The 57,671-nt window shown below is 44.8% G+C and carries 48 protein-coding genes (2 of these 48 only partly in view); 20 read left to right on the top strand and 28 right to left on the bottom strand.

Features of this window, described 5'->3' with window-relative positions; all coding sequences use genetic code 11:
- From ACYRYY_RS04990 to ACYRYY_RS05035, 10 genes are all read right to left on the bottom strand, one after another.
- Nucleotides 1-2,121: the 5' portion of a type I restriction endonuclease subunit R gene (locus tag ACYRYY_RS04990; protein WP_460214443.1), read on the bottom strand. It extends 630 nt beyond the left edge of the window; only the first 2,121 of its 2,751 coding nucleotides appear in the window; its start codon is at nucleotides 2,119-2,121; its stop codon lies beyond the left edge, outside the window.
- Between the two features lie 337 nt (nucleotides 2,122-2,458).
- On the bottom strand, nucleotides 2,459-3,076 hold the full coding sequence (locus ACYRYY_RS04995; protein ID WP_460214444.1) for a 4Fe-4S dicluster domain-containing protein: 618 nt from the start codon (nucleotides 3,074-3,076) through the stop codon (nucleotides 2,459-2,461).
- Nucleotides 3,077-3,089: 13 nt separating this feature from the next.
- Nucleotides 3,090-5,981 carry a molybdopterin-dependent oxidoreductase gene (locus tag ACYRYY_RS05000; protein WP_460214445.1) on the bottom strand — a complete coding sequence of 964 codons (2,892 nt, stop codon included), beginning with the start codon at nucleotides 5,979-5,981 and terminating at the stop codon, nucleotides 3,090-3,092.
- Between the two features lie 148 nt (nucleotides 5,982-6,129).
- Entirely contained in the window at nucleotides 6,130-6,594 is a 465-nt protein-coding gene (locus ACYRYY_RS05005) for a hypothetical protein (RefSeq protein ID WP_460214446.1), read from the bottom strand.
- 11 nt (nucleotides 6,595-6,605) lie between these two features.
- Complete coding sequence (locus ACYRYY_RS05010) at nucleotides 6,606-8,045, bottom strand: hypothetical protein (protein ID WP_460214447.1); 1,440 nt, start codon at nucleotides 8,043-8,045, stop codon at nucleotides 6,606-6,608.
- Nucleotides 8,046-8,360: 315 nt separating this feature from the next.
- A complete protein-coding gene (locus ACYRYY_RS05015; RefSeq protein WP_460214448.1) occupies nucleotides 8,361-9,062 on the bottom strand; it encodes a response regulator transcription factor in 702 nt (233 codons plus the stop codon).
- A gap of 155 nt (nucleotides 9,063-9,217) precedes the next feature.
- Nucleotides 9,218-11,599 (bottom strand): molybdopterin-dependent oxidoreductase, encoded by a 2,382-nt coding sequence (locus ACYRYY_RS05020; protein WP_460214450.1) that lies wholly within the window; start codon nucleotides 11,597-11,599, stop codon nucleotides 9,218-9,220.
- Complete coding sequence (locus ACYRYY_RS05025; RefSeq protein ID WP_460214452.1) at nucleotides 11,600-12,943, bottom strand: sensor histidine kinase; 1,344 nt, start codon at nucleotides 12,941-12,943, stop codon at nucleotides 11,600-11,602.
- Between the two features lie 139 nt (nucleotides 12,944-13,082).
- Complete coding sequence (locus tag ACYRYY_RS05030; protein ID WP_460214453.1) at nucleotides 13,083-14,231, bottom strand: MFS transporter; 1,149 nt, start codon at nucleotides 14,229-14,231, stop codon at nucleotides 13,083-13,085.
- A 62-nt stretch (nucleotides 14,232-14,293) separates the two neighbouring features.
- Nucleotides 14,294-16,276: a sigma-54-dependent Fis family transcriptional regulator gene (locus ACYRYY_RS05035; protein ID WP_460214455.1), complete on the bottom strand. Its 1,983-nt coding sequence runs from the start codon at nucleotides 16,274-16,276 to the stop codon at nucleotides 14,294-14,296.
- A 263-nt stretch (nucleotides 16,277-16,539) separates the two neighbouring features.
- Between ACYRYY_RS05035 and ACYRYY_RS05040 the strand changes: the two genes are divergently transcribed.
- The 9 genes from ACYRYY_RS05040 to ACYRYY_RS05080 all read left to right on the top strand — a co-directional run bounded on the left by ACYRYY_RS05040 (nucleotide 16,540) and on the right by ACYRYY_RS05080 (nucleotide 24,959).
- Nucleotides 16,540-17,118, top strand: a complete 579-nt coding sequence (locus ACYRYY_RS05040) for a hypothetical protein (RefSeq protein ID WP_460214456.1) — start codon at nucleotides 16,540-16,542, stop codon at nucleotides 17,116-17,118.
- A 39-nt stretch (nucleotides 17,119-17,157) separates the two neighbouring features.
- Nucleotides 17,158-19,839 carry a molybdopterin-dependent oxidoreductase gene (locus ACYRYY_RS05045; RefSeq protein WP_460214457.1) on the top strand — a complete coding sequence of 894 codons (2,682 nt, stop codon included), beginning with the start codon at nucleotides 17,158-17,160 and terminating at the stop codon, nucleotides 19,837-19,839.
- Nucleotides 19,840-19,841: 2 nt separating this feature from the next.
- Nucleotides 19,842-20,444, top strand: coding sequence for a 4Fe-4S dicluster domain-containing protein (locus ACYRYY_RS05050; protein WP_460214459.1), 603 nt, complete (start codon nucleotides 19,842-19,844; stop codon nucleotides 20,442-20,444).
- Between the two features lie 54 nt (nucleotides 20,445-20,498).
- Entirely contained in the window at nucleotides 20,499-21,179 is a 681-nt protein-coding gene (locus tag ACYRYY_RS05055) for a TorD/DmsD family molecular chaperone (protein WP_460214460.1), read from the top strand.
- Between the two features lie 91 nt (nucleotides 21,180-21,270).
- The gene (locus ACYRYY_RS05060) at nucleotides 21,271-22,008 is read left to right on the top strand and encodes a hypothetical protein (RefSeq protein WP_460214462.1); all 738 of its coding nucleotides are present in this window, start codon (nucleotides 21,271-21,273) and stop codon (nucleotides 22,006-22,008) included.
- Between the two features lie 32 nt (nucleotides 22,009-22,040).
- A complete protein-coding gene (locus ACYRYY_RS05065) occupies nucleotides 22,041-22,655 on the top strand; it encodes a 4Fe-4S dicluster domain-containing protein (RefSeq protein WP_460214463.1) in 615 nt (204 codons plus the stop codon).
- Nucleotides 22,652-23,452, top strand: coding sequence for a 4Fe-4S binding protein (locus tag ACYRYY_RS05070; RefSeq protein WP_460214464.1), 801 nt, complete (start codon nucleotides 22,652-22,654; stop codon nucleotides 23,450-23,452). The genes ACYRYY_RS05065 and ACYRYY_RS05070 overlap by 4 nt, the downstream gene beginning before the upstream one ends.
- Nucleotides 23,449-24,684, top strand: coding sequence for an OprD family outer membrane porin (locus tag ACYRYY_RS05075; protein WP_460214465.1), 1,236 nt, complete (start codon nucleotides 23,449-23,451; stop codon nucleotides 24,682-24,684). Before ACYRYY_RS05070 ends, ACYRYY_RS05075 begins: the two co-directional genes overlap by 4 nt.
- A gap of 95 nt (nucleotides 24,685-24,779) precedes the next feature.
- Nucleotides 24,780-24,959 (top strand): hypothetical protein, encoded by a 180-nt coding sequence (locus tag ACYRYY_RS05080; protein ID WP_460214466.1) that lies wholly within the window; start codon nucleotides 24,780-24,782, stop codon nucleotides 24,957-24,959.
- A gap of 135 nt (nucleotides 24,960-25,094) precedes the next feature.
- Here ACYRYY_RS05080 and ACYRYY_RS05085 read toward each other — a convergent pair whose 3' ends face one another.
- From ACYRYY_RS05085 to ACYRYY_RS05120, 8 genes are all read right to left on the bottom strand, one after another.
- Nucleotides 25,095-25,985 (bottom strand): SphA family protein, encoded by an 891-nt coding sequence (locus tag ACYRYY_RS05085; protein WP_460214468.1) that lies wholly within the window; start codon nucleotides 25,983-25,985, stop codon nucleotides 25,095-25,097.
- Between the two features lie 39 nt (nucleotides 25,986-26,024).
- Nucleotides 26,025-26,819 carry a 4Fe-4S binding protein gene (locus ACYRYY_RS05090; protein ID WP_460214469.1) on the bottom strand — a complete coding sequence of 265 codons (795 nt, stop codon included), beginning with the start codon at nucleotides 26,817-26,819 and terminating at the stop codon, nucleotides 26,025-26,027.
- Nucleotides 26,812-27,402, bottom strand: a complete 591-nt coding sequence (locus ACYRYY_RS05095) for a 4Fe-4S dicluster domain-containing protein (protein WP_460214470.1) — start codon at nucleotides 27,400-27,402, stop codon at nucleotides 26,812-26,814. Before ACYRYY_RS05095 ends, ACYRYY_RS05090 begins: the two co-directional genes overlap by 8 nt.
- Before the next feature lie 15 nt (nucleotides 27,403-27,417).
- Nucleotides 27,418-28,209, bottom strand: a complete 792-nt coding sequence (locus ACYRYY_RS05100) for a hypothetical protein (RefSeq protein WP_460214471.1) — start codon at nucleotides 28,207-28,209, stop codon at nucleotides 27,418-27,420.
- A gap of 4 nt (nucleotides 28,210-28,213) precedes the next feature.
- On the bottom strand, nucleotides 28,214-28,891 hold the full coding sequence (locus tag ACYRYY_RS05105) for a TorD/DmsD family molecular chaperone (RefSeq protein WP_460214473.1): 678 nt from the start codon (nucleotides 28,889-28,891) through the stop codon (nucleotides 28,214-28,216).
- Nucleotides 28,892-28,954: 63 nt separating this feature from the next.
- Nucleotides 28,955-29,560 (bottom strand): 4Fe-4S dicluster domain-containing protein, encoded by a 606-nt coding sequence (locus ACYRYY_RS05110; RefSeq protein WP_460214475.1) that lies wholly within the window; start codon nucleotides 29,558-29,560, stop codon nucleotides 28,955-28,957.
- Nucleotide 29,561: 1 nt separating this feature from the next.
- Complete coding sequence (locus ACYRYY_RS05115) at nucleotides 29,562-32,255, bottom strand: molybdopterin-containing oxidoreductase family protein (protein WP_460214476.1); 2,694 nt, start codon at nucleotides 32,253-32,255, stop codon at nucleotides 29,562-29,564.
- Between the two features lie 41 nt (nucleotides 32,256-32,296).
- Nucleotides 32,297-32,869 carry a hypothetical protein gene (locus ACYRYY_RS05120; RefSeq protein WP_460214477.1) on the bottom strand — a complete coding sequence of 191 codons (573 nt, stop codon included), beginning with the start codon at nucleotides 32,867-32,869 and terminating at the stop codon, nucleotides 32,297-32,299.
- Between the two features lie 235 nt (nucleotides 32,870-33,104).
- On the opposite strand from ACYRYY_RS05120, the gene ACYRYY_RS05125 reads away from it, so the two are divergent.
- Nucleotides 33,105-35,102 carry a sigma-54 interaction domain-containing protein gene (locus ACYRYY_RS05125; protein ID WP_460214479.1) on the top strand — a complete coding sequence of 666 codons (1,998 nt, stop codon included), beginning with the start codon at nucleotides 33,105-33,107 and terminating at the stop codon, nucleotides 35,100-35,102.
- 113 nt (nucleotides 35,103-35,215) lie between these two features.
- Nucleotides 35,216-35,929, top strand: coding sequence for an SDR family oxidoreductase (locus ACYRYY_RS05130; RefSeq protein ID WP_460214480.1), 714 nt, complete (start codon nucleotides 35,216-35,218; stop codon nucleotides 35,927-35,929).
- Nucleotides 35,930-36,247: 318 nt separating this feature from the next.
- On the opposite strand, the gene ACYRYY_RS05135 is transcribed toward ACYRYY_RS05130, so the two are convergent.
- Nucleotides 36,248-36,574, bottom strand: coding sequence for a cytochrome c3 family protein (locus ACYRYY_RS05135; protein ID WP_460214481.1), 327 nt, complete (start codon nucleotides 36,572-36,574; stop codon nucleotides 36,248-36,250).
- Between the two features lie 74 nt (nucleotides 36,575-36,648).
- Entirely contained in the window at nucleotides 36,649-37,269 is a 621-nt protein-coding gene (locus tag ACYRYY_RS05140; protein ID WP_460214482.1) for a pyridoxamine 5'-phosphate oxidase family protein, read from the bottom strand.
- Between the two features lie 225 nt (nucleotides 37,270-37,494).
- Between ACYRYY_RS05140 and pdxR the strand changes: the two genes are divergently transcribed.
- The 7 genes from pdxR (at nucleotide 37,495) to ACYRYY_RS05175 (ending at nucleotide 49,236) form a co-directional block, all read left to right on the top strand.
- A complete protein-coding gene (gene pdxR, locus ACYRYY_RS05145) occupies nucleotides 37,495-38,865 on the top strand; it encodes a MocR-like pyridoxine biosynthesis transcription factor PdxR (RefSeq protein ID WP_460214483.1) in 1,371 nt (456 codons plus the stop codon).
- Nucleotides 38,866-38,887: 22 nt separating this feature from the next.
- Nucleotides 38,888-39,295 (top strand): GFA family protein, encoded by a 408-nt coding sequence (locus ACYRYY_RS05150; RefSeq protein WP_460214484.1) that lies wholly within the window; start codon nucleotides 38,888-38,890, stop codon nucleotides 39,293-39,295.
- A 392-nt stretch (nucleotides 39,296-39,687) separates the two neighbouring features.
- The gene (locus tag ACYRYY_RS05155; protein WP_460214485.1) at nucleotides 39,688-41,529 is read left to right on the top strand and encodes a fibronectin type III domain-containing protein; all 1,842 of its coding nucleotides are present in this window, start codon (nucleotides 39,688-39,690) and stop codon (nucleotides 41,527-41,529) included.
- Between the two features lie 91 nt (nucleotides 41,530-41,620).
- A complete protein-coding gene (locus tag ACYRYY_RS05160; protein WP_460214486.1) occupies nucleotides 41,621-43,681 on the top strand; it encodes a hypothetical protein in 2,061 nt (686 codons plus the stop codon).
- A 25-nt stretch (nucleotides 43,682-43,706) separates the two neighbouring features.
- On the top strand, nucleotides 43,707-45,572 hold the full coding sequence (locus ACYRYY_RS05165; RefSeq protein ID WP_460214487.1) for a hypothetical protein: 1,866 nt from the start codon (nucleotides 43,707-43,709) through the stop codon (nucleotides 45,570-45,572).
- A 256-nt stretch (nucleotides 45,573-45,828) separates the two neighbouring features.
- Complete coding sequence (locus ACYRYY_RS05170; RefSeq protein WP_460214488.1) at nucleotides 45,829-47,169, top strand: M26 family metallopeptidase; 1,341 nt, start codon at nucleotides 45,829-45,831, stop codon at nucleotides 47,167-47,169.
- 57 nt (nucleotides 47,170-47,226) lie between these two features.
- Nucleotides 47,227-49,236 carry a TonB-dependent receptor gene (locus ACYRYY_RS05175; RefSeq protein WP_460214489.1) on the top strand — a complete coding sequence of 670 codons (2,010 nt, stop codon included), beginning with the start codon at nucleotides 47,227-47,229 and terminating at the stop codon, nucleotides 49,234-49,236.
- A 4-nt stretch (nucleotides 49,237-49,240) separates the two neighbouring features.
- Here the strand turns inward: ACYRYY_RS05175 and ACYRYY_RS05180 are convergent, their stop codons facing one another.
- The 8 genes from ACYRYY_RS05180 to ACYRYY_RS05215 all read right to left on the bottom strand — a co-directional run bounded on the left by ACYRYY_RS05180 (nucleotide 49,241) and on the right by ACYRYY_RS05215 (nucleotide 56,456).
- Nucleotides 49,241-50,047, bottom strand: a complete 807-nt coding sequence (locus ACYRYY_RS05180; RefSeq protein WP_460214490.1) for an energy transducer TonB — start codon at nucleotides 50,045-50,047, stop codon at nucleotides 49,241-49,243.
- Between the two features lie 5 nt (nucleotides 50,048-50,052).
- The gene (locus ACYRYY_RS05185) at nucleotides 50,053-50,424 is read right to left on the bottom strand and encodes an ExbD/TolR family protein (protein ID WP_460214491.1); all 372 of its coding nucleotides are present in this window, start codon (nucleotides 50,422-50,424) and stop codon (nucleotides 50,053-50,055) included.
- Nucleotides 50,414-50,839, bottom strand: a complete 426-nt coding sequence (exbB, locus tag ACYRYY_RS05190; RefSeq protein ID WP_460214492.1) for a TonB-system energizer ExbB — start codon at nucleotides 50,837-50,839, stop codon at nucleotides 50,414-50,416. Before exbB ends, ACYRYY_RS05185 begins: the two co-directional genes overlap by 11 nt.
- A gap of 109 nt (nucleotides 50,840-50,948) precedes the next feature.
- Entirely contained in the window at nucleotides 50,949-52,136 is a 1,188-nt protein-coding gene (locus ACYRYY_RS05195) for an MFS transporter (protein ID WP_460214494.1), read from the bottom strand.
- 32 nt (nucleotides 52,137-52,168) lie between these two features.
- Entirely contained in the window at nucleotides 52,169-53,347 is a 1,179-nt protein-coding gene (locus ACYRYY_RS05200; protein ID WP_460214495.1) for an MFS transporter, read from the bottom strand.
- Between the two features lie 13 nt (nucleotides 53,348-53,360).
- On the bottom strand, nucleotides 53,361-53,720 hold the full coding sequence (locus ACYRYY_RS05205) for a cytochrome c3 family protein (RefSeq protein WP_460214496.1): 360 nt from the start codon (nucleotides 53,718-53,720) through the stop codon (nucleotides 53,361-53,363).
- An 83-nt stretch (nucleotides 53,721-53,803) separates the two neighbouring features.
- Nucleotides 53,804-54,949 carry a hypothetical protein gene (locus tag ACYRYY_RS05210; protein WP_460214497.1) on the bottom strand — a complete coding sequence of 382 codons (1,146 nt, stop codon included), beginning with the start codon at nucleotides 54,947-54,949 and terminating at the stop codon, nucleotides 53,804-53,806.
- Between the two features lie 10 nt (nucleotides 54,950-54,959).
- On the bottom strand, nucleotides 54,960-56,456 hold the full coding sequence (locus tag ACYRYY_RS05215; protein WP_460214498.1) for an FAD-dependent oxidoreductase: 1,497 nt from the start codon (nucleotides 56,454-56,456) through the stop codon (nucleotides 54,960-54,962).
- 131 nt (nucleotides 56,457-56,587) lie between these two features.
- On the opposite strand from ACYRYY_RS05215, the gene ACYRYY_RS05220 reads away from it, so the two are divergent.
- A complete protein-coding gene (locus tag ACYRYY_RS05220) occupies nucleotides 56,588-57,298 on the top strand; it encodes a Crp/Fnr family transcriptional regulator (RefSeq protein ID WP_460214499.1) in 711 nt (236 codons plus the stop codon).
- Nucleotides 57,299-57,489: 191 nt separating this feature from the next.
- Nucleotides 57,490-57,671: the beginning of an anaerobic C4-dicarboxylate transporter gene (locus tag ACYRYY_RS05225; protein ID WP_460214501.1), read on the top strand. Its footprint extends 1,144 nt past the window's final position; 182 of the gene's 1,326 nt are visible here — the first part of the coding sequence; it begins with the start codon at nucleotides 57,490-57,492; its stop codon lies beyond the right edge, outside the window.

A 57,671-nucleotide genomic window follows, 5' to 3' on the forward strand; every position in this document is an offset into this window, starting at 1 on the left:
TTTCTTAATTTCGACCAATGCTTTTCTGAAATCCGGATCGTCAAGCGGTGCGCAGGCAGTGTTGACTAAATCTTCCCGCACTTTCTCCACTTGCTTTTCCGAGGGGTCTTCACCATATAACTCTTTTGCTTTTGCAATCTGGACATCTTTGTCCATAGCATCCACAAGATTTCTGCCAAGCTCCTGAATGCCTGTGCCGAAACTTATTTTAAATTCTTCTCTTTGCTTAGGCGTCAACTCTGCATCCAGCTTTGCCAGCCTGCCTGCGAGGGTCTGTAATGTGTCGTCATCACGAACGAACACTACACTTTCCAAGAGTTTCTCAAAAGAAACACCCTTCTTACGCTCCATACTGCTCATGTTTGTTTTGTCTGACTCGCAAACGCCTACAGCATCCACAATTACAAAGTGAGTCTTTTTTTCCGCATCGCTGGTTACTGCTTTCAGGTCGTTGTCGTCAATAACCCTTGTACCCCTTCCCTTCATTTGCTCAAAATAGTTCGCCGAACGCACATCACGCATAAAAAGCAGAACTTCCAGCGGGCGGACATCCACTCCTGTTGCAATCATATCAACTGTTACAGCTATTCTCGGATTGGTAGAGTTGCGGAAACTCTGCAATATTTCTTTCGGGTCTTCTCCGCTTACTCTGTATGTAATCTTTTTTGCAAACTCGTTCCCTTTGCCAAATTCCTCACGAACTATACGGACAATATTTTCAGCGTGGTTGTCATCTTTTGCGAAGATGAGCGTTTTAGGCACCATTGTTCTACCGGGCATAATCTCTGTGAAGAGTTTTTCTTTATATGTTCTGATCACTGTGCGAATCTGGTCTTGAGCCACTACCGAGCGGTCTAACTCGTTATTTCTATACACAAGGTCTTGATCAAGAATTTCACCGCGTTTTTCACGGGTCTTTTTATTCATTACATCAACAGTGTTTTTTGCTTCGACCTTGCTCCCTGTTTCAGTGATCTGAGTTCTGATGCGGTATACTTCGTATCCTACATTCACACGGTCTACCACTGCTCTTTCGTGGGAGTATTCCATAACCAGATTCTTGTTAAAGAAACCCATAGTCTGTAAAGACGGCGTAGCCGTGAGACCAATAAGAAATCCGTCAAAATACTCCAGCACCTGCCGCCAGAGGTTATATATTGAGCGGTGGCACTCGTCAGTTACGATGAAGTCATAATGCTCAATAGGAATAGCCGGGTTGTATTCAACATCAAACTGCTTGTCAGATGCTATTTCACCAGCGGAGTTCTCTTCATTTTCCTCAAGAAATTCTTCATCACCTTTCAGCATTGAATACAGACGCTGGATGGTTGTTATGGTTACTTTGCATACATCATCAATGGTGTTGCTTTTGAGCCTCTGGACATTATATAGCTGGGTGAATTTGCGTCCGTCATCGGGCGTTGTATAATTCTGAAACTCTTTTTCTGCCTGCTCGCCAAGGTTCTTTCTGTCTACCAGAAAGAGTATACGCTTTGCCCCTGCAAATTTTATAAGGCGGTATATGAATGTTATAGCTGTGAAGGTTTTACCGCTTCCTGTAGCCATCTGAATCAGCGCTCTGGGGTGGTTTTGTGCAAATGATTTTTCAAGGTTTGTAACAGCTTCGATCTGGCAGTCACGCAAGCCGTTTATGTTGAGTACAGGCATTTTGCGTAGACGTTCTCTAAGGGGTTTTTCTTCCTCTGCCCACTTTTTCAAAGTTTCTGGCTTATGAAACCAGTGAACACGTCTGGAGCGGTAATCAGGCTCTTTTTCATTACGAAAAAAAGTCTCAACACCTGTGCTTTCATATGCGAATGGGAGGGGGCTGTAGTGCGGTATATCATCAGGGAAAATTTTCATGTAGCCGGCGGACTGAAATTCTACACCAGAGAGAGTTTTACCCACTGCTTTGGCTTCAATCACTCCAACTGCTTTACGATTGACAAAGAGGATGTAATCCGCCTTCTTGCTGTCCTTCATCAACATTTCACGTACAGCTACACCGAGAGAAGCACCGAGATTAATTTTGTCCTTCGACTGAACTTTCCAGCCGGCCTTTTTCAGCATTTCGTCAATTTTGATTCGAGCCTGCTGCTCCGGATTTATATTTTCAACCATAGCTCACCCCAATTAGATCAACCGCACCACATATTAAAGCACAACTTTGACTGATTGAAAATATTTGAAATCTTTTTAATCTTAGATATACATGAATAAAAAGAGGCGTAACTTTGCCTCTTCAGAAAAACAATTAAAATTTGTGGTCTTGACTTACACCGAGGATTCTGCCTCTGGGCATCTCTGTTGTTAAGGCGAACTCCGCCCAGTCAAGAAAGAATAGATGAGTAACAGTATTCAAACAATGTCAAATAAACAAAAGATTTTAAAATGGCAGGCTTCAAAAAGAAAGCAGCCGCCTCTGTGAAAAAAGCGGCTGCTTATTCTGTTATGGCTCCTAGTTCTTCGGTTTAAAGAAGATGGAGGGTACTGTATCTCCTGAAGTAAGGGAGTTACCGTTGATATCCCTGGAGGAATCGGGCATACCTACAGCGGTTCTTACTGCGGTGGGGTATTTTGCGCTGATCTCTTCCACTGTGCCGAAGTCAAGCGCTCTCTGGGGGCATGCAGCCACACATGAAGGCGCAAGACCATCATCAAGCCTGTCCCAGCAGAAAGTACATTTCTGCACAGGGTGAGCTACCGCCCAGCTTGCTTTCTTAACAGGTTCGGACTCATCGTCTCCAAACTGAGGAGCGCCGTAAGGGCACGCTACAGCGCAGGAACGAATGTTCTGGCATTTGTCACGGTCTACTATGACTATGCCGTCCTCTTTTCTCTTATAAATTGCACCCACGGGGCAGGCTGCCGTGCAGGCAGGGTTTGCGCAATGGTTGCAGGAAAGCACAAGGTTAAAAACCTTTACATTCGGAAAAGAGCCGCTTTCGGTTACGCCAAGCCTTCTCCAGCTCGCTTTGCCGGGTTTAACGTCATTCCAGTCTTTGCACGCTACAACGCAGGCGTGGCAGCCCATGCATCTATTCTGGTCAAAGTAAAATGCCATCTGTTTAGCCATGGTTTAATCCTCCCTACGCCTTCTCGATTTTGATACGGCAGTCGTTGCCCGATGTCATACCTTTACATATTCTTGCTGGTCTGGCTGTCATAAGAGTGTTTGTGCAGCCGCCGACATCAATTCCTGAGCTATTCTTCTGAAACCAGCCGCCTTCTGAAACATAAACGATTTTGGACGCAACTCTGTTTGTGATATGAGCAGAAGCGTACATTTTACCCCTGTCATTGCTCAGAAGGACTCTGTCTCCTTCCTGGATTCCCAGAGTTACAGCATCAGCAGGGCTTATCCACATTGGTTCGTAGATACCGTCTTCCCATACACCGTCTTTCCATTCACGTTCAGGCTTGAGGAAAGCTGCGTTACCGTCAGCATCTTTTTTATACTGCTCATTAAGGTAAGCAACGTTATTGTGCGTAGCATGAGTTCTGTACATTTTATGATAATTGTGCAGAGTAAATTCGTAGCCTTTGCTGTTTGAACCTGCGGGGTCATCGTGAGCAAGCTCATGACCGGGCTCCGTTATATCCACCGCATGTCTTCCCTCAACTGTGGGAATATACATAGGGATAGGATAAACAAATCTTCTGCCTGTGTTATCGCCATGGTGAGCAGAGAATATCGAGCCGCTGTTGGGAAGGTCAAAGTCTCCTGAGCCGTTATCGGATGTTATGTTATCGATATTATCATGATATCTGGCTTCATAATCCTCAACCATTCCAAGGCAGTAAGCTTCAAACTTGCCTGTGGGAGTTTTAAGAGGATTATTTTCAGGGTCGTCTCTGAAAGCCTTATACTGGATTGCAGCTTCCGCAGGAGTTGCTATCTCGGCAGCGCCTTTTTTGCAGATCTCGTCATAAGTCATACCGTAAACAGTGGTAAGGTCAGAGGCATCCCAGCCTGCACGAAGTCTGGCTTCCATACCTTCTTCACCAAGAGCATAGTCACCCAGATATTCATTGCCGAGACCAAGCTTTTCAGCTATTCCGGCGCATATGGTGTACTCGTCAAGAACTTCGCCGGGTGCTTCCGTAACCACATTAGACCTGATAAGTGTATCCTGACCAAACCAGCCTGTTATAAATGTGGGTTTTTCACCGATCATTTTTGAAGGCAGTATGTAGTCAGACATGGTTGCAGATGCAGTCATAAAAGGTTCAAAGTTTACAATAAGCTCGCACTTTGATTTATCCTTATATATTTCCCAGTTATAGTTAACATCACCGCTGTTATTTACCATGATGTTTGCGCCGGAAACAAAAACTGCTTTACCGAAGTTAGCAGGAAGGCGTTTTACCTGTCCGTCATTCCATTTTGATTTACCTGTTCCGGCGTTATCGAATCCATCCGGTACAACGAATGCAGGAACATTCACTCTGCATGCAGTAGGCATGTAAGAAACAGGAGAAGTGATCCTGTCTTCAGCGTAGAGCCCGCTCATGGCTATTTCGTTAGCCAGGAACATATCAGCTGGGTCAGGTCCATAAGCACCGGCTTTCGCAGCAACAACAAACCCTGAAGAGCGTCCGGCGTCGCCGAAGTTTTTCGTAACAACAGAAAGAACACGGTTAAGCCATACTGCCTGCTCACTTTCTGTGTGGCGCTGATAGCCGAGCCCAATGTGAGTGGTAACTTTTTTCGTCAGATAAAGTTCCGCAAGTTCACGGATTTTTGCAGCGGGAACACCAGTGATTTTCTCTGCCCATTCGGGAGTTTTCGCTCTCTGACCCCATATATGCACGCTTTTGCCGTAAAGCACATCGTCAGGGTTGACGTTGTAGCCAATAGTATCGGGATAGATGGAGGTTTTATTGTTATATCCGCCTGTTAAAAGGTCACCTTCATCACCCATAATGAACGCTGAAAGTGAACCGCCGTCCGGCACTGCATATTTAGCCGCATCCACATCAGGATGAAGCAGACTGTTGCCGTTATCAAAAAAGCCGTAAAGATGCTTATTGATAAAATCAACATCAAGCTTATCAAAATGATTTTTCAGGATGTGGTAAAGCATTGCAGTAATCAGTGCAGCATCTGTGGAAGGCATGGTACTGACAAACTCACCGTCAACAGTTGCTGCAGTTTTGGAAAGCCTTGTATCAATAACAGTTACAGGGATACCTCTTTCCTTACACTGTGTAAGATACCAGCCTGTGTTTGTATCGTAGATTGTCTCCATGGGGTTGTACGCCCAAAGAACAAGATGATCAGTATTAAGCACATCCTGCCTTGAGTTTGCCAAAGGGAGATAATAGTCTTTACCTTCAATGAGTGCGCCCACATGTACAACAGCAGGTACGCTGTAAGAACCGTAGTGTTTTGTATATCCGCCGTTATGAAGTACAAGAAGCTTGTTTACACCGTACCATGACCAGCCGCTGAAGTCGCCTGCGGCATGGATTTTGTGGTATGCGCCTCTGCCGTGGACAGTTTTTATCTCCTGCATTTTCTGTGCTATTTCCGTGTATGCCTGTTCCCATGTGATTCTTACGAACCCATTGAGATCGCCTCTCTCCCCTGTCTGCTTGAGAGGATAAAGAACACGGTCTTTACGATAGAATGACTGTCTTCTTGAACGGCAGCGTACGCAGGCTCTGAACTGAGGTTTATCTCCATTATTCATATCGAGATCTTCACGTTCATCTGTCACGATTCTTTTAATTACACCGTCTTTAACATAGTGCTTTGTAATGCACCCGCCGCCGCAGTCGTTAGGGATGCAGCTTATTATAGCCGTTTCTGTTATCGCAGGTGCGGAGGGACGGTTTTCTTCATCCTCTTCCATGTATGTTTTTCCGCCGTCGCCGGAGCCGCCGCAGCCATAAACTGCTGCTGTCGCACCTACTGCGCTCACTCCCTTAAGGAAATCACGGCGGGTTACCTGATTAAGTTTATCTTTAAGACTCATATTATCCTCCTAATTACCGACCCAAAAACTGCTTCCATGCGTTTTTGAGCAACGTTACGCCCGGGATAAACCCGTGCTATACTCCACTTCACTGCATATTATGCAGTCCTGCATAACATCAGCTCCGTGAGGCACATCCCTGTGCCTTTCAGTATGCATTAGGCGCATGCGCCGTTTTGTGGCATACAAAGCATGTGTTGTCCTGCACAGGGTAGTGGCAGTTGTTGCAGTGTCTCTGAAGGCCAGCTCCCGAACCGCCCCAGCCGGGTCTGTGATCCGCAGGGGGAGTTACGCTGTGACACTCTATACAGCTGTCTTCCTTATGGCAGGTCGTACATGAGCTTCTGTCCCATCTAGCCTCAAGTCCGTGACCTTTCTTTGTCCACGAAGGCGTATGGTTTCTCGGAGATACCTCCTGATGACACTGGATACAGCTAACCTGATCTGTATGGCACTCAAGGCATTCCTGCTTGTTTACCTTACTCGCTGAACCGTGTCTGTCTATCCATGACATGTCATGGCTGGAGGGTTTATTGGATTCCACAGCAAAGGCATACATCGCTATAAGCAGCATACCCATTACCATAGAGAGTACAGTTATCTTCGCTTTCATAAATCTCCTCCCTAGAAAATAATGTTAGCCCACAGCTCTGCCGTGTAGTTCTTGTCAAGGCTGGAATCAACATCATCATAGAACTCTGTGTCTTCCATGCTCAAGTCAGCCATAAGGCTTAAGTACTGCACAGGCTGATACTGTCCGCCGACATAGTAGCTTCTTACGGAGTCCTTCCTCTTGTCGTTTACGTAGTCATACTCGTAACGGTTAAAGGAGGTTCCTGCCCATACATCCATAGTGCGTCCTACTTTCTGGCTTATCTGAACACCGTACTGAAGACGCTCGTTGTCGTCTGAGTCCGCTGTGTTCTTGATGTCCCAGTAGTCTACACTGAACGATATGTAAGTGTTCTCTGAAGGGAGTCCGAAAATGTCGAATTTACCTTTGATTCTCGAATAATCACGGTTGTCGAAGTTCTCTTTACCGCCCACTGCCTTAGCCTCATAAGCCAGACCCGCTGCGAAGTTCTGAAGGAATGACTGATAAACTGCAGCTTCATACTTGTTGTACTTGCTTGCAGCAAGAAGAGTATTCGTCAGAGGGTTCACTACGTAAGAGTTCTCATAGTCAACCTCGTCAAGAAGACCCTCATACTTCAACGTGACGATAGTGCCTGTGGCTGCTACTTCATACACGCCTTCGGCGTTCACTGTGGCAGCATCATTCAGAAGCGTGTACTCAAGAACAACATTACCGTTAGGGATAGCCTGATCAACTCTCAGCTTAGTGTAGTCGTCTTCTATGTCTGTTACATCAAGACGGACATACTCGGCGCCTATCTTAGTTGTTTCCATCACCTTTACATTGATTCCGCCGCCGAAGAGGGTGTCGTCATCAATATCGTAATAGTAGCTTACGGGCTTGCCTCCGAAGGCATAGACCTCAACCATATCACCGAGTTTCACTGAAGCGTCTGCTCCGTCAAGCTGGAAGGTGTTCTGGTGGGAAAGATAGAAGCGTCCTACGTTGAGGACTGTGTTCTTGATTACGCCGTCGAACTGAGCATAACCGTGGTAAAGTCTCGGAGCCCAGTCATCGTAGCCGAGCTGGGTATCAAGAGCGTCACGGTGATAATAGTAGTAATCATCGCCCCAGCTCTTCTTGTGGTCTCCGTCAATGTCATCAGCGAATCTTGCGAAAGCGGCAAATCTTACCGTTCCGTCTCCAAGCTTAACTGAATCTGTGTGGACTCTCAGATACTGATAAAAGTCCTGATCGTCTGCGTAGTCGTTTGTACGCAGTCTGTAGCGTGACGTCAGCGTGAGGTAGACCTTAGTGTCATCTGTAAGACCTATACCTTCGTAGCTCTCCTTAAACTGTCCGGGAGAGACCTGCTGCGTCCAGCTGTCCGGCGTGTTAGACGCGCCGTTCTCAAATGCTTCCGCCTTCATTGTCAGCGTGGACAATAAAAAACAGAAGAGCATACACATAACCGACAGGTAGCGCATACTTCCTCCTTTGTTAAAATGTATAAATAAAATCCGGCAACCATATTCCGGATAACCATGCTGTAGTTTCTGAAAAAAGCTACCAGACAGAAAGTGAAACGAAAGTGAAATAAGACCAACTATTTGTATGAGTATAATTTATTATTAAAAGAACATACGTTCCTGATATATTTTTAATATCAGACATAGACAGATGAATAAAAACATAAACAACATTTATATTTTAGGGGAAAATTAATTATTAATAAAAATAGACAAAGATATACTGAGCGGATATGAACTGTTTAATCAGTAAGATAGAGTGATTTTAAATATTTAATAACATCTGTCAGAAGCAGCCTCCGCATAGTTATCGTCAATTTTGTATCCTCTGCCTCGTATGCAGTGAAGGAGCTGTTTATCAAATGGTTTATCAACAAGCCGCCTCAGCATGTAAAAATGTGATTTCAGTGAGTTGCTCATGGGAGGCTGATCTTTCCATATATCAAACTCAAGCTCCTCTCTTGTGACTATTCCCGGATATTTCTCCATGAGGCGCAGCAATATCCTGAAACAGGCATGGGGAAGAGTTATGCGTACGCCGTCACGCTCTGCCAATCCGTTTTCAGGATCAAGAGTGAGGTCGGCAACCCTGAAAACACTTGCAACGCACTGCCTGTATCTCCTTGTCAGAGCCCTGAGCCTTAAAAGAAGCTCCTCAAGGTCAAAGGGTTTTGTGAGATAATCGTCTGCACCTGACTCAAACCCCTGCACCTTGTCGCCAAGCATAACCCTTGCAGTAAGCATCAGCACAGGTATCTTAAGGCGCATGTTCTGCCTTATTCTTTTGCAGATCTCAAATCCGTTTAATCCATGCAGATTAATATCAAGAATCACAGCGTCATAGTTGTTTTCATGCAGAAGTTCCAGAGCAAAATCCCCGTCCATTGCATAATCCAGACTGTTCCCGTGCCTTTCGAGGAAATCTATGATGTTTTCTGAGATATCCGGATCATCCTCAACCAGCAAAAGTTTCATACCTTCAGATCCCTGCATTCTATTTTCCATCAAATCACCCGCATTATTTGACAATATTAGTTCCATATCAGTGAAACTTTAGTGAAGCGCCCTTGTAAACAAATATTCACAGGCAGAAACCATCTCCAACTCTTCTGTAATCTGAAGCTTTTTACCTATTTCACAAAGTCCAGAATCACAGGACACTCATATGCGGTGTTCTCCGGAGGAGTTTTTTTAAGCTTTTTAATTCCCACAAGACAGGTATTTGCAGAGATAGCCTGTGCAAAACGTGATGTGGGACGATCCGATGTCAATACATTCACCTGACCTGAAAGACATCTGGAATTCTTTTTTAAGGGGTTTTCAGCGCAATACCATGCACCTTCCGCCACTGCCACAACTCCGGACACAATATCATCTGTCAGGAATGCACAGGAAACTATGCTGCCTCTGTCATTATAAATCTCAACAAGGTCATCGTGCTTAATACCCAGCTTTGAGGCATCGCCTTTGTTAATAAGAGCAGGCTCCCGTTTGTCAACTTTGTATTTGACACTCAGAGAAGTATTGTCCAGCTGGGAGTGCAGTCTGCGCTCAGGGTGGGGAGTCAGGAGCTGGAAAGGATATTTCTTTACCAACGGAGAGTTAATTCCCTCTGTGGGCTCCAGCCATACAGGATACCCCGGACAGTCGCTATAACCGAATGAGGCTATTTTCTCACTGAATAACTCTATCTTTCCTGAAGGGGTGCGAAGATGATTTTTAACAGGATCTTCTCTGAAATCAGCATAGCGTACATATTCAATACTGTCCTTCGGCGGAGTAAAATGGACGTACCCCTTCTCCCAAAATTCCTCAAAAGGCACATGTGACTTCACTTTTCCGTAGCTCCACCGAATCCACTCATCGGCGGTTTTTCCTTCGGTAAATTCCTTTTCAAAGCCGAGCCTTTTTGAAAGCTCCTGAAAAATATCAAAATCGTGCTTTGCCTCAAACATTGGCTCTATAACCTTTTTCATGGCAAAAATATATTCAACGCCATAGGATGAGCCGAAAGAGATGTCATTTCGTTCAAAGCTGGTCGCCACAGGAAGCACTATATCGGAATATTTTGCAGTGGGTGTCCACCATGGTTCATGAGTGATCACAGTATCTACCCTGCGGATCCCTTCGATGAGCTTATTCACATCGGGGTGATGACCTATCGGCGTTACCCCGGCGGAATAGACAAGTTTTATATTTGGATAGGTGAGTCTCCGCCCGTTATAGGCGATTGTTTTGCCCGGATTAAGCAGAAGTTCCGCCATTCTGGAAGCGGGAATATTAATCCCAACCGGGTTCTTTTTCTGAGAAAGCATAAGGGGAATGCCTGCACCTGAGTATGGAGTTCCGGCGCCGCAGAAGGACATATTGAAATAGAGTCCCCCGCCGGGCAGCCCTATCTGCCCTATCATGCACCCAAGAGCAACAAGGCTCCAATGGAACTGTTCCCCGTATTCAATTCTCTGACACGACCAGCTTCCGGAAAGGAGAGTCCTGTGTTTCACGCTCATTCTGGAAAGCTCTTTTGTTTTTTCCGCAGGCACACCGCATATTTTTTCCGCCCATTCTGCGTTTTTCACAACGCCGTCAGTTTCACCTTTGAGATATTTAAGAAATACATCAAACCCTACAGTATATCTGCTTATGAATTTTTTATTGTACAGGTTCTCCTCATACAGGGTGTAGCACATTGCAAGTATCATTGCCACATCGCTTGCAGCCTTTATAGGCACCCATTCGCTCCCCAGTGCCTTGATTGTGGCACTCTTGGTGGGGTCGATATTAACAAACTTGATCCCTTTGTCACGCATCTTCCTGAACCATTCATTGCCTGTGTGTATAGGCACCTGGTAGTCAATTTTGTCTGTCTTAAAAGGATCTGTGCCCCACATTAAAAGCAGCTCCGTGTGCTTCAGCACCACTTCCCTTGAAGTCTGCTGGCTATAAACCTCCATATCCCCCATTACATAAGCAAGAAGCTGGGCTGCTGCTCCCGCTGAATAATCACCCACAGTGTCGCAGAAACCGCCGAAAATACCGAGCATTCTGCCCTGAAGCCCTGCTGCCTGATGTATTCTGCCGGGGTGAGCCCATCTGGCGTAGGTGGATTTAAAAATAGACTCATTGCCGTATCTCTGTTTTGTTTTCACAAGTGATTCGGCTAAAAGATCAAACGCATCGTCCCAGCTAACCCGTACAAACTCTTCAGCGCCACGCAAATGCCTGTTGTCTGAACCGTTCAGATAGCTTTTCCTTACGCACGGATACTTAATCCTGTTCGGAGCATAAATGGCCTCATTCAAAGCATAGAGAATGTCCACAGGATCCATATCCATTCCCATAGCTTCAATTTTCACCACTTTCCCCTGCTTGACATGAGCCTTAACAGGACCGAAATGTGTGGCATGAACAATAACCTTCTCTCCGCTTTCCGCCAACACTTCAGGGCTCCATGTCAGAGCGGTAAGAACCGCCGCTGCCGTTTTGATAAATTCTCTTCGGTTCAAACGCATTCAATCCTCCAAAGGCATCTTACGCTGTCCGGAAACGGATGCGTTGCTGCCGAAATAAATGACAGCATCAGAACCTGTTTTCCCATCAGACTTAAGCTCAAGCTTCCAGCCCAACTGAGTACACATCCTGTGCGCAATAGTGAGCCCAAAGCCAAATCCATCAGCCATGGCAACTCCCTCTGCATCATTTAAGCTGTCTCTTACATACTGCGGTATACCCGGACCAGTATCTCTCACGGATATATAGGTTTCGTGTATTGAAACCACTACCTCTCCTTTTTTTGTATAGGTAATGGCATTTCTTATTATGTTGCTCACGACAATGTAGAAAAATTCAGAAGCCACAGGCAGGACAATACCCGCATACTCGCAGACCTTCACTTCAACCGGCTTGTTTCTGATCAGGTAGCTGTTATTTTCCACACTTTCCCTTATCACCGATGCAGCCCTGCATGAGCTGCCGCTTTCATGCCTTTCCTGACGGGAGAGCCACAAAAAGGAGTTAATCAGGTGTTCCATATTAAGCGCTGCTCTTTTTATACGGGAAATAACATTCTGCGTTTTTTCACTGCTGCATTCCGGTTCCTCAGTCAGTATCTTTACAGCTCCCTGAACCACCGTTACAGGCGAACGCAGCTCATGGCTGGCGTCCCGTGCAAAAGCCTTCTCCCTGTCCAGTGCGGACTGCATTTCATTTATGGAATGCTCCAAGGCTTTTGCAAGAAAGCCCACCTCATCATTCCTAAAATTTGCGGCGAGGTTTTTTGGTAATTTTCCGTCTAATCTCCTGCCTTTTATGATTCTTGTGAGCCGTACCACTGGCGACACAGTCTTGTATGAAGTTACTATCCCGAAAAGAAGCCCCACAATAAACACTGGCACAAGGATGACGGTGAAATAAGTTCTGGAAACATTAAGTGCAATCTGATCAGTGAGCAGTGTGGTAACGTTAAAGAGTATATAAAACCTCTGACCGTTTCCAAGATCTCTCACGGCAACATAATAGTTCTGTTTGTCATTATGCTTTTCATAGTTTCCTTCAGGAATCTCAGCAAGATCTTTTGCCGCCCATTCAGGAAGAAGGTCTTCACCCAGATATGAGGTCATGTAAGGAGATTCCGGCAAAAGGATCTCAGAACTGAAAATCACCGGGGAAAAAGGAGAATTAACAACTGACTCAATATACCTGTCTGTTTCGAGTTTAAGCCTTTTCTTCAAGGTGTATTTTTCTGCATATTTAGTTGAAATCAGAATACCGGCAGCAAGCGCCCCGCCAAGAAGGATGCTGAAGACAACAAATACCAGAACTATTCTTAAACGAAGTGATTCGCTAATAAAACTCACAATAACTGCACCATTGTTGATCAAATATAAAACCATTAACGTATTAATCAATCATTATCCGAACAGTAAGGTGAAATGAAAGTGAAACGAGAACTGCAGTAATGGGCCTCCGTCTCTATTCCTCTAATGTTTTACACTGCTATCTGACATCTATCATAAATGATGCCATCAGGGCGCACAGCAGAAGAGGAATCATTATAATCCCTGCCGTCTGCCACGAATAATGACCTGCTAAAAAGCTGAATAACACCGGACCGCAGAACATTCCGGCATTTTGTCCGAGCGCTATAACAGACATCCCTTTACCGGTAAGATGCGGTTCTTTCATTATTTCTGAAACAGATGAAAAAGTTGCCGTCGGCACGATACCCCCCGTTATTCCAAGAATTATAAGCAGAAAAGGGAAAGCGGTAACTCCGGATGTGAAAAGAAAAAGCATCACAAAACAGACCATGACAAGACCTGAGATCAGAATTATTTTTCTTGACTTGAGCAGATCGGAAAACCACCCGCACAGGGGTGCGGAAGCAAGAGAAAAAAGCATAATAAGAGCAGTAAACATCGAAGCTTTCAGCAAAGAGAGCCCCAGTTCCTCCTCAAGAAAAATAGGTGCATATGTTTTTACAGATACAATAACAATATTATAGATCATAAAAACAGCAGCAAGAAGCCAGATGCTTTTGTTTGAATAAGACCAGCGACAGACCTTGCCGTCTGTTTTATATTTCACAGTGAAACCACCAGGCATATGAAAAAATACAAGGAAAGCAGCAAGTGCAACCAACGTGTAAACAGAAGTGAATATCCACGCATTCTGCCATACTCCGAATGCCGGAGCAGCAATAAACATTATGATTGTTCCGATAGGAACCCATGTTGCCCATACGCCCATTGCCGCGCCTCTCCGCTCCGGCGGAAACCATGCGGAAATAGCAGCAGGACCTGTAACAGAAATGAGACAAAGCCCGATCCCTTCGATTATACGGCTGAAAATCAGCATATCCAAAGAGGTTGAAGTTCCACCCATAACAGATCCGGCAAGCAGTGCCAAAAGGGCAATGGTTCCGGAAGGCTTCATCCCTATTCTGCCTATAATGTGACCTGAAGGAAGTGCAAACAACATCCCTACAAGGGCAAACAAGGACATAAGCCATCCTGAGACCTCAATGCTCATGTCAAAATGCTCCACCAGCTGCTGCATCATGGGCGGCACTTTAAACTGGTTAAGAGGTGCTGCCACACCTGCAACAAACACGATGAGCAAAATTAAATAACGATTGTTATGCATTTTTCCCTCAGATACATTAAATTATGGGTATAGCAGTGTATATGATATCTATATCCTGTTTATCAGTTTTTTATTTTCCGGTATAAAGTCGCCCTGCTTATTCCCAGAGTTTTTGCCGCCTCTGTGGCATTTCCGAGTTCCTTGATTGTTTTCAGAATAACATCCTTTTCCAGGTCTTTAAGAGCATCCAGTTTGTTAGAGAGCGAATATTTTACTCCGCCTGTTATATCGTGAGGCAGATCTTTCGGGGTGATGACTCTCCCCGCTGCAACAGTTACTGCATATATCATTGCATTCTGGAGCTGCCTTACATTCCCCGGCCAGGGAAACTCCATAAGGATTTTTTCAGTTTCCCCGGCCAGTGTACAGACAGGCATATTAAAGTTGTTGCAGGTGCTTTTAATAAAGTTATCCGCAAGGAGAAGTATATCCTCACCCCGTTCTCTGAGAGGAGGCAGCTCAAGCTTTACAACCGCAAGCCTGAAATACAAGTCCTGACGGAATTTTTCTTCCGTAAAATTGCCGCATAGAGTTTTGTTAGTTGCGGAAATAATTCTGAAATCAACAGGAATACTTTTATTACCGCCGATTCGTGTCACTCTTTTCTCTTCCAGAACACGAAGAAGAACAGGCTGAAGCGCAGGAGGCATATCACCGATCTCATCAAGGAAGAGAGTTCCGCCGTTTGCATATTCAATCTTCCCTTTTCTTCCTGCTTTTTCCGCACCGGTAAACGCCCCGCTTTCATAACCGAAAAGCTCGCTTTCAATAAGATTCGCAGGAATCGATGCACAGTTGATCGCAACAAACGGACCTGATTTATAATAGAAGTTGTGTATTGCCTGAGCAAAAACCTCTTTTCCCGTTCCGCTCTCTCCGAGAAGCAGTATGTTAATCGGTTTGCGGGAAACCATCTTTGCGGTATCTTTCAGAGTTTCCATAATCTGACTTTTACCTATTATTCTATCGAAAGTAATGCTGTGAACTCTCGCAGAATCTTCGGTCGTTACACTTTCGGTTTTCTTTCTTATGCGTATAACCGCACCTTGGGCATGCTTGAGACGATCTCCGTGAAACGGGTCAATATCTACAATAAAATGCTCCGAAGAATCAGTTTTCAGCATCAGGTTCTGATCGAGAACAGCTCTTCCTGTGTGCAGTGCATTTATTAAAGCTGTGGAGTCTGAGAGTATGGTAAAAAGATTAATCTTTGAATCACTTGAGAGATTCAGAAGCCTTGCTGCTTCTTTGTTTATGTTAATAATGCGTCCTGAATCATCTATTGAAATATAGCCGTCTTCAATATGGGCGAAAGTTGCCTTAAGGGTTGAATTCATGAGCTTAAGGCGTTTATCTCTCCGAAACAGCTTAAGCTGACTGCTGATTGCGGATGCCACGGAAGTTACCCAGCCTAATGTATGGGTCATCATTCTGGTTATATCTGCGTTTCTCTGAACAAGCCTTATGCTTCCTATTGTTTCCCCGTATTCATTGAATATCGGGGCAGCGGAACTCAGGTTGCTTTCAAGAAACTTGTAAAAATTAGCCGGACCCATTATCTGAATAGGGCGGCTGTAGGCAAGAGCAAGGGTATGAGCGGTACAGCCGACATATTCCTCACTCCAAATATCTCCGATATCAAGCATAAAGTCATTCCATATCCTGTCAGAGTTATTTGTTTTGCTGAGAAGAATCCCGTTTTCATCGGTAATTGACATTGTAAAGTCAGTTCCTTCAAGTATCTCCTGAAACTCTTTTATGAAGCCTGTCGCAACTTCTATGAAAAGACTTTTCTTTTCCTTGATACGCTCAAAATCACTTTCACTGAGCTTGGGAACTTTGATCGGGTTGTCCCATCTGATTCCGCAGCGTATGGAGCGTGTCCACATTTCAATTATTTCCTCAGGGATAAAAGCTGCATCATCAGGTAGTTTTCCGGTTTCAATAAGCGTCTGTTTTGCTTCAGTGACTTTTCTCCAGACCTCTGGATCACAACTGGTTAGGACAATAGGCTTAAGCTGCCATATCTGACTTTTCTTTTTCATAAAACGCCTCTGTGCTGAACTTGCGTAAAATCCAGCTAAATAAAAAATACTGACTTAAATATGAGACAGATCTCACTTTTGAGACACTCATAAAGAAACATACCAAAGATTATATACTTGATAATATTCAACTTTTACCAAGAAAACCAATTGGCATTTCCATTGCATTATATAAACAAGCAAACTCACTGCCCAACGGAAATATAGTTCCTGCTGACGGAGAGAGCAACAAAGTTAATTAATTTTTATTTCAGGAGAACTTTATGAATCAAAATACTCAGACTGCAAATCACGCGTCAGAGGCTGATGAACTCTTTATAAAAATAGCCTCCGAACCCGCATCACGGGAAATCATGTACAAAACTCTCAATTACTGTTTCACTCCCCGCCCGCTGGAAGAGATCAAAACTCAGATAAGAAAATGGGTTGGGGCCAAAGCGATGCTTCATTCGGCTCAGGCAGTTGTCAACTGTCTTTTAGAGTCCGGGGGGCTGGAAACTCTTAAAAATGAGAGCGCCATAGAGCTTCAGACAACCCCGGCAGGAAAAACCGTGGCGGATGCTGCGGCTCCAAATAAAAGGCTGCATCAGCTTTTCAGAAACTCGCCTGAATATGCGGATATTTTCATAACAATTATCCGTGCCTGTGCGCAGCCGAAAACAACGCAGCAGATTGAGAGCATGTTGGCAGATAACGAAATAATGGCACGAGAAAATATTTTTGCCAGTTACTTCATCGGTGAACTGGAGGACGCAGGCGCCCTTGAATGGGATGTTAAGTGGGTTTCAACACAGTCGGGCATGGAAGCTGCCGCAGAGAGAAACCTCTTAAATCATAAATAACAACAATATGTTATGCGCAATTTTAATTAGGAGGATTTAATGCAACATTTTAAACTGAATCGTAGGGATTTTTTAAAGGCTACAGCAGTTGCCGGTACTATGGCATCAGCTGGCTCGCTCCTCGGCGGCAGCCTTGTACCCGGAGCGGAAGCGGCAACAACTGATGACACTCAAATCATCAGAACAAACTGCCGAAGCTGTACAGCAGACTGCGGCGTTCTTGCCCATGTTAAAAACGGGCGTGTTGTGAAGCTTGACGGCGATCCTGATTTTTCCAGAAGTGAAGGCGCACTTTGTGTCAAAGGGCTTTCCGGAATACAGGCACTCTACCACCCTAACAGACTTAAATACCCGCTTAAAAGAGTCGGTCTGAGGGGGGAAAACAAATGGAAACGTATTTCATGGGAACAGGCTATAGATGAGATAGCCCATAAACTTATGGAAATAAGGGCGAAATACGGCGCAGAATCAGTATTTGCATCAACAGGCGGAGGCGGAAACCCCAACTTCAACGGCGCCTGCAGGTTCTGCGACACTTTTGACACACCGAACTGGTTTGAGCCCGGCGCTGCTCAGTGTTATATGCCCAGAACACTTATCTACGGCATGGCATACGGAGATAACAAGTCCTATCAGGGTACAGATACCAGCCTTGGCGACTCAAACGGTGTCGAACTCTATTTCTATAATGAAAGAAACGCCAAAAGCCTTGTTATGTGGGGCACAGCTCCCGCTTACAGCGGACCTTCACAGGCAGGACGAGTTCTTGCTGAAAACAGGGCAAGAGGTCTGAAAACAGTTGTCATTGACCCTCGTTTCACTCCGGATGCTTCAAAAGCAGATATCTGGCTGCCCATCAGACCCGGAACAGATGTGGCTCTGGGGCTGTCATGGGTTCGTTACATCATCGCAAACAAGCTTTATGACAAAGACTTCTTACAGAAATGGTCAAACCTGCCTTATCTGGTAAATACAAAAACAAAAATGATGCTCAGAGGCAAAGAGCTTTTCAAAAATGCTGATGACAAAACATTTGTCGTCTGGGACACTAAAACAAACTCTGCAAAACCCCTTCCCTTCCCATATGACGACAACTTAGACCCTGCGCTTGATGGAACATTCACAATAAACGGTGAAGAGTACAAAACCGGATTTCAGCTTCTCAAGGAAAGAGCTGAACCCTGGACTCTGCAAGCTGCCGGAAAAGAATGCTGGCTTGAGCCGAAATCAATAGAAAAAGCAATACTCATGTTTGCAAAAGACGCCCCCTCCAGTATAGCACTCGGCGTGGCAACAGACCAGACCCCCAACTCAACTCAGGCAGCGCAGGTTACTGCTGTTCTGCATATTCTCATGGGTTATTTTGAAAAACCGGGCGTCCTGCTTCAGCGTTATGAAGACAAGGGCGTCGGAGGACTCCTCAGAACAACAAAACTTAAAAGCTTCCTCTCTGAAGCACAGCTTCATAAACGTCTGGGCTCTGTTGAGCATAAAGGTATGCTCCACTGGTGGATTGCACAGCCCACAGCAATACTTGAAGCCATGACTACCGGCAAGCCCTATAAACTTAAAGCATGGCTTGAACGTTCAGGCAACAAGCTCGGCACAGTGGCAAATGCGTCCGCATGGGTTGAGGGAATGAAAAACCTTGACCTGATCGTGCATATCTTCCTTTACCCCACATCTTTCTCTGCTTATTCCGACTATCTTCTGCCTGCAACGGAATGGCTTGAGTCAGACTTCATAACTGCTTCCTTCAACAAATGCTTCTCACGCAAGGCTGTTACACATCTTTATGAAACAGCTAACGAGACATGGATCTGGGCTCAGATAGCAAAACGCTGCGGAGAGCTGGGGCATGAAAACTGCAAACGCTCTTTCGACAAAGCTCAGACAGCGCCAGAATCACCCTATTACAACACATACGAAGAGCAGCTTGACCATTGGACAAGCTTTTTCGGAATGACATGGAAAGAATACAAAGACAAGACGCCTTTTGAATTTACTCCGATGGAAAGATTCAGACGCTACTATGTTTACAAAGAAATCAACCCTAAGACAGGCAAAGTAAAAGGCTTTAACACAGGAACAGGTAAAGTGGAAGGCTATATGGAAAGCCTTATCATTCTGGGTCGTACAGGTCAGCCCTTCACAACCTATCCTCTGCCTCCGGCAACCAAGGATTACGATCCGCTGCCTTACTACCTCAAACCTTCAGAAAGTCCCGATAATGAAGTAGGTAAAGAATATCCTCTTGTTATGACCAACGGACGCCTCCCCTTCTGGCATCACACAACTCTGAGAAATATCCCGTACCTCAGAGAGATCAAGCCATACGCAGAACTGTGGGTACACCCGGCTGATGCCAAGAAATACGGTGTATCTCAGGATGACTGGGTTCAGATCGAATCAATGAGAGGAAAAATCCACGCGAGAGCGCTTGTTACTGAAGGAATCGCAAAGGGAGTAGTTTATATGGAGCGTTTCTGGAACCCGGAAAATCTTGATACTCCCACCCACGGCTGGCAGGAAATGAATGTGAATGTTCTTTCCAAACAGACCGCTCCTTTCAATGACTTATGCGGAACGTATACCCTCAGAGGCTATCAGGTGAAAATATCAAAAGCCAAAGAAGCTCCAAAAGGCATCTGGACCGAACCGAAGCAGTTTGAACCATGGATGCCCCAAGTGTCTGACAAAACTAAAACAGTGGAGATTTAACAATGAAAAAAACAGCGTTAGTAATAGACCTTGACCGTTGCATCGGATGCTACTCATGCGAGATCGCCTGCAAGAATGAGAATAAAATCGACCTCGGGGTGCAGTACAATAAAGTCTTCACCATAGGTCCCACAGGCAGCTTTCCAAATCTGGAGATGTACTACCTCCCTGCCGTATGCCAGTCATGCGAAAATGCTCCCTGTGTGGAAGTATGTCCCACCGGCGCATCATATGTGGATAAAGACGGTGTAATACTCGTTGACAGCAAGAAGTGTATCGCCTGCATGTCGTGCATATCCGCATGCCCCTACGGCGCACGTAAATTCAATGAAAAACAGCAGTACGTTGAAAAATGTACAATGTGTTCTCACCTTCTGAATGCGGGAGATCAGCCCGCATGCGTTAAGGTTTGCTGTGCTAAAGCCAGATTTTTCGGTGACGTCAATGATCCGGAAAGCAAAGTTTCCAAAATTATCAAGGAAGCCGGCTCCGCTGCCCGCAGCCTTCCCGATGAAGGAAACCACCCTGCAACACGCTACATACTGCACGATAAAACAGCAAAATGGCAAAACAAGAAATCATGGACATTCTTTGAGAACATCTGACAACAAAATTATGGGGCGGCAGCACTGCCGCCCTGTAAAACAGGAGAGCCGAAAATGGAAACAATTGCAGAATATACTGAAATAAACGGCTGCCGTGAAAGCATGTATCTCTTTCTCATGCATTTATACAAATCGGAAGTTGATGAAAGCCTGTTCATGCAGATGAAGAATGCTGCATATCCCGAAGACGGAAACACCGAAATCACCAACGGATACAGGATTATAAAAGGCTATCTTAATCTTCCGCATACAGATCCTCTGACAGATCTTGCGGTTGACTACGCAAAAGTATTTCTCGGAGCCGGAATTGTGGATCCCAAGAAAGTCGCCTACCCGTATGAGTCCGTCTACACCAGTCAGGAAAGACTGATAATGCAGGACGCCAGAGACGAAATGCTCCGGATTCTGAGGGAAAATAAGCTGGGGCTTGAAAACAGCTACAACATACCCGAAGACCATATATTTGTTCAGCTTGAATTTATGGCACATATCTGCGGAGAAATACGCAAAGCCTTTGAAAAAGATGATAAAAAAGCAGCAGCCGTTCTTCTGGGTGAACAGAAACAGTTCATAGAGAACCATCTTTTAAACTGGGTTCCGGAATTATGCTCCGATATTAAAAAATTTGCCCTGACTGATTTTTACAAAGGTCTGGCTATGATTACCGAAGAATATACAAAAATGGATCTTGCCGTTGTTGAAGACATGTTATCCGCATGTACCACGCCTGAATAGCGAGGCATGTATGTATACTAAATGGCAAATGACATTTTTTTTGTTTTTAGGCATCGTAAACGCCGGGATATTGCTCTGTATTGCAGCAAAAATGATCACAGATTCCGGAGAAAAGGCTGAGAAATATGCTTTGGCTGTTTTCCTGACAAGCTTATTCGCAGTCCTTTCTGTTGCTCTGGGACTAAATAATCCGGCCGGAATCATCAACATACTAGCCAAACCCGGAACAGGACTTAGCAGTGCTGTGATATCCCTTGCAGTGTCTGCTGTTTTCGGACTGGTTCTCTTCATCAGAAAACCTTCAGGTATGTACATTGCCTTTACATCAGCGGCAGTGTCAGCCGCAGTTATATTCTGCCTGTCCAAGCTATACATGATCAGCACCAGACCAGCTCTGCATACTTTTCTTTTGTTAAGCCTGTTTATTGCGCTTTCCGTGCAGTTTACTTCAGTGCTGGCGGTAACAGACAGCTCATGCAGTAACAGCTTTTTCAGGAAAAAATCTATCATTTCACTGTGCATTCTCAGCGTAAGCGTTCTGCTTTTCGCCGCTTTTATACTGAGAATCAAAATGCTGGCTCCTCCCGACAGGATACTCTCCTTTGAACAGCTCACATCGGGAAGCCTCGCACCGGTGATGTGGGGAGCGGTGTTAACAATGTTTGTGATCCCTGCGCTTGCTTCTTTTATACCGGCGCTGAGAAAGCAGCCAGCATTGAATACGATATTCAGACTGTCCGCTGCACTGGGAATATTCCTGCTGAGTATTCTGATAAATCAGATGCCCGCAATGACAGGAACTGTCGGCGGAGGAAGAATACTTTTCTGAGGCATTGTAAAGGGTATTTAAAGAGTTCAGATATGAAAATTTCCAGAAGAACATTTATTAAACTGATCTCGGTGGTATCAGCAGCACCAAAGCAGGCGCTCTGTGCGGAGAATGACAGACAAGACTTTCTGAGACCTCCCGGAGCTGCTTCAGAAAAGGAGTTTCTGGAGAGGTGCAACAGGTGTCAGAAATGCGTGCAGGTGTGCCCAACAAATGTGGTGATGCCGGCTTCCCTTTCTTACGGGTTAATTGATATGAACACTCCGGTAGTTACTTTTAAGGTGTCTTATTGCAACTCCTGCATGAAATGCACTGAAGTCTGCCCTACAGGAGCACTCAAACCCATCAGCAAAGAAAAACTTGATATAGGAGTGGCGGTTATATCTGAGACAGACTGTGTGGCATGGGAATGGACAGGCTGCACTGTGTGTGTGGATGAATGCCCGCTGAAGGCCATATATCTGGATGAAAACAAACGCCCTGTGGTGATACCTGAAAAATGCAACGGTTGCGGGATATGTGAGTTGAAATGCCCGTCCACTGCGCTGCGTAAAACCACCCGGAATAAAGGTGTAATAGTTAAACCCAGAACAGACGGCGTACCGGCGAGAGAATACAGCGAAGAAGCAGGGAGCGGTAAAAGTTGAAACGGCTGCATTTATCCAAATACAGAATTCTGACCCTTGCCGGAGGTGTAATCATCATCACGGCAGCTTTTTTTATCGGCACAGGAGTGGGCTCATACTGCACACTCTGCCCGCTGGGGTTTCTGCAGATAGCAGCTGCCTCTGGCAGTCTTCCGACAGGCATGCTGTTCGGTACGCTCTCAGGGCTTATAGCCGTGCTGGTTTTGGGGCGTTTTTTCTGTGGCTGGTTCTGCCCGACAACTCTCATAAAAAAAGTATTCGGCAGCAACGGCAAAAAATATCAGCCTTCGGAAAAAGCCAACAAATATATAAAAAGGCTTCCGGTGCTGATTGCGGCTGGCTCTGTCGCTGTATCATTTTTAGCAGGATTTCCGGTTTTTTGCCTGATCTGCCCTATAGGCATTTTTTTCGGTTTCATCTTTGCAGTCCTGAAAATGCTGTTTGTACTTGAACCGAGCTGGAACCTGATAATTTTCCCTGCAATCCTCGCAGCGGAAATACTGATATTTAAGAAATGGTGTTCTTACATATGCCCGGTATCCGCATTATTCTCCCTTGTCTCAAAGATACCTTTTGTCAGGTTCAGACCAGTGCTGAACAGCCAGACATGTATTTCACACAGCGGAGGACTCTGTTCATCCTGCATAAGATCCTGTCCGGAAGGAATAAACATTACAGAAAACGATGAAGATATGAACACAAAATGTACAAGCTGCATGGAGTGCATTGACAACTGCCCAACACACTCACTCTCCTATGCGCGGAATAAAACCAACAATAATCAGGAGGATTTATGAGAAAGCTACTTTTAATTTTTTCAGTGACATTCTGTACGGCGCTCTTTAGTTTTGCTGCCGACAATGTAAAGGATATGTTCGCTGACGGTTCGCTTAAAGGCGAAATCAGAATACTCAGTTTTCAGAGGAACTTTGACAAAACCACACCGGACAGGCTGGATAATGCCGCCGGCGGATTGCTGTATTACCGCACCGCATCCTTTAAAGGAATATCGTTCGGTGCAGCTTTCGCAACGGCAAACAGTATCTTCAATGACGATGATGATGCCGTTTACAGCCTTCTTGCCAGAGATGAAGACGGAAACCACAAAAGTGTCACCCGTCTTCAGGAGTATTTCATCCAGGGCGAATGGTTTGATACAGTCATCAAATACGGGGCGCAGGAAATCAAAACCCCCATGTTCAACATTCATGACATCCGCATGATGCCCAGAACTTTCAAAGGGCTTTCCATCGTGAACAATTCCCTTGAGAATCTTACTCTTTCTGCTTACTACATCACAGACTCAATGGGATGGAGTGATGATGAGTTCATCACACTCTCCAAAGCTGTTGCGGACGAACCCGGAGGCGCTGCATCGATATCTGAAGATAACCACATGGCAATCTTCGGAGCATCATACAATATTCCCACAGATGCTGTGAAAGCCAATGTTCAGGGCTGGTTTTACACCATGGAGGATGTTTACAGAGAGACCTTTTTCAAGGCTTCGCTGAGCAAAAAATTCGGCGAAACAAACATTTATTTCAACCCTTCATACTTTACTCAGAAATCTCAGGGCGATGAACTCAACGGCGAAGCTGACACATACCAGTACGGCTTCAACACAGGTGCGGTGTTTAAAGGCTTTAATGTTACAGGCTTTTATGCCAAAACAGGTGACGATGGTCTTGTTCTCCCATGGGGTGATGATAAGGTTGTAATCCAGCAGGTACTGGCATCGGGCAGAGCAGAAGAGGACGTTTACGCAGTGAAAGCGGCTTACGACTTCTCCCGTATAGGTCTGAAGGGTCTGAGTGCATATGTTTTCTATGCTGAATATGATGTACCGGAATCAACAGGCAAGGATCAGTCTGAAATAGATTACAGTGTTCAGTATGCCTTTTCAGGAACTCTGGACGGACTCAGCCTCAGGGCAAGATACGCTGATATAGATGTTAAAGACGGCGGCGAAGGCTACAACGACATCCGATTCTACGCTATCTACAAATTTGCCCTCGGCAAAAAGTAAAAATAAATACCGATATCAAACAGCGGGCAGAAATGAACTGTACGCTATAATTTAGACAAATAAAAAACGGCGGTGACCGATAACCGGAAACCGCCGTGAACTTACTAAAAGAGTCGTATTGTATACTGAATAAATCCGCAAAAAATGAGGACTTCTTTACTCCGCATCTTGAATCACTTCTGAAATTCTTCGGCAATGAAAATGTGAAACCCATCGTTGCCGAAGGTCTTGGTGTAATCCCTGAAAAAGCGGCAAAAATTACGCTTTCTTTTTAAAAACTGAAGCTTTATACAGGCAGGCAATTCTAAGTTTTAAAAACAGAACACCTGTCTCTAGCTTAATTAAAGACACTTACAAAAAAGCTGAGAGAGACGAACTCTCTCAGCAATTGTTAATGATAAAGGAGGAACTTAGAACGCTTTTACGAGTTTAAGCCAGAACGCATCGCCTTCTTTTGTGTCCCGCGCTCCGAACTCTTTGTAGTATTTTGCCACAATCTGCCCTTTTAAAGCAGGTATTGTGTATTGAACTTCTGGTCCCACAGCGAAAATACGGTCTTTTTCATCTGTGGTTTTATCGCTGCCTTTGTCCTCTGTAACCTGCCAGTGCGCATAGCCTGAAATACCCACATCCCACAGACCGAATGTTCTTCCGAGACCGTAATCTATATCTACATCATCTCCGAATGTAACATCTGTTGCCCTGTTTTCCAGATGCTTTTCATAACGGGCTAAAAAGCCGAAGTGCCAGAGCCTTTCAGGATCAAAATAGACAGTGTATCCTCCTGAAAGCTGGAAAGTGAAATGGTCGCTGCCGATATTCGCTGCATCTCTTTCATCATACTCACCTGTGGGCAGATAGACGGCTCCGGCGAGAAGTGCATCGTATCTGGGCTTGTGCCACGCAAGGGCAATGGGCTCAATGGTAATATCCCCTATTCCTGTTGAGGAATCATCAACTCCAATTCCGCTCATTTCGATATTAAGATTAACCGTGGGAACAATCAGATTCATACCGTAATCAGCTCCGAAGATCTTTTTATTGGTAACATAAACAAAACGGTGAGCCATAGCAAATATTGTGGCGTCAAAGCCGTTGTCTATCTTATCTCCGTCCGCATCTTTCAGTTCATCTGATGTGTAGTACTGGTTGTACATAACGTAGTAAAAACCGGGACCGGGCAGAGTAGCCGCTTTCAGACCCTCAGAACCCAGAGGATAGTCCTGTGCCGCAGCGGACAAGGCGAGGCAGAACATAAACATACAGGTTAACAAAGTTTTTAAGCCTAACTGTTTTTTCATAATCAAAACTCCTCATATTTATTTTGAGACAACACATCTCTAACTGTTTTTTCTGTCCGGCTTCCATGTACTGTATAATCCGTAGCCTATGGAATCAGTCGGACAGGCATCTCTGCACGCCATACAGGATGTACAGCGTTCAGTTCTTTCATTGCTGCTGACTAAAGTGCTTTCCCCTTCGGGGCATACATCCCTGCACACTCCGCAGGAACTGCCGGAACAGGTTTCGCTGTTCATCTCCGGTCTCAGCTTCGGACCGAGAATCTTTGAAATAAGCATAAATACTGCTGAAACAGGGCATATGACTGAACACCACCTCCTGAAAATGAAGACTTCCGCAAATATCACCGCCGGAAAAATGATAAGATTCCAGCTTGGCTCCATAACAACAAACAGTTTAAAGAATGCGAATACTGCCCCGAAAAACAGCCCTATGGGGCAGACAAGGCAGAAAACAGGAAACTTAAGCAGAAACGAAAGGATAACCGCTGCCGCAAGAACAGCATAAGGCAACAGCTTTTTGTATCCGCCGGATTCTCCGCCTTTGCACGCAGTGCATTTGTCAGTGCCGCACATTGAGCGCAGAAGTGTTGTTGTACAAAGCCATGAGCAGAAAAAACGTCCCAGTATATAAACAGCCAGCACACCGCCGAATACAGCAGGGATCATTTTTACAGGCACGCTTCCGGAAGCTGCGCTGATTTGGAGAAACCCGACCGGACAGGCATTACAGAAAGTGCCTGTTCCGAAGGATACTGCCGTTCCTGCAAGGATCAGCAGTGCCGAACCATACAGCACAAGTTTGCGGATTCCGGTAATTCTGATTTTACTCACGGAAACCTCCTCCGGCTTCCGCCTCTGCTCTGTTTATGACTATTATCCCCTTATTCTGTATGTGCGAACGGAGAGACGGCGCAGGGCATACGACCTCACATATCCCGCATCCGTTGCATTTATCTGTGCGGATCACCGGTCTTTTCGCCTCATCAAGCTCAATCGCCTTCAGAGGGCACTTATCCACACAGACGGTACAGCCCGTAAAGTCCCACGCCACACAGTCTTTTTTAACGATAACCGCAGCCCCTATATCAAGAGTCTCCTTAGTAACTGGCTTGAGCGCTCCCGTGGGGCAAACCTTTGAGCATTCAAGGCATGAATTGCAATAGGACTTTTTGAATGATACATGGGGTGTATTCACACTCATCAGCCCGTTTTCCAGCGATGCAGGCACAATTACCCTCGTGGGGCAGACCTGCACACATTTCTGGCACCTGTTGCATCTGGCAAGAAATTCATCTTCCGCCACAGCACCCGGCGGGCGCAGAAACGTACTCTTTCTTTCACCGGCAAAAACTTCCCCTGCTGATGCCAGACATCCCGCCGCAAATGCAATGAAGCTCCTTCTCGAAAATCTCATCAAGCTAACCTTTCCCTAATAGAAGAATCTTCCTTCAACGCCCCTTGAGACCACAGGCATCTGATTAACAAGCATACTGAGCAGAAAGAGCCCTGCTGTTCCGCACACAAAAACAAAAAGCCTGTATTTCACTTTTATAAAACTGACAGCCAGTGCAGCAGCAGGAGCAATCAGTGTGACCACAACAGAAGACCAGAAGAGGCAGGCAAGATCCCCAGACAAAAGCTTCGGAAGCTGAAGCACTCTGTCATGAACAGAAGCAGAGCCTATCCGGTAAAGGAAGAAAACCGCCGTGATGCAGTATGCGGATACCGCCGTAACATAGAACCTGAATATAAAGCTCTCCTTTCTCCAGTCATTCAGAAGAAAAAGAGCAATGTACATACACAGGAAAAGGAACATCAGAAAAACCGCCGGAGTATCAAGGGCGGGGCGTGTGACGATCATGTACACCCTTGAGAAGCAGTAAATGCACACCGTAGTAAAAACTGCTGTTGCTATTCCGGATATTGTTCCGTTTTCTCTCTTTTTTAATAAGAGCAGCCCCGCAGGAATAAGCAGTATGTCGGCTATTATGGCACTGCTTAAACCGGAGGCGGGATGTCCCAGAATATTCATGATTTTCATCGGGCTGCCTATTGTGAAGCAAAATACCGCAGCAGATATAACCGCAGCGGCAGCTCCGGCAAAGGCCGCAGCACGGTACGGTTTTTCCTGCTGAAGTGCTCTGAAAGCACCCCCCAGAGCCATTGATGCGCTCAACATGCCGAAAAACAGAAAAAATGTCATATTCCATTTTGTAAGCATGACACTACCCGACCAGCTCGTATTCCGTTATAAGGTCATTAACTATTGCCGCATCCATCTGAAGATACGCTGTTGTTATTTTTGCCAGACCTTTGTAAAAGCCTGTTTCGGCTACTCTTTCCACATCTCTGCAAAAACTGGGAATCCAGTTGAGGAGGTGATCGGTGATGAAATCCCTTTGAGCGTTTAAAAGCCTGAGACACTCCGCACGCTCATTCCTGCTTTCATTTATGCTGAGCCTTTTGCAAAGCTCACTCATGAACTCAAGCTCAAAGAAGATGTGATCCTCTGGCTCGTTATACTTCTCGGATCTGTCCAGACCGAACTTACGGTAAACCGCAAGCACCCTGTCTCTGGCGTCCTGCATAAGAAGTCTTTTTGGGCTGGTGTAAACAGACTGATAAGGATAAGCACTCATCTCTGTTTCCGTTTTCCCCGCACCGAGAAACGTTCCGGCATAGTCCACCGCAAGCTCCGTTACAGTGTCTCTGCATTCTTTCAGGCTTTTTTTCATGATCCTGATTCCGTCAGTGAACTCATCGGTTCCTTCTGCGGCATCCGGAATATTTTTGATACTGCTTATGAGTCCGTCATTAACCTCGGTTTTGTAAAGCTGTGCCAGAAAGCTGTACATATTGCCTCTGCATGCAAAAACCTCTGAGTATTCCGCTGTATTATTCATGTTATGCTCCCTTACGGATTCAAAGGGGTCAGCCTTTCATCGGCTGACCCCTTAATTTCGCCGTTAATCGGCATCAGGGAAAAACTTCCACTGCTCCTTGTTTATCCATTTTGCTGTTTTGTCGTGCAGAATATATCTGACTGTCGGACCGTTCCCTGAATCGGGAAGGCTGTGGACATTTTCTTTTCCGGCTGCTTTTATCGCCTTGGAAACATCACTGTCAGGGTCTTCAATATCACCCACAAAACGAGCCTTGGCGCAGCATGCTTTAACGCATGCAGGTTTATCTGGAGCCTTGAGGTGGTCGCAGAGTGTACATTTTTCCACTACACCAACTCCGACATTGAAAGAACGCGCACCGTAAGGACAGGCGGACATACAGGCGAGACAGCCTATACACTTCGCTTTATCAATGAGTATTACACCCTCATCATTGATATAAGATGCTCCGGTGGGGCATACCTCAACGCAGGGAGCGTTTTTGCATGACTGGCAGACAGTGGGCAGGTAGTACATTTCGATGTCGGGGAACTTGCCCGACGGTCCCATAGTCTGCACCTTGTTGTAATAAACACCGAGGTCTATAAGGTTTTCGTTTTTACATGAGATCTCGCATGAGTAGCACCCTATGCAGCGGTCAAGATCTATTACCAATGTTTTCTTCTTCATGTTAGAGCTCCACTATTTTTGTAGGTTCTGACGCTTTGGGCATCCACGGTTCAAATTGTTTAGCCTTTGTCCATACACCCGCAGGAGCTCCGTCAGCTTTATAAATTTTCACCAGATAGCCTCTGAGCGTGTAGGTTCCCACAACTTCGTTAAACGGCTCTGTTTCTTTACTGAGTATGTTTACATTCATTTCACGGAAGCCGTTTGTCTTGGTTCCAAGGGTTTCAGGGTTCCAGAAACGCTCCATGTAAACCACACCTTTCGGTATGCCTTCCGTAAGAAGGGCTTTGGCGTTAATCTTACCTCTGAGTGATTCAACCCATACCCAGTCGGACTGCTGAACACCGTATTTCTCGGCATCGGCAGGGTTCACCCAGATTTCAGCAACAGGCTGAATCTCTCTGAGATACGGAACATTGCGGAGGGTAAGGTGATGCCAGTAAGGAAGCCTTCCGTTTGTCATAACAAGGGGAAAATCCTTTGCCATAGCGCTTTTCGGGCTTTCGGATGGTTCCATGTAAAAAGGCAGAGGATCATAGTCATGTGAAGCCGGAGGCAGAACATAGGGCGAAAAAGGCTGACCGGTTCTGCTGAGTGTTATAAGGCTTTCAAGATAAAGCTCCGCCTTTTTGGAAGGAGTGTTGAATCCCGCAGGTTTGCCAGTTTTGGGATCTTTCTGAAGGTAAACGTAATGCCTTCTCCATTCGTCCATGGCAGCAAACTCAAAGGGAGCTTTCTTAACGTATTCCTTCCATGTGATTCCGAATCCTGCATTACACCAGCCATCGAGCTGTTTTTCCCATGTGTCGTAAAAAGGAAGTTCCGGTGCGGTTTCCTTGGGGTCAAATGCTCTTTTACAGTTTTCATGCCCAAGTTCGCCCAGACGTTTGATCAGCCTTGCGTAATACCACATTTCATTGCCTGTCTCAAACAGGTGAGTAACCGCCCTTCTGGCGTACATTCTGTTGAATGAGTCAACTATGAAATCTGTTTCAAGCCATTCGTTAAGGGGAATAAGGTAATCCGCATAGGCTGAAAATGATGTCGGGTACATATAAGCATGGACAATCAGATCCAGATTATGAAGTGCTTTTACCCACCTTCCGGCGTTTGCAACAGTTCCGAGCTTGTTTCCGGAACGCTCAAGCCATGCTTTAAGCTTGTAGGGTTTTCCTGTTTCCATGGCATCCAGAACGCTTGTGGGTTTTGCTATCCACCAGTGAAGCATTCCTTTGTATTCCATTCCGCCGAGACGTTTTCTAAGCTGTTTTTCAGGCAGGAACTTAACAAGGGGAGAAGTCTTAACCTTAAAGCCGCCGTCACCTGCGACCTCTTTATCATCAAATCTCTGAAGACCTGCACCCGGTTTTTCAACATTACCGAGAAGCATATTAAGAATTGCAGTGGCATGAGCCGCCTGTGTTGAGTTAGGGAACTGGTCTGTGGCAACTCCGTGTCCGAGAACACCGGGGGTATTTCTGGCGTATATATTCACTGCTTTTTCTATGTCTTCTTTTCTCAGCCAGCAGTTTTCAGCAGCTTTTTCCAGTGTCCAGGGTTCTGCTCTTTCCTTGAGGAGCTGAAAGCCTGTTTTACACACTGCTCCGTTGACTTTAAATGAGCCCCCAAGCACAGGGGACAGTTTATCATCCCAAGGATATTCAATTGCCTTTGCTGAATTTGTTTTCTTATCCCAGACAACATAAACATCTTTTCTGCCGTTCTTTTTAATATCACTTTCGCGGAGAAACATTTTTGTCTCTGCATTAACAAGATAGGGAAGGTTCGTCCACTTCATCACAAAGTCTTTGTCATAAAGCTCATTCACAAGGATGTATCTTATCCATGAAAGAGCCAGAGCAACGTCTGTTCCAGGTCGAAGAGGGAGCCATACATCTGCTTTTGATGCGTCAGGTGTAAAACGGGGGTCAACCACTACTGTTTTAACTCCTCTTGCTCTCAGCTCGGCGAGAATACGCCCTGCCTGTGAGGGACCGCTGAATGAAGGAGCCGCTGCCCAAAGGACAACACTCTTTGTTTTTCCTTCTTCATAAAAAAAGGTTTCAACGTTGTTGTTATCGCCGTAGCTAGTGTTGCCTCCTGCAAAGCCGCCGCCGTAAACAAGTGTGTACATAAGAGTTCTTGGCATATAACACTGCGCAGCGCCAGGTTCAAACCAGTTAGGGGTTCCGAAAACATTGGCAACCCTGCATGTTGTGAAGAAGTTGGGGTTACCGCCGCCGCCTGTTGAGGCGAAAACAGATTCCGCACCGTACTTTTCACGTATTTCCATAAGCTTATGGGCTATTTTATCAATTGCATCGTCCCATGAGATACGTTTCCACTTGTTCTCTCCTCTGGCGCCTACCCTTTCCATCGGATATTTAAGACGGTTGGGGTTGTAAAGCGCCTGAATCCCCGACAAGCCCTTGGGACAGAGTGCTCCTGCGCTTCTTTCAAACTCAGGATCTCCTTCCAGCTTGATGACTCTGCCGTTTTTCATGTGGGCAAGAACACCGCAGTCTGCTGTACAGTTACGGCAGTTTGTTCTGATGATCTGTGTTCCGTCATTCTCGGCAGCATGTGCTTTTGATGCTGTGAGCCCTGTGTTAGTGAGCGAACTTACTGACACGGCTGTACCAGCAACAACAGTTGCCTTGATGAAGTCTCGTCTACTGATATTAAGTAGCTTCATACCTTTTACTCCTTAATAGAATTAATAAAACCACAGATGAGTCAACGAGCCTGACAGCCGGTGCACACGGAGCTGTCAAGTACGTTTTCAACTGTTAACCATTTACCGTCCCACTCAAGCCCGCCTGATTCCTCAAGGTTACCGATGAAGTAACCTCCGAGGACAGCGGAGTCCTTAAGCGAAATTTCCAACATATCTTCGATCTCATCCTTTGTTCTGGGGGTTGTGCAAAACCGAAGAATTTTTATGTAGATCTCTGCGAATTCGGGCTCTGAACCGAGCATGTTCTCCAAACCTGATACATGGTTTAGCTTTTCAAGAGCAGAATGCCCTTCTTTTGATATCTGCCAGAGCTTTTTATCTGCTCCGCTTTGGTCTGCAATAAGAGCCTCACAGTCTATAAGCCATGAAACAATTGTCGCCGGAGGCTGGATGAGGCATATGTTTTTCGCCAATATGCCCGCCTGCCGCACAAGCTCATCAAACGTTCTGGAAGTTTCAGCGAACTGAAGCAGCCCGCACATGATCTTTTTAGAAGCATGCTCAAGCTGTATTCTCTCAACAATTGCATCGGTCTTCGCCTGTTCAGTCTCAGGCAATGAAGAAGATTCCATAAAACACCTTCCATTGTAATTTTTAAAAAAAAATTTAATGACGGAATCTATTGATGCAAACGGAGTGCCACAAGTGCATATTCTTATGTATTAATGATTTATATCAAACAGACTTTCTGAAAAGTGTTTTGTAACTGAACATGTCTGGATGACTGAACATTCTTTTGATTTTAGTGATTGGAAGCCCCTTTCTGTTCCTGTTGAATTAATCCTTCAGAAGGTACATTATGGTTATATGCGTAAACATAAAGGAACAATACATAAGACTCCTATTTGTTTTACAAGCTTTGATTTAGAGTTCTGGAAAGCGGTTGAAGACGAAAAGAAATATTTTATTGAACATGGAATGTTCACTGATTTTTCCAGAAACATACCGGATGAAGTATTATCCCTATGGAGGATCTCCAAAGAGAGCGGAGTCTGTTGGGATAGTGAATCAATCAGTGTGCCTGTTTTATCACAGGAGCAGCTTGGTATTACTTTAGCGAGAAAACAGCTCCTTATTGATCTGATAATGCCTTTTATGGAGGAATTTCAGGGTATTCTTGACCACACGGAATTCACAATGAGCGTGTGTGATGAGAACGGCGTGTTTCTCCTGATACCGGATAACGGCAGCACAATCCCTTTCTGGGACAAGCTTAACCTCACGCCCGGATCCATATGGAATGAAACAACAATAGGCTGCACAGCACACACCTTAGCAAGAAAATACGAGAAACCGGTTCAGATAATCGGCACGGCTAACTACAGCAAAGTATTCAGAGATCATATAAGCTGCGCCGCACCTATTTACAACGAATACGGAGATATTCTCGGAACCATAAACCTTGTACAGCTCAAGGCGGACAGCTCGCGCCTTGTGGAGCATGCCCTCGGCTGGGCGACTGCTGTTGCCTCTGCCGTATCAAGCCAGTTCAGGGTTTTCAGAAGAAATAAGCGGCTGAAAATAATGAACTCGACCCTTGAGGCAACATTTGAAAACTCCGAATACGGCTATGTTTCCATAGATGAGGCAGGCTACATAATACATATCAACAACAAGGCTATCAAACTTCTCCGCCTTGATAAAAGCAATGTAAAAATCAACATCTGCTCGTGTTTTGAAGACAGCAGGGCTATTAAAAGCGCACTGGAAACAGGACGACAGCTCAGCAGCAAAAACTTTCAGCTTAAATGCGATCCCAATGTGAACCTTGAGGCAGATATAAAACCATTCCACGGTGACGATCTCAGACATGCAGAAGGGGCAATAATGCGCATTTCCATGAGAAATGATCAGCAAAAAACTGAAAGCCATAGGAAAACACCCTTTACTTTCAACAGTATAATAGCCAAAAGCCCCGTCATGGAAGACCTCAAGGACACCATTGAGCTTGTCTCGGAGAAACCGGTTAATATCCTCCTTCTGGGAGAAAGCGGAACAGGCAAAGAGGTCTTCGCACAGGCAATCCACAATAACTACAACCCGTCCGGTCCTTTCGTGGCAATAAACTGCGCCTCTATACCTCATTCACTTATAGAGAGCGAGCTCTTCGGCTACGAGGGCGGAGCATTCACAGGAGCAAACCGCTCCGGTAAAAAAGGTAAAATTGAAATGGCAAACGGAGGCACACTGTTTCTGGACGAAATAGGTGACATGCCGCTGGAGCTTCAGCCAGTTCTTCTTCGTGTTCTGGAAGAAAAATGCGTCACCAGAATAGGCAGCCACAAGAGCATCCCTGTGGATTTCAGGATAATATCCGCCACAAATAAACCCCTCTGCGGAAATATAAACAGCAAGGAGTTCAGGCAGGATCTTTACTTCAGGCTCGCTGTGGTAAACATTGAGCTGCCTCCCCTCAGAACAAGGGGTATAGACATACTTCTGCTTGCCGACCATTTTGTAAAAAATACCTGTGAGCGATTTGACATTCCTCACTACACCATATCAAAAGAGACAGAGAAAGTGCTTGTGAGCTTTCCCTGGCCGGGCAACGTGCGGCAGCTTGAAAATGCGATGATCTATGCTGTAACCGTTGCAAAAGCTGACAGAGTCATACGTCCGGAAAACCTGCCAAAAGATATTCTGGAAAGAAGCGGAAACATCTCAAACCCCATGTCAGAAATAGTTAAGGATATAAAAAACGACATGATAGTTCAGGCAATAGAACAGACAGGCAATATCAGACAGGCAGCAAAGCTTCTGGGAATATCAAGAACAACCATATACAGCAGACTTCAAAAGCTGTGAACATATCGGTATTTAACAGTCTTTTACAATTCCGCCTTTGACACTCTCCCGTATACTTATAATATTACATAAAGAGTTGACATTCGATACATACAGCAATCAAGGGGTTCAATATGGATTTTACCAGTCAGGTTGTTATGGTTACAGGCGCAAATGGCGGCATCGGAAGCGCAATTGTGAATGAGCTGCTTAAAACAAAGGCAAGTAAGATATATGCTTGCGCCAGAAACACAGACTCACTCAAGGGAATGTTTTCAGATTCCCGTGTTCAGCCAGTTGAGCTGGATATTACAAAACAGGAAAATGTCAGATCCGCTGCTGCAAAGTGCAGTGATGTAACAGTTTTGATAAATAACGCAGGGATTGCCATGGGCGGTCTTCTTGGTAATCAGGAAAAAGCCCGGGTTGAAATAGAAGTTAACTATTTCGGCACACATTCTATGTGTACTTTTTTTGCACCTGTTCTCAAGAATAACGGCGGCGGGTGCATTGTTAATATCGCATCTCTTCTCAGCTTCGTGAATATGCCCTCAATAGGCACATACAGTGCTACTAAAGCGGCTGTGCATTCTCTCACTCAGGGACTAAGAGGCATATTGACAGCGCAGGGAACAAAAATTATCGGAGTTTACCCCGGTCCGGTCGAAACAAGAGCGACAAAAGGGCTCCAAATGCCTATGGCAAAACCAGATGATGTTGCTGCTGAAATTGTTACAGGAATCATTGAAGGACGTGAAGAAATATTTCCGGATAAAATGTCAAAAGAAGTGATGCAGGGTCTTGCTGTCGATCCGAAAGCTGTTGAACGTCAGTTTGGATCCTACTGATACTCCCGTAAGTTTTTACTTCCTCACTCCCTGCCGATAAGGCAGGGAGTGAGAACAAAACCTTTTACTGGAATACAGCCATATATAAAAACATAAGTTAAACTCTCTCAAACCTGTAAAAACTTTTATCCCCACCATAAGATAACAAAACCGGACAAGCGTACGCTGCCTGTCCGGTTTTGCCTTTTCATCAGGAACTGTTCAGCTTTGCAGTTTTGGAGGAAGTCTTATAAGCCGCCGTAAATAACATAATACATAAAACCTGAAATAATCAGGCTGATACTGAAACCTATTTTAAAAAACATTCAGATCTCCTTTCTACGGAACTTTCAGACCAGTATCATGGCATGTATCACAGTAGTTTACAGATTCTTTATGGTTTGCATGGCAGTTTGTGCAGGATATTTCATTATACGGCTCATGGGGAGCATGCGGGTTAAATTCATACATATCCGTGAGTTCCGCTACATCTGCAAAACCGCCGTGGCAGTCTTCGCAGGCTTCAGCCGGAGCAGGATTTTCCACTCCTACAGTATGGCATACAGCACAGTCCATACCGCCGTGTTTGTTAACTTCCGGAGTCTGCACCGCTGCAAAAACCGCTGTGACAGCACCAAGCAGTATAACTGAAATTATTTTATACATTACATTTCCTTATCAACTCATCCTACGGGCAAGCAAGTGCCCGCAGAATGGTGTTCCCACCTGTTTTGTACCTCTTAGTAGTGCTTTTCGCCTCTTTCTTTGCCTGTCATATGGTCTATCTTTATGCAGTAGGCGTTCATAGCCTTATTAAGCTTTTTGTAATAACCTTCAATATCTTCTGTAAAAGTGGGAAGATACTTTGTACTTATCGCAGTCATTACAGCTTTCTTTTCATCAGGGTCTTCCACAAGGCTCACACGCCCGAAAACCATAACGCTTTTGAAAAGTGTACCCAGAGTGTTTTTATAAGTGCTGGGGATTGCGTAGTTAACAATTGTGAAACATACGTCCGGGTTTTCTGTAAAATTTATCATTTTTTCTCCCGGAACCTTAGAAGTATGGATATAAATATTTCCATCCTTAAAAACGTATGAAATGGGAGTTCCGACAGGAAAACCTTCTTTGTTTACTGTAGACAGAATCCCGAACCTGCCGTCATGCAGTGCGGCAATAGTGTCTCTCTCATTCATGGCCTCTGCCGTGTTCCTTAAAGGACGGAACTCACGCTTTTTTTCCTGTGCTGCAAAAAGAGTGGATGGAGAAACCGCACCGGCTGCAGCTATAACACCGGCGCCTGCCAATATCTTTCCGAATTTGCGTCTTGTTACGCCTTGACTGAGCTTTTCATCTTTCATATATAGCCTCCTTATGTAAGATAAGGATATTTAAACCAAACAAAGCTAACACGAAAGATGCAGATCGATTTTATTTTAGATATGCAGACCAGCAATGGACAGAAATAAAAGCTTTTATACAAATAGTTTACAACTACATAACACAAAAGAATATCAGGACTTACATGTTGCCTGAAGCCGAATATCTGTTATTATAATACTGATTTTATTTACGGGATGACCGCCATGCTCTACATTGATGAAAACTCTCAAAAACCGCTCTATGAGCAGGTTTACGAATACTTTGTATCCGGTATCACCTGCGGGGAATACAGAAAGGGCGATAAGCTGCCGTCAACACGCTCCCTCGCCAGAAGCCTGAATCTTTCCGTAACCACTGTCACAAAAGCATATGATAATTTGTGCATGGAGGGATACGCTGTTTCCGTACCCAAAAGCGGCTATATTGTCCATAATCCGCCTTACAAGTCCGAAAGGAGCGCACGCAAAAGACTTGCGCCGCAAGCTGAAACAAAGATTTTTAATTTTGATTTCAGTGACTTTGATTCAGGAAGTTTTCCTTTATCAGTGTGGAGACGTTTATCCAATAAGGCTCTTCTGTCTGCCGACATCGAAAAGATCGACTATTACGGTGACAAGCAGGGGGAGTATGAATTCAGGGAAGAGATAGCCAAACATCTGAGGTTCTCCAGAGGTTTGTCATGCAACCCTGAACAGATAATTATTTCAAACAGCACCTCAGCTATCTTGGACACGGTTGCTACTCTGATGCCGGACAACCGGACATCGGTTGCATTTGAAGACCCGGGCTTTGAGTTAAACAGACGTGCGTTCATTAATAACAGGTTCAGAGTCATCCCGATCCCTGTTGAAGCGGACGGAATAGATACCGAAGCGGTAAAAAAATCTGCCGCAGGACTTGTATTCACAACCCCCTCGCACCAGATGCCCATGGGTGCTGTACTCTCATATGAAAAACGGGTAGAGCTGACCGAATGGGCCGAGAAAAACGGCTCATACATAATAGAAAATGACTATGACTATGAGTTCAGATATGACATCAAGCCTCTTCCGGCGATGTATTCCATGAACAGAAGCCGTGTCATATATTCCGGTACTTTCTCCAAAATTGTGTCACCGGCTTTACGCATATCGTATTTTGTTCTGCCTGAACCGCTTCTGGAAAGATACAGAGAAATGTATAATAATTATCATTGTGCAATCCCCTGGATTCAGCAGAAAACCATTACTTTCTACATGCAGGAAGGTTACATGACCAGACGCATGAACAGCCTTCAAACCATTAACCGCAAAAAAAGAAACACTCTTATATGCGCTGTCAGAGAAATACTGGGAGACAGGGTAAAAATAAGCGGAGAAAGCGCAGGAACTCATATTTTACTGTCGGTAAAGCAGCCGGGAGGAGATCTTGTACAGCAAGCCATTGAAAATAATGTCAAAGTTTACTCTCTTTTACCCCATTGGTATGATAAAATTCGACACGATCCGAGTCAGATTATAGTCGGATTCAATTCAATCAGGGAAAAAGACATAGAAGAAGGTGTAAGACGCCTTGAAAAAGCCTGGTTTGAATAATTTTAAAAAATAAGGAGATACCATGCCTAAGCATTCCGGTTCATGTCTTTGCGGCAAAATAACTTTTGAAGTCGAAGGTGATTTTGAGAACTTTTTTCTATGCCACTGTGAATACTGCCGTAAAGACACAGGCTCTGCACATGCGGCAAACCTGTTTTCATCCACAGCGAAGCTTACATGGCTTTCCGGAGAAAAAGATGTGAGAACTTTTGATTATGACGGACACATTAAAAGCTTCTGTCCGGAATGCGGATCAGCCATGCCTAATTTGCAAATGAATGGCAAGTTGGTTGTTGTCCCGGCGGGAAGTCTTGACACTGATGTAAATATAAGACCCCAAGGGCATATATTCTTATCTCACAGAGCAAACTGGGATAACAAACTGGAAGAAATAACCGGATTTGAAGAACTGCCTGAAATCAGGACGTAATACGCTGCCCTCCAATAAGATCAGTTAACAAGCTAAATTTACAGGCCGGTTCAATTTTCCAATACAAAAGTATCATCTCAAGAGACTATTTGATACTGAAATTGTCAGATACCGAATTGATACTTTTTATCAAAAGTTTATATATAATTAATTACACTTGAAATAAACATACTATTCATAATTCTGTATTGTCAAAAATATTAATTTAATCGATTTAATTTAATAATAATGGAAATAAAACATCACTAATACGTATATAAGTATCTGTCACTACACAAAACATAAATTATTATTTCGTTAATTCTCAAAACATTAGGCCAAAATATATTATTGTCTTTTTTTAACTGACACTATATAACCGCTATATAGTTTAATATATAACGGGTGAAAAAATGAGATTTGAACATTTTGGGAAATTTCCCGCCAAAACAATTATCCTTATCCTTACTGCGCTGATATTTTCCTTGATGTCAATCAGTTGCGGTTCTAGCAGCAGCAGTGACGGAGGAACATCTGCAATTCCTCTGTCAAGTCCGAAAGCAGTGAGCGTCACTCCCAAAAGCGGCTCCTTGGATCTTGTATGGACTAAGGTTGCGCCCATTCAGGGAGTAGAGGCTACTTATGAAGTCTGGTACGGCACAGAAGAAAGCCTTTCCAGTGCCACAATGGTTCCATTGACTGCGACTATTGCAGGTAACCACGTTTCACTCACAATTCCCAATCTTCAGAACGATATAACCTACTACATACGTGTTCGTTCTGTTTATCCGGGCTTCGGTAAAGCTGAGTTCAGCTCAGCCTTCACAGGAGCCCCCATCGGAAAACCTCCCGTCCCGCAGATCACCGATCAGGGCGGATGGGAAAATATGCTTGAAGCAGTGTGGGAGGATTCCCCATACGCAACTGAATATAAGGTCTACTGGAAAAAAGACGGCACAGGCACAGAGCCTCCGGCAGACGCTTCTGTAAAGAAAACAACCCGCAGCCGCACTCTTATAACCGGAATCGATAACGGCGACACTTACCGTATATGGGTTCAGGCGACAAACACAGCGGGTGATTCAGCTTACACATTTACCGATGCTTCATCACAGCCGGCAGATGCAGTACCTTCCGTTCCTGACAACATCACAATAACAGGCGGAGGAAAGGCTCTGGTTATAACATGGGACGCAGCATCACAGGCTGCGGGATACAAGCTTGCTTATTCAGAAACCAATGATATAAGCACTGCAACAGAGGTAAATATTTCGCCTGACAGCGGAACAGTTACTGCCAGAGTAACGGAGCTTACCAATGGTCAGCTTTATTATGTGTGGATTCAGGCTGTCAACTCTATGGGCGATTCAGTTTTCAGCGAATCTTTCAGCGGTACTCCCGTTTCCAAATCATCAATAACTCCGATCAACTATTCCGACATGAATTTCCGTCTCGGCAAAGCGGAAGCTGAATACATCTGGGCGGAACAGGTTCCTGTGAGTGTGTTCTTCCCTGAAGGCAGATTCAGCGACCGTCTTTCAAGGTTCAGAGAAACAGCAGTGGGTAACCTTTTCTGTGACGGTGCCGCATGGTATGTCCGTGATCAGCACGAGCCTGTGGATTTCGTATTCCTCAACGGCGGTTATATTGAGGGTCCCATAGCAGAGGGTGAAATACTTCTCGGCAAAGTAGTCGGGATGATTGATCCTGACGCTGGGGAAGACACTCTTGTTGTGCTGACACTCAAGGGAGACAAAGTCATTGAGCTTTTCAAACAGGCGGCAGCCGTCAAGCATTCAGGGAGAGGCAATTCCGGCACAAGCGGCTGGGGCATAGTCTCATCCGAAATCCGCTACACCATTCAGTACAGAACAGTCAACCCTGCAATGCCTCCCACAACAATGGAGGAGGAAGATGCTTACCGCAACGGATGGATAAAGCCCGGCACACTGAAATTCAACGGAGAGGACATAGATCCTAACAAATCATACAGAATAGCCACCACATCATGGCTGGCGGATGCGCACGATAGCTATCTTGCTTTCCTCAGTGCCACAAACAGAGTCAACTATCCAGAATACTTCTGGCAGGTTGTAGCTCACTACATATACGAGATGGATTCCATAAGCCCCTATACAGACGGACGCATATATCTCATAGGCGGTGTTCCGCTTCAGACTCCCGGTTGGGAACCCGGTCCGATATGGGTTCCGGGAGATCTCAACTGGACTCCTCCTTATAATCCGCCGTACTGACAAATTGTTTTTAAGGGCTTCTTCATAACTCAGTGAAGGAGCCCTTTGTTTAAATTATCCATACTGCATTTGAAACTCGGAGGTTTCAGATATGAAAAAACTATCTTTTTTTCTGCTGCTTCTCGTGATAGCGGCAGTTTCCGGCTGCTCCGGCAGTTCGGGAAGCTCTTCTGACGATGCTGATAACGTAAAGTCAGTAAAATTTTATGACGGAGATAATGAAATAGAATCGTTATCATTCGCATACGGCACTCCATCCAGTTTTACAATCTCTGTTACCGATTCGTCCGGCAGCCCTATAACAAACAGAGACCTTGAGGTTATAGATGAAGACGGGCTTCTGGAGCTTCCCCTCTTCGTAAAAACCGGAACGGACGGCAAAGCCAGTGTAAATGTCGGTGTAAATGCTGTTTCTGTAAACGGAAGCAACGGAACCATGTCATTCATCCTCTACGGCGATAATGTCAGCCTCGGCGGAGAAGCTTATTCTCTCCCCTACAGCATCGAACCGTGGGATCTGAACCTTTTCGGCGGAGAAGTTGATATATACGCTTCCGCAATTCCCGGCACAAAGCTCGAAACCATATTCAGAGTGCCGGACGGAGCAGTGCTTATTCCTTCACAGCAGGAGATAGCCGCCGGAATAACCCTCACCGTCTCTCCGAAAAAAGTGACAGTGGGCTACGACGGCAGCTTTATCACAACTGCATCCGCAGGTGAGTACGATTACGAAGTCGGCATTGCGGACAGAGATGAGACCTCACCCCTCAAAGTAGTGGTCAGAGTCGGTGACGGAACAGAAGAAAACCCCTTCCCCATAGTTCAGTATGGTGAAATGAAAAATATGGGGCGTGATCTCTATAAAACATCCCATTTCAGACTCTTTGCGGATATAGAGCTGGAAGATATATGGGCTCCAGTTAACTTTGAAGGATCTCTTGACGGAAACGGTCATTCCGTGACTGCCACAGGAAAACAGATCTTTGAAACACTCCAGAATGCCACAGTACAAAACCTCACTATTAAGGGCAGTGTTAATAATCCAACAAGCGGAACATCCGGCGGATCACCTTATTACAGATCAGCTATCCTGTCTGTTTATACAGCCAATTCAACTATAAAGAATATTACAGCAGAGGATGCCTCAGTAACCGTTTCCTGCGCCGCAGGCAACAATATACACAGCTATTCAGGACTTATAACCGGATTAGCCACAGGCAGCACATTTGAGAACATCACCCTGAATGGAAAAATAGATGTTACAAACTGCCAATACTCCAGACAGGGAATGCTTGCAGGCTCACTGGGCAATAGCACAGCACAATTCATCAATGCTTCAGGTGACCTTAAGGCAACCTATGTTTTTGTTCCCATTCTGGGCAGTATCGCCGGTTTATCCAGCGGCACAATAACCGACAGTTACGGTGGAGCAAGTATATCGGTAAACTACTCAGACTATTCATATTACATGGGCAATATCGGCGGAATGGTAGGTGAACTGAGTACAAATGGTCTTATGGAACGCTGCTTTTCAAACTCGGACGCTTTAGGAAGAGGTCAGTCCGGCGGACTGGCAGGGCGAATATCAAGGGCAACAATTAAAGACAGCTACGCCACAGGCAATGTACACGGAAAAGACTCCGGAGGAATAGCCGGATATGCAGCTTCAAGCGACAACTCAATCATCAATTCGTACGCAACTGGAAGCATATCAAGCGGAGACTTCTATCCGCCGGGCCTGCCCACAGCAGGCGGACTCCTTGGTTCTGTTGATAACACCTATTCTTCTGTTGCCTCCACATACACATCTACCCTTGCCCTTAATGCCGCAATAACTTACGACACACCCACAGGTGCGGCAAGAATCTGCAAGGACATGGGAATAATAACAAGCACCACAGGTCCTTCAAACTACGCATTCAGAGAGATGCTGATCGGCGGAACAGCGGCTTATTCGTCTGACGACACGGGAATAAACGGAGCAGACATCACGCCTGCGGAGCTTACCCCGGATTTTTTCATAACGACTCTGGGCTGGGATCCTGATGTGTGGGATTTCGATTTCGATTCCCGCTCATACAAGCTCCCTGTGCTTAAAAGCCATAATGTAAACACACAGACCTCGTTTGACATGCCGTCCCATTTAAGATGACAAGCGGAAATTCAGGAGAAAAACTATGAAAAAGCTCAATATAACAAAGCATTTGTTCTGGCTTCTGCTGCTTGCTTCCTCTGCTCTGTTTACTGCCTGCGACAGTGACAGCAGCAGCAGTGACACTCCGGCAGAGCCGCAGGCAGAAATCATTGTGGATATGCCTGAGCACCTTTATCACGAAGATACTGTAACAGCAAAAATAAAACTTAGAATAGGCACAGAACCCATAAGAGGAGAAACAGTAACCGTAACCGAAAACGGCGGAACAAACCTCACCATAACTCCTTCAGTATTCACCACGGACTACAAAGGTGAAGCGGAGTTTACTATAACTACTGCCTCCGGTCTGCCTGAGCCGGAATCGTCACTGGGGGTCAGCCTCACTCTGGCTTCTGATACGGCAGAGCAGGAAGCCTCTCTCTTTATAGAGCCTGTTCCTGCGGAGTTTAACGGAAAAAGTGCCGTAAGCTATATCTTCATGGATATGAGAGACGCAGAAGCAGACCCCTACGACAACACAGTTCTTATTGACCTGCCGGAAGGTGAGAACATCACAATGGGGCTTGAGGAAATCTACTTGATGAACGGTTATGTCACAGCAGAGATATTCGGAAACAAAATCCGCCTGACTCTTGATGAGGATATGGAAATCACCGGCGGACGCCACACCGTCCTCCTCCCGCTCTACACAGGAGATGAATACACTCCCCTGAAATACACCCTTGTGGTGTCTGACGGCAGTGAGGGCTACCCCTACCCCATAGAAAATCTGGATCATCTGCTTGCCCTTGCTCCCTATACTGATATTGATTCTGCCAGACACTTTGAGCTGTTGAGCGACCTTGATCTAAGCGGTATAGAAAACTGGACTCCCATTAACTTTAAAGGGATTCTGGACGGCAAAGGACACTCTGTAACAGGTATGACCATAACTGTTGACCCGACGTTAACAGGTTCGGTTAACGCCGGTTTCTTCGGCACTCTTGATGGAGGAGTAAAGAATCTGCATGTAGAAGGAAGCATCACCAGTTCATCGGAGGCTGTAACAACAAACGCCGGACTGCTCGCAGCGGATGGAATACAATCTGTTATTGAACGCTGCTCGACATCCGGCACAGTATCAATCGCATATGGGGCTGCGGCAGGTATTGTTTCCCTAGGTAACGCGTCAATAGATCAATCGTACTCGACAGCAACAATAGAGAACATAGGAGAAAATGGGTTATTGGGAGGTATTGCAGTATACGCCGCAAGTGTTAAAAACTCGTACTTTGCAGGCAGTATTACAAATTCATCCACTGCCGCGGCCAACTATGCGGGAGGCATAGTAGCCGGATCGGGAAGTGGTGTTTATACTGTTGAAAATTGCTACAGTACAGCAGAGTCAATAATCTCAAAAATGAAAAGTGCAGGTGTTGCATGCGGCAATAATGGAGCAAATACTCCCGCAGTAAAAAACAGCATCGCTTTAACACGTACACTGGTGGGAAGAAGCGCATACGTAATAAGAGTAACGACAGGACGTGACAGAGACGCCACAATTGATTACAACGTTAACCAGACTAATAATTATGCGCTGTCAGGGATGGAACTGCTTTTATATGACGCAAACGCCGCTGACTTGAAAGGCAGTATATATACCCCCTTGGCAAAAAATAATACGGGAAGAGACAGCCTGTTCGGCGAAGACATTACCCCCGCCGAGCTTACACCGGAGTTTTTCACTGACCCTGTTGATGCAGGGGGAGTAATAAAAAGTGTCGGCTGGGATACGGATATATGGGATGTTGATTTCGCTTCCAGAGATTATAAGCTCCCCATACTGAAAGGTCTTGACCTTGAAAGGCAGCGGAATATAGCTATGCCCGCTCACCTCATAACACCCTGATATATTTTTTAATGACCGCATTCCGTATGGGTGCGGTCTGTTTTTTATCTGACTGCCATGAAAGCCAAAAACAAAGCAGGAGCAATAAGTAATGATAATCATTAAAAATAATGATTTACGTTGAAGATTTTTCATGTTACGGATCGTTATATTTATTAAAATATATCGAATTGTTGTTTTCGGCACGGCAAGGAAAAGCAGTCGTTAAAAAAAACTGCAGTTTAACCTAACTTTTTATTTTCATAGGAGGTTTGCTATGAAAAAGCTTCTTTTAATATTGGGACTGTTCACACTCGTTTCTCTGACAGCAGGTGCAACTTGCAACACAATATCCGATGAGTTTGATTTACAGGATATTGAATCTGATCTGAGTGACTGCTACGAACTTGATAACGATATTGTTATTGATCTTATGAATCCGTGGACGCCTCTTGGAGATGCTTCCACACCCTTCACCGGTTCACTCAACGGTAACGGGCACACCATCAACGGCTTGACCATTGGCGGAGCAGCCGGCATCGGTCTCTTCGGTGTGACAGACGGCGCAACAATTGAAAACCTGATCATTGACAATGCCGCAGTCGGTGGTGACTGCACCGCTGATATTGAAAATGCAGGAATCCTTGCGGGTCAGGCTATCGACACCACAATATCAAACGTTAGCGTTGAAGGCGTAATTTGCGGCGTAAGCAAAATAGGCGGGCTTGTGGGCTATGCCAACGGCGGCACAATCACTAACACAGCAGCTTATGTCACCGTAAGCACCTATGAAACTGTTAACCTTGACAACTCCGACCTCATCGGCGGTCTTGTGGGTCAGGCAGACACAACAGTTATCTCCAAGAGCTTTGTTCAGGGTGATGTAAATGCGGAAACATCCAAAGTCATGGGCGGACTCGTTGGTGAGATAATAGGTGCTGACGCTTTCTCCAACTACTTTGAAGGAGACATCATCGGAACAGGAAACGTCGGCGGTCTCATAGGCAGAACATACGGCGCAGTTTATGATTCATACACCAAAACCAACGTTTCCGTAATGCTCACATCCTCACCCGCACCCTCAGGCGGTATGGTTATTCTCTCTGTTCTTGCAGAGGGCACAGGTTCAGGTGTTGTCGGCTACCTCAGCGGAAGCTACGCCAGAGTCTACAACACATACGCAGTGAGTGACGTTGTTCAAGGTTATCAGGCAGGCAGTATAGCAGGTGTAATAAACACAGGCTATACAGCAGACCCCACAAAAACCGTTTACTGCAATGCTGCACTTGTGGATGAAATACGCGCTATAAAAAACCCGGCAAAACCCGGTGAAGCAACAATATACAAGGTATTCAACAATCAGGGCTCATCAACTCCTGTTTACGGACAGAGCAACTGGTCGAAAGACGGAATGGCACTGAATGAAGACATCTTCCCTCTCACAGTTAAAATCACTGATGCTTACTCAGAAGGCACAGCAGTTGCCCCCGCAAATTATGTATCACTCTTTAACTCCTACATGTCTGCTTGCGGTTTCAACGATAACGAAGTTTGGAACGATGCGACAACAGAAGAACCCTACCCTACACTCATAGATGTCGGTCCTTCTTTTGACTAAATCTTAAACGGCGGCACCCCTTGTGCCGCCTGACTTATTTTTACGAGGAATTCGATAATGAAAAAGACGTTAGCTATACTGACAGTTTTAATTTCATCACTAGCAGCCCTTGCGGCAGAAAACAACAATTCAGATGATAAAATATACACCCTAGAAATTGATGTGGTAGAAACCCAGACAACCGGAGACGTAATCACCAGAGAAGACATGGACAGAGACAATGCCTATGATCTTTGGGAGGCGGTTCGCTACACCCCCGGCGTAATCCTCTCCGGCGGCGGCAGGAGAGATGATTCATCATTTACTGTGCGTGGCTTCGGAGCTGACAGTGTGCCGGTTTTTGTTGACGGAATAGTCATAGCAAATCCATACAAAGGTGACGGTGATGCGGCAAGGATACTCACCGGAGATCTGGAAAGCGTGACAATTCAAAAAGGCTACAGCTCAATGCTTCTGGGCGCAAACACCCTCGGCGGAGCGGTGCTTATGAACACAGCTAAACCGAAAAAAGAATTTGAAGCACGCATTGACGCAACATTTGAAACAGACAGCATCTACAAACACTCCGCCAGTTACTACCTGACAAGTGTCGGCACAAAGCAGGACAAATTCTACCTGAAGGCAACTGCACAATACCGTGATATTGACCACTTCAGGCTTTCTGATGACTTTGAACCTAAGATAAGTAATCCCCAAAAGTCGGGTGAAAGACTATTCTCCGACTCAACAGATACTAAATACACCCTCCTCGCCGGAATAACTCCATCACAGAGCCTTGATATATGGGCAACATACACCCTGCTGGATTCTGATAAAGGAGTCTCGCCGCCGGAAACAGATATACAGAATTATCTGTTGTGGGACTGGACAAACTGGAAACGTGAAAGTGTTTCTCTATCAGGTTCATACAGTTCAGGAAAGTTCACCCTTGATGCCATGGCTCACTATGACAAATATGACAACAGCCTAATAGAGTATTACAACATGCCCAGCTACGAAGCGGGAGTGAGTACGCCGCCTTCGGATTATGATGAATATACAGCCGGAGGACGAATCACAGCCGGATGGATGTTCAACACCAAAAACAGAATACAGGCAGCCGCTACCTTCAAACGGGAACAGCACACTGGGCTCAGAAACGACAAAAAAGAGATATATATCAAAGAAGATACAATCTCACTGGGTGCAGAATACACCTTTAACCCCGTATCAAATCTGACACTGGTTGCGGGAATTGGCTATGACGCTCTTCAGCCGCAGGAATACTGGGGCAAATCCAACGACTTCGCCCAGCTTATAGGCGAAAAGGAGTTTGTGGTAAAAACTGAAGACCAGTGGCTTGTCACAGGACAGTTGGGGGTATTTTACGAGTTCATAAAGGATCATGAGCTTCGTCTCACATATGCACGTAAAAACCATTTTCCCACAATGTCACAACGTTATTCCACCCGTTTCGGCAGAGAACTTCCCAATCCCAAACTTTTACCGGAAGTTGCTGACCATTATGAGCTGGGCTACAAAGGAGATTTCGGCAAAATACGGCTGAATACCGCAATTTACTACAGCCAGCTTGATGATAAGATAGTTACTATGGAAATACCCAACCCAAGCCATCCGTCATCTCTTGTTGATTATACTGTGAATCTCGACAAGGTGAGCTTTTACGGTTTTGAAGTGGGAACAGAAGTCTTTCTGAACAGGTATATAGGCGGCGGGGCTGCATTCTCCGTCAATAAATATACTATGGACGAATCATCAGACAAAACAGTGAATGAAATCAACTATTACCCCGAGATCACCGCCAATGGCTATATGATAATCGCACCGACAGATAAACTCAGCATCATACCCAGAGCGGAATATATCGACTCCCGATATGCTGATACAGAAGGTGATGAAGTGCTGGACAGCTATGTTCTGGCACATATCAAAGTCTCATATGACATAAACAGGTATATGTCTGTTTCAGGTAGTGTGACGAATATTTTTGATGAATATTATGAAATTAAACAGTTCTATCCGCAGGCGGGACGCACATTCTCGCTGACACTCTCTGCAAAATATTAAACCCCTAGCGCAGAGCAAAGCTTACAGAAAGAACAACGTACACAGTTTCAGACGGAGAAGGCAGAGGCGAGGCATCCAGAACTGCCTGTCTGGCTGCTTCATCAAGGAGTTTAAAACCGCTTGATGAATGTATGCTGGCATCGTCCACTTTCCCGTCTGTGTGTATGCGGAACTTAACTGCGGATGTGCCCCTCATACCCATACGTCTGGCTACTGTCGGATATTCCAGACTGTCATGAATTTTTCTGCGTATCCCTGCGAGGTTAATCTGCATATAAGCTTCAGCTATATTTCCGCTGCCTACCCCCTTCCCTTTTCCACTGCCCGTTCCGGCTGTTTCTGTTCCGGATTCCTCTGCGGCGTCCTCTTCCCCGCTCACATAGCCGGAACCGTCATATTCAGGCAGTTCAGGACTAACAGGGACATTCACAGGGACGTATTCCTTATCACCAAAATCACTCACATACTTAGATTCACTCTCCTGAACAGGTTCTGAAACAGGAACAGGCGGCGGAGAAACAGGTTTCACAATCGGTTTTGGTTTTTCAGCAGGTTTCGTCTTAGACTTCGGCTTGCTAATTGGCTTAGGCTTAACAACAGGTTTTGGTTTAACAGGTTCAGGAGATACCTCCGGTAAAGGAGCGGCGGCCGGTGCTGCCTCTTCAACAGCCTTTGCCACAGTGAATGCAGAAATATCAATTGTTTTAGGCACAGAAGGAGCAGGAGTCATATTCATCTGACCCGCAAAAAGAAGACCAGCGGCTGCTCCGTGCAGAAGAAGTGATACGAAAAATCCTTTTAAGTAGTTCATAAGCTCTAACGTTCTGTCTGGATACTTACCTTTGTGAACCCGCTGTCTTTGATAGCTTCAACAGCGGAAACAAAAGGCTGTATTGTCGCCTGCTTATCAGCGCTGATCAAAACAGGCGTGTTTTTATCTTTGAATGCAAGCATCTCCGGCAAATCTTCAATGGACACCTGCACACCGTTCAGATACAGGTTCCCTTCTTTAGTCATATCAATCTGGAGAGATTCTTTGATAGAAGGATTTTCGGCGTTCGCCTCAGGCAGATTCACAGGGATTATCCCTTTCACCATAAAGTTTGCAGTTACCAGCACTATGGTTATAAGCACAAGCATGATATCAACCAAGGGAATTACATTGATTTCTGAAAAGTTATCCTTCATTGTCTATATCCCATCTCATCAATATCTTGCGTGCTGTTCCGGAGAGAGTGTTGTAAAGCACCACAGCAACGATAGCCACCACCAGCCCCACCGCAGTCGCCTTCAGCGCCAGAGAGAGGCTGACCATTATTTTGCCGGTTTCTATATTATTTGTTACACCCACATTATAAAAAGTCAGCATTATGCCGAGAACTGTTCCCAAAAGACCGATATAAGGTGCATTGCTGGCAACAGTACCGATAAACGGAAGATTTTTCATGAGGACAAGTTCGAGTTCCTTGCGGGATTTATAAAGCGAAGGATCTGTTTTACGGAAAAACAAAGCACGTTCCACACCAAGCATTACCGCTATGAAACAAAGAAAAATAAGAAAACCAATGACCCCGTAGTCAATCAAATCTGCAAGCCAGCCCATTATATCTCCTTATATATCTTACAGTCTGCGCAGATAGCGCTATGTAGTTATATATATAACGATTAAGCGGTAAGCTCAAGGTGAAAAATATGGCCGGCGATATATTCTTTTAATGTTTTTTGCGTTCTATTACAGAAACAGTGAAAATAATCATGAAAAAAAGACTGATGATGCTTGTACTTATAATTGTTGCTCTGATTGACAGATACACCGTTAATAAAGAGCATAACAATGCACCTAAAGCAAAACTTAAGCCCATAACGCTGTTCACCCTGCCGATAACACATGCGATGTTGTCCTCGTTATCCCGTAACAGCATAAGCATACTCGCAGGCTGGGAAACAGCACCGGAAAAACCGTAAATCCCTACAAGCAGGAAAGCGGCAGCAAAAGAATGGGTAAAAGGCAGAAACAAAAAGATAACAGAAGAGATCAGCCCTCCTGAAAGCACCAGCGTATCATAGGGCACATTATCCGCAAGCCTTCCCATTGTTTTCAGCATTAAAACCATTACCACTGACGGAATAGATAGAAGCATACCCACATGAAAAGTGTTCATGTTCAGCTCATTTGTGAGATAAAGCGGAAAATATATCAGAAAACAGGCAAGCATCACTGATTTTCCTGCAATAAAAAAGTAAAAAAACGCTTCAGACTTTGATCTTTTGCAATAATAAGTTTCTTCCATATCTATATGCTTTGACGTGTTTTTTGAAATAATGAACAGATAAACGACCATAGCAATCAGGCAAAGTAGACATGAAACTGCAAAAAGAAAGGTAAATCCAAACTTTTCTTTAAGAAGCCCGCCTGCCAGAGGTCCAAAAGCAAGTGACAAATAATAGGAAGTGTCAAAAGAGCCGAAAATATTTCCTTTTGGTAATCCAACATGATCAAGCTCGCAGTTGAGAATACCGTATAATACCGGGCGGAAAGCAGCACAGGCGAAACCAAGCAGAATCCTCAGCGCTACAACTGCGTAAACATCGTTAAACACTGTCATTAATAAGAAAACAGTTCCGAATGTGATGATGCTTGTCAGTAAAACAGCCCTGCTGCCAAACCGCAGCAAGGTATGCCCCATGAACCAGCCGAAAAATATTTTGGATATCTGGTATGATGATGCGGAAACACCGATGAGAGAAGCTGTGGCTCCAAGCTCATTAAAATATATGGACAAAAATGAGTCAGACATGCTGAAGCCAAGATTTATAAGAAAGTTAATTCCGAACAATGCGAAAAAAATCTTATAAAAATCTCCTTCCAGACTGAGCCGCCCGATACCGCAATTATCCATATCCACACTCATGAATCAACCGGTTATCGCTTTCAGCCGAAGTGTTTTAATTGTTCTGCACCAAGTCCGCTTCCGGCAAGCTGTATTTTAGGGCGGAAATAATACTCGGCAATCACAATCATAATCAGGAGAAGGTAAATCATCCCGCTGAATATGAACAGTATTCTGAAATCCCCTCTAAAAAGCATTCCCCCGACCACAGAGCTTAGTCCGATCCCCGTTGCGATCGATAATGCAAACACAGATGAAGTTTTCAGATAAGTTGAATAAGCGGAACTTCTGAAAGCCGCTGTAGGGAGAACAGTGGACTCGATACCGCTTCCCGCTCCCACGATAAAGGCGCCGAAAAGGAGCGTCGGCATTGTATTAAATGAAAATACCATATAACCTGCAAAAAGAAGAAAGTAGGAGAACACAAGCAGAATCTTCACATGGAACTTGTCTGTAAAAAAGCCTGTCAGCAGCCTTGCCATAAAGCTCGCCAGAGCATACGCCGCAATAACAAAACCTATATTGAACCCGCCTACGGATTTTGCATATAATACAGCGAAGGATATAAAAAGCCCGTATCCCATGGAACTCATTGTTTTGAGAAGCACAAAGAAGTAAAGCTTATTATTTGTCTGCATCTCAAGCTCCGGTTTTGGTTGTTCTGACCGTAAAAAGCTCTCTGATTTTGTGTGGATAAGGAATACAAAACAGGATGCGACTATGCACAAACCTCCGAGACAAAGAAAAAGAGTTGTCATAGAAAAGGCGCCGGAAACTGCAAATGCAACCGGTGGTGCAACCATCATCGCAATGATAGTTGCCGAACCGATCACCCCGATTGCTTTACCAAGATGTTTTTTATTCACTACATCAGCAGTAACAGAGTTGTATATCGCACGCACCATCCCTGAGGAAAACCCCTGGATAAAGCGGAGAAAAAATACAAAAAAGATACCGCCGGCAAAGGGATACATACATATAGTAATCCCCAGCAGGTAAAGAGCAGCAAAATAAAGCCGCATCTTGTTAATATGGCAGGATACAACTCTGCACACAAACATTGCACAAATTGCAGAAAGCGCATACATGCTTGTAAAATATCCTGCAAACGAAACATCCTGTCCCAGTGCCTCTGTTATGTATATAGGCATACTGACCGTGATTCCGTACTCTGCAAAGAAAAACAATAAAACTATAATAAAATTAGAAGCAAGATTCATTTTGTCTCAGCCATTAAGGCACATTAAGTTCAAATTTATGGTGACATCCTTCATTGCAAAACAGTGCAGAGGTTTTATGTATTGAGTGGCATTTTGTACATCTTATATCTCCCGCGTGTGATGCATGAGGATTAAGCTTAACATCATGACCTGAGCTATTTTTTGTAATAATAGACTCAGAGTCTTTCATATCGCCGTGGCAGCTTCTACATGCCGCCTGAGGAGCTTTGCCTGTCGGCTGTTCTTCTGAATGGCAGTCCACACAGTTAAGTTTGTTTTCAAGGTGTCTGCCTTTCAGCTGATGTTCAGCATCCGCATAAGCTGTTATAGTAAATAATGTAATTATAATTAGCAAAGTAAATATATATTTCATTCGTTGTCTCCTTTTTTAATGCAGCAAAAGTGGTAACGGCAGACAAAGCTGCCGCTACCGTTTTATTACAGGGAGGAAAGTATCTATAAATCGATTCTAAACTGGATACCTGCCTGAATGATTGCCGCTGAGTCGGTCGGTTTCTGTCCTTTTTTGGTTGCGTTTTCTTTCATGTCATAGAAACCGATTTCAGGAGTTATCTGTACGTAGCGGTTAAGCTTGTAGTTGTAGTTTGCGAACACACCCATGTTATCATCATCTTTTTCGTACATATCAGATGAAGAAGACTGGAAGCCGTAACCTACTTCAAGTGTTGACTGTTTATCGACTTTGTAAACAAATGTCACACCGCCGCCGTATGTTTTAACATCCTCAACTTCTCCTTTAGCATTAAGGTAGTTGGGCTGAATAACAAATTTGGAAGAATTGGAACCTGTGCTTACCTGAGCATAAAGCCCGCCGTTCACAGCGTAGAAACCTGTGAGCTTAAGACCGAACTTGCCGTATGAAGGGTTAGCAAGGAATGAGACGTGATACGCAGAGGTATCAAAGTCTTTTTCTTCATTATTAGCATCTTTCGCAGTTGCACTGAACATAGAGTAAGCGCCCATAAGAGAAAGACGAAGAGCAGGAATCGCATACTGAACTTCAAACTTGGGAAGTTTCTGTTCAACATTTACGTCGGAATACTGAGAACCGGTAAATATTTTTGAATAGTTTGAGCTGTCAGGTCTTGTGTCGAAAAGAAGAACCTGAAAGTTTTTGCTGAAATCATATCTTATACCGGGTCTACGAGCGCCGCCGAGTCCGCCGAAACCAGCTATACCTGAGTCACCTGTGAGCTTTCTTCCCATAGCGGGACCAGCGCCGGCTATTGTGGACTGCTGACCAACATACACTGCTCTGTCACCGTCAAATGTCATACCTACATAAGCAAGACGAAGACCGTTGCTGGCGTATGTAGTATCACTTGAACCGTTAGGCTGATTATATTCAACATGGGCGATTATATTGTCTTTTTTGAATATAAAGCCCAGCCTTGAGTTTATCTGCACACCAAGCAGAGATTCAGTTGTATCAGTTGTTTCACTTTCAAGATCCTGCACCATACCGTATGTTCTTATGCTTGCGTATATATCAAGCTTACTGTTGGAAGGACCGTCGATTTCAAAAGCATAACCCGTTATGCTTACTGTCAGAAGAGCTATTACAGCTAATATCTTTTTCACAAATCAACTCCTATTTCTTCATTTCATCAACAGCTTTTATTGCTGCGAATCTTCCCGAGTTAACTGCCCAGCCAAGTGTCTGTCCGGCTGAAACAATATTGTAAGTATCACCGTAGAGCATGCCTCCGGAGTCGAGCCCTACAACAAAAAGTCCGGGAATTGCTTTATTATTTGCATCAAGAGCAGCAGCGTTTTCATCAACTTTGATACCGCCGACTGAACCAAGGAATGCAGGATAAGTTACCAGCGCATAGTATGGAGCTGTTTTAAACTCTCTGAGGTACTGTCTGTTCTTGAAGAACTGAGAATCTTCATGGTTGGCATAGCTATCGTTAATCTGCTTGATAGTTGCCTGAAGAGTAGCTTCGTCCATGTTGAAGCCGTAGTTTTTATTCAGCTTCTGAACAAGCTCTTTGATTGAATTAGCCTTAACAACCTTGTTGCCCTGAACATCCATTTCAACAGATTTGTTGAAGTCGTTGTTGGGTTTGAGGTCATGCACGCCGTACAGTGCGCCGCCGTTGTCAGTGATGTGTTTAACTGTTGCAGCATCAAGAAGCTTGATAACAACGCCGTCAGGCTGGTTAAGACTTGCGTTTCCGCTGTAAGCCCAGAGCATGCGGTATGTTTCGTCCATGAAACGCTTGCCTTCTTTGTTCACCCAGAAGAAGGGTTCGTTGAAACCGCTGCGTGTAGCACGTCCGATGTCTGTTTTAGGCATGGGGTCATGCCACTGCATGAGACCGATATTATGAGTATCAGCACCGGCAGAAAGAGCCATGTTGATACCGTCGCCAACTCTGAATTTAGAGCCTTTGTTTACAGAAAAGCCCTTGAACGGAGCATATTTCTTGACCATATCAGGGTTGCCGCCGTATCCGCCTGTGGCAATAATTACGGATTTAGCGTTGATAGTTACTTTTCCGTCTTCCTCGCTCTCAGCAATAACACCGGCGACTTTCCCGTTTTTGATAATGAGTGATTTACCCGGAGTTTCGGTTAAGGCAGTGATGTTGTATTTTTTGAATTCTTCGATCAAACTTTTCAACATTCCCGCACAATGACCTGTAAGGGGGTGCCATGCCGGATCTTCCAGATATGTGTAAAGGAATATCGGGTCAAATTTAACATTGTGTTTCTTGAGCCATTCGTATGAATTGTTTGACTCATTAATGAACTTACTGACTATGGGAGCAACGCCTGCATAGTGGTTGTAATCCATTATTTTTTTGAAAACATATGATTTGTCTGTAAACTGGTGAAAACCATATTTGTTTTGCTGGTCGCTTCCTACAACAGTCAGACCGCTGCAAATTGTCCCGCCGCCAAGAGAAGGCAGCTTCTCAATAATGACAACTTTTGCTCCGAGTTCTGCCGCCTGTAAAGCAGCCGTTACACCTGACGCACCAGCGCCAACAACAACAACATCCGTGTCATATGTTTTATCCGCAAAAGCCAGCATTGGAATAAACAAACAACACAAAAGGGCCATGAAAAACTTTTTCATATGTTACCTCCTGTTTTATAATCTGGAGGCAACATAGCCCATGAAAAAAAATGAAAATATATACCGGAGTATTGGTTTTGTACTTTTATTAAAAAAAAATGATAGTATATATGTAACTTTGGAGAGTACATATGAAGTCATATTATATGGCATTACCGTGGATTGCCCGCAATACAAGCGGCATCATAACGGAAACTTTTAAGACAATCGGCAAGTTTTCAAAACTCAAGAAGAATACTGTTGTCTTGTCTCAGGAAAGACTCTTTGACAAGTATGTGTATGTTGAATCAGGCTTATTAGGGCAAACCACCAATGACGTTTCGCTGAAAAAGCCGTCTATTATGGGGCTTATCCCACCCGGAAGGATGTTCGGACCAACCCCCATTGCCCGCAAAGCAGTGAGCATCACAAACTTTTACGCAATGCGGGAAAGCACCGTCTACATAGTCCGTCAGGACGATTTATTGCGCTATATGGAAGATAAACCTGCGGTAAAAGAAGAATTTTTGCTGGCAACAATATCAAGGCTCCACACACACATTGAGAAATTTGCCGTTGCTGCCATGCTGACCCCGAAAGAGCGCCTCCAGCTTTTTTTTAAAGTCATACTGATATCTTATGAAATTGACCTTGCTGCAAAATGGCTGCGGCTTCCTGTAAACTTATCCATAATCGAATTCTCAAATATTGTTTACACAACCGAGCAAATGCTGGCTAAAATTTTTATGCAGTGGAAAAAAGACGGACTGCTTAAAAGAGAAGGACGTTACACGATCATTAACAAAAATCTCCTCGAAACGCTTGACTGGTCGAGCAACGAAGTCGCATTTTACGACAAGTAACAGACATAACACACTGCCAAACTTCAGACACATCAAAAACATTCCCAAGACCGTGAGCAAAAAGAGCATTATATTTTTAAAATACAAAATATCCTTTTATTCCGAATACTTTAACTCTTAAGCAAATGATATATGATACTCCGTATAAAACCCCGGCAAACACAACCGGCGGAAAAATACGGAGGTACACCATGCTGTACTTAGAATTTTTATTTCTTCTCGTAATGCTATACATAGGCAGCCGTTTCGGCGGCATAGGACTCGGTGTTGTTTCAGGCATAGGTCTTTTGATTGAAGTGCTGGTTTTCAAAATGCCCCCCACCTCTCCACCCATCACCGTTATGCTTATCATCCTTGCGGTGGTTACATGCGC

The organism is Geovibrio sp. ADMFC3 (assembly GCF_054687035.1).

Bases quoted from the DNA above. Each gene is read 5' to 3' on its own strand.
- ACYRYY_RS04995 (WP_460214444.1), bottom strand. From the start codon at position 3,076: ATGGCTAAACAGATGGCATTTTACTTTGACCAGAATAGATGCATGGGC.
- ACYRYY_RS05075 (WP_460214465.1), top strand. From the start codon at position 23,449: ATGAGAAAGCTACTTTTAATTTTTTCAGTGACATTCTGTACGGCGCTC.
- ACYRYY_RS05215 (WP_460214498.1), bottom strand. From the start codon at position 56,456: ATGAAAAAGTTTTTCATGGCCCTTTTGTGTTGTTTGTTTATTCCAATG.
- ACYRYY_RS05170 (WP_460214488.1), top strand. From the start codon at position 45,829: ATGAAAAAGCTTCTTTTAATATTGGGACTGTTCACACTCGTTTCTCTG.
- ACYRYY_RS05150 (WP_460214484.1), top strand. From the start codon at position 38,888: ATGCCTAAGCATTCCGGTTCATGTCTTTGCGGCAAAATAACTTTTGAA.
- ACYRYY_RS05220 (WP_460214499.1), top strand. From the start codon at position 56,588: ATGAAGTCATATTATATGGCATTACCGTGGATTGCCCGCAATACAAGC.
- ACYRYY_RS05125 (WP_460214479.1), top strand. From the start codon at position 33,105: ATGCGTAAACATAAAGGAACAATACATAAGACTCCTATTTGTTTTACA.
- ACYRYY_RS05005 (WP_460214446.1), bottom strand. From the start codon at position 6,594: ATGAAAGCGAAGATAACTGTACTCTCTATGGTAATGGGTATGCTGCTT.
- ACYRYY_RS05205 (WP_460214496.1), bottom strand. From the start codon at position 53,720: ATGAAATATATATTTACTTTGCTAATTATAATTACATTATTTACTATA.
- ACYRYY_RS05030 (WP_460214453.1), bottom strand. From the start codon at position 14,231: ATGCATAACAATCGTTATTTAATTTTGCTCATCGTGTTTGTTGCAGGT.
- ACYRYY_RS05140 (WP_460214482.1), bottom strand. From the start codon at position 37,269: ATGAAAGATGAAAAGCTCAGTCAAGGCGTAACAAGACGCAAATTCGGA.
- ACYRYY_RS05040 (WP_460214456.1), top strand. From the start codon at position 16,540: ATGAATCAAAATACTCAGACTGCAAATCACGCGTCAGAGGCTGATGAA.
- ACYRYY_RS05135 (WP_460214481.1), bottom strand. From the start codon at position 36,574: ATGTATAAAATAATTTCAGTTATACTGCTTGGTGCTGTCACAGCGGTT.
- ACYRYY_RS05020 (WP_460214450.1), bottom strand. From the start codon at position 11,599: ATGCGTTTGAACCGAAGAGAATTTATCAAAACGGCAGCGGCGGTTCTT.
- ACYRYY_RS05050 (WP_460214459.1), top strand. From the start codon at position 19,842: ATGAAAAAAACAGCGTTAGTAATAGACCTTGACCGTTGCATCGGATGC.
- ACYRYY_RS05035 (WP_460214455.1), bottom strand. From the start codon at position 16,276: ATGAAAAAGAAAAGTCAGATATGGCAGCTTAAGCCTATTGTCCTAACC.
- ACYRYY_RS05060 (WP_460214462.1), top strand. From the start codon at position 21,271: ATGATCACAGATTCCGGAGAAAAGGCTGAGAAATATGCTTTGGCTGTT.
- ACYRYY_RS05110 (WP_460214475.1), bottom strand. From the start codon at position 29,560: ATGAAGAAGAAAACATTGGTAATAGATCTTGACCGCTGCATAGGGTGC.
- ACYRYY_RS05055 (WP_460214460.1), top strand. From the start codon at position 20,499: ATGGAAACAATTGCAGAATATACTGAAATAAACGGCTGCCGTGAAAGC.
- ACYRYY_RS05120 (WP_460214477.1), bottom strand. From the start codon at position 32,869: ATGGAATCTTCTTCATTGCCTGAGACTGAACAGGCGAAGACCGATGCA.
- ACYRYY_RS05045 (WP_460214457.1), top strand. From the start codon at position 17,158: ATGCAACATTTTAAACTGAATCGTAGGGATTTTTTAAAGGCTACAGCA.
- ACYRYY_RS05000 (WP_460214445.1), bottom strand. From the start codon at position 5,981: ATGAGTCTTAAAGATAAACTTAATCAGGTAACCCGCCGTGATTTCCTT.
- ACYRYY_RS05185 (WP_460214491.1), bottom strand. From the start codon at position 50,424: ATGAAGGATAACTTTTCAGAAATCAATGTAATTCCCTTGGTTGATATC.
- ACYRYY_RS05200 (WP_460214495.1), bottom strand. From the start codon at position 53,347: ATGAATCTTGCTTCTAATTTTATTATAGTTTTATTGTTTTTCTTTGCA.
- ACYRYY_RS05100 (WP_460214471.1), bottom strand. From the start codon at position 28,209: ATGCTTACAAAATGGAATATGACATTTTTTCTGTTTTTCGGCATGTTG.
- ACYRYY_RS05095 (WP_460214470.1), bottom strand. From the start codon at position 27,402: ATGAGATTTTCGAGAAGGAGCTTCATTGCATTTGCGGCGGGATGTCTG.
- exbB (WP_460214492.1), bottom strand. From the start codon at position 50,839: ATGGGCTGGCTTGCAGATTTGATTGACTACGGGGTCATTGGTTTTCTT.
- pdxR (WP_460214483.1), top strand. From the start codon at position 37,495: ATGCTCTACATTGATGAAAACTCTCAAAAACCGCTCTATGAGCAGGTT.
- ACYRYY_RS05115 (WP_460214476.1), bottom strand. From the start codon at position 32,255: ATGAAGCTACTTAATATCAGTAGACGAGACTTCATCAAGGCAACTGTT.
- ACYRYY_RS05010 (WP_460214447.1), bottom strand. From the start codon at position 8,045: ATGCGCTACCTGTCGGTTATGTGTATGCTCTTCTGTTTTTTATTGTCC.
- ACYRYY_RS05165 (WP_460214487.1), top strand. From the start codon at position 43,707: ATGAAAAAGCTCAATATAACAAAGCATTTGTTCTGGCTTCTGCTGCTT.
- ACYRYY_RS05155 (WP_460214485.1), top strand. From the start codon at position 39,688: ATGAGATTTGAACATTTTGGGAAATTTCCCGCCAAAACAATTATCCTT.
- ACYRYY_RS05105 (WP_460214473.1), bottom strand. From the start codon at position 28,891: ATGAATAATACAGCGGAATACTCAGAGGTTTTTGCATGCAGAGGCAAT.
- ACYRYY_RS05180 (WP_460214490.1), bottom strand. From the start codon at position 50,047: ATGAACTACTTAAAAGGATTTTTCGTATCACTTCTTCTGCACGGAGCA.
- ACYRYY_RS05015 (WP_460214448.1), bottom strand. From the start codon at position 9,062: ATGAAACTTTTGCTGGTTGAGGATGATCCGGATATCTCAGAAAACATC.
- ACYRYY_RS05130 (WP_460214480.1), top strand. From the start codon at position 35,216: ATGGATTTTACCAGTCAGGTTGTTATGGTTACAGGCGCAAATGGCGGC.
- ACYRYY_RS05195 (WP_460214494.1), bottom strand. From the start codon at position 52,136: ATGGATAATTGCGGTATCGGGCGGCTCAGTCTGGAAGGAGATTTTTAT.
- ACYRYY_RS05085 (WP_460214468.1), bottom strand. From the start codon at position 25,985: ATGAAAAAACAGTTAGGCTTAAAAACTTTGTTAACCTGTATGTTTATG.
- ACYRYY_RS05160 (WP_460214486.1), top strand. From the start codon at position 41,621: ATGAAAAAACTATCTTTTTTTCTGCTGCTTCTCGTGATAGCGGCAGTT.
- ACYRYY_RS05175 (WP_460214489.1), top strand. From the start codon at position 47,227: ATGAAAAAGACGTTAGCTATACTGACAGTTTTAATTTCATCACTAGCA.
- ACYRYY_RS05065 (WP_460214463.1), top strand. From the start codon at position 22,041: ATGAAAATTTCCAGAAGAACATTTATTAAACTGATCTCGGTGGTATCA.